This is a genomic window from Streptomyces sp. NPDC037013 (assembly GCF_055607265.1).
In genome coordinates this window covers 111199-168869 of the sequence record NZ_JBVJRV010000011.1, presented here as the reverse complement: position 1 = coordinate 168869, position 57671 = coordinate 111199, and the positions used below count along the sequence as shown (strand labels likewise).

Genomic DNA, 57671 nt, shown 5'->3' with positions numbered 1-57671 from the left:
GACAGGGATGTCGAGCTTCTTCCGGGCGGCCTCCCGGTTCTGCTCGGCGTCGGTGAGCATCGCCCGGTAGACGGCGAGCATGGCGCGGATGCCGCCGGGCATCGAGTAGCAGCGCGCGTACTCCTCGACGGCGTCGGGGGTGGCGGTGTCGGGGTGGCTGCGCTCGTTCTTGATCATGTAGGTGATCAGTTCACGTTCGTGCCCGGAGATCAGCATCTCGGGCACGTCGGGCTGGAAGTAGAAGCCCAGGTGCCACAGGTGCATGCCGGAGACGTTCTCGGGGGTGAGGGCGGTGTGGTCCTCGAAGCCGAAGCCGGGGAGGAGGGCTTCGGCGAATACGAGTGAGGTGACGTGGTCGCGGTGGCGGGCGGCGAGTTGGTAGCCGATCACCGCGCCCCAGTCCTCGCCGACCACGGCGTACGTCTCGTGTCCGAGGCGGGCCATCAGCTGGGCGATGTCGTCGCTCATCGTCGCGGAGTCGTACCCGTCGGCGGGTCGGGCCGAGTCGCCGAGACCGCGCAGGTCGGGCACGACGACGGTGTGGTGGGGCGCCAGCTTCGGGACCAGGTGGCGCCAGTGGTAGCCGGTCTTCGGCACGCCGTGCAGCAGCACGACCGCGGGGCCGGAACCGGCGGTCCTGTAGTGCAGGCTCGTTCCGTTGACGGTGGCACGGCCGGTGCGCAGAGGCGCTCCGTCATGGTCGTACATCATGGGACATCCACTTTCTTGAGCGTACGTTCCAGAATGAGGGCACAGGAACCGAACGTCCGACGGGGATCGCGAGGACCGTCAGTCGAGCGTGGTCAGCGCGACGTCGACGAGGGGTTCGAGGGCCCGTGCGTCCGGGGTGATCTTCGAGGAGACCAGCAGACCGTTGAGGAAGGTGACGAGGAAGGCGGCGACCGCGTGCGGGTCGTGCCGCTCCGCGATCTCGCCCCGCTCCCTCGCCGCCCGCACCACCTCGGCCAGCGCCTCCCGGCTCGCCTCCTGCATGTCGCGCACGGTGCGCCGGGTCGCTTCGTCCGGCGGCAGCCGCTCGCAGACGGCGTTGACGGCGAGGCAACCCCGGCCGCCGCCACCGACGGCGATGCGGATCCGCTCCGTCAGCAGCGTACGGATCGCCGCGCGGGCGTCCGCCTCCTCCTCCAGGTCGCGCAGGGCGGCTGCCGCGAGGGTGGTGCGGTAGTGCTCCAGCGCGGCCCGGTACAGGCCGTCCTTGCCGCCGAACGCGGCGTACAAGGATCCCTGCCCGATCCCCAGGTGCTGGGCCAGATCGCGCACCGAGGTCGCCTCGTAGCCACGCTCCCAGAACAGCTCCATGGCGCGGCTCACCGCCGCCTCGGTGTCGAACTCCCGGGTTCTTGCCATGACTTCACTCTAAGCTATCTGGATCGCTCGCTCAAGAATCACGAGCCCGATCAGCTCCTCAGTTGCTGTGGTTCACGCCACACCAATGGGCGGGAACTCAGGGGCTGTTCGCGGCGACTGCTGCCGAAGACCCGGGAAATGCCGCCGGGGTGGAGCAAGGGTTCAAGGGCTTAGGAGGACGCCGGTGGCGGCGGAGCAGAGTGAGATCCGAACCACGGCCGACGGCCGCCCAGCACGGGGCACCGAGGCCATGACCGCGCTGCTGACCTGCGCCATGGCGTTCTCGATGATGCAGTTGTTCCTGCTGGGCGCCCTCGGACCGCGGCTCGTGGACGACCTGGCCGTGTCGCCGACCGTGCTGGGCCTGACCACGACCGTCGGCTTCGGGGCCGCCGCCGCGCTCTCACCGATCGGCGGGCGGGTGGTGGACAGGTTCGGCCCCCGGCGCTGCCTGGTCGCGCTGCTGATGGTGTCGGCGGTGGCGCTCGCGCTGATCGGGTCGGCGCGCGGGGCCGGATTCCTGCTGGCGGCGGTGGCGCTCGGTGGGCTGCCGCAGGCACTGGCGAACCCCGCGACGAACAAGACGATCCTGGCGGCGGTCCCCGCAGAGCGCCGCGGCTCGGTGACCGGAATGAAACAGTCGGGCGTGCAGCTGGGCGCGTTCGCCGCCGGGTTGCCGCTGGCCGCGCTGGCCGGGATCGTCGGCTGGCGGGGCGCGGTCTGGGCAGCTGCGGGGACGGCCGTGGTGGCCGCGGTCTGGGCAGCGCGTACGCTGCCCGCCGATCCGCCGCCGAAGTACGCGCCCGCCTCATGGATCCCCCGAGGCACCATCGCCTGGCTGGCCGCCTTCTCGCTGCTGCTGGGCTGCGGCATCGCCTCCGTGAACACCTACCTCGCCCTGTACGGCGTGCGTCGGCTCGAACTCGGCCCGACGGCGGCCGCCGCTCTGGTGGCGGTGCTGGGTGTCGCGGGGATCGGCGGGCGGGTGGGGTGGTCGAAGGTCGCCGGCCGGCCGGGGCGTGCGCTGTGGCTGCCGGGTGGGCTGGCGGCCGGAGCGGTGGGGGCGGCGCTGCTGCTCGCGGCCTCGGTGTACGCACATCCGCTGGCGTGGGTCGCCACTGTCGCCGTGGGCATCTTCGCCGTCTCCGCGAACGCGGTCTCCATGGTGCTGGTGATGCAGCGGGCGGCGCCCGGCCAGGCAGGCCAGGACTCGGCCCTGGTGTCGGCCGGCTTCTTCGCCGGGTTCGCGATCGGTCCGCCACTGTTCGGTCTGCTGGCCGCTGCCGGGCGCTACGGGGCGGGATGGCTGCTGGTCGCGGGTGAGTTCATGGGCGCGGGCGTGGTGGCGCTGATCTGGGCGGTGCGGGAGCGGCGATCGGTCGTACGGCGATGAGTACGGCGCGTGCAGACAAGGGATCCCTGGAAACGACCGCTGCCGTCCCCGGCTGGGCCGGCCCTGCCCTGTACTCCGTCCTCGACCGGGTGGCCACCACCCGGACCCAAGTAGGCGACCGCTTCCCGCTCTTCGCGGACCCCGGTGACGGCCGGTGGACGACGACCGGGCGGGGCTCGTGGACGGGCGGCTTCTGGGCAGGACTGTTGTGGCTCCGCGCCCGGCAGACGGGGCAGGAGGCCGACCGAGAGGCCGCCATGCGGTTCACAGGCCGGCTCACTGACTGGGTGGACGCCGACACCGCCACGCGCGGACTGATCTTCTGGTACGGGACGGCGCTCGCCGACACGCCTGAGGCCGCCGCTCTGCGCGCGCGGGCGGCCCACGTCTGCCGGGAAGCGTACGACCCCGAACTCGGCCTGATCCCCTGGGGATCGGCGTTCGGCGGCCCCCGGCTCCTGGCACGCGTGGACGGCGTGCCCGGCATGGTCCCGCTGCTGGCCTCGGTGGACCCGCAGGCGGCAGCGTCACATCTGCGGGTCCACCTTGAACTCTGCTTGGGCAAGGCCCCCTTGTGCTGGTCCTCGCGGTACGAGCGGTCTGTCGGATGGGCTCCCTGCGACGATCCACCGCCCGGCTGGAGCCGGGGCCGGGCCTGGCTGCTGCTGGCTGTCGCCGACGCCGCGCACCGTCTCGACACCGACGACCGCGCGGAAGCCGTGAGCCGCCTGCTCCAGGAGCCGGCTGTGCCGCCGGCCGACGAGGCACACCCCGAAGGCCCTCCCGACACCTCCGCCGCCGCCATCACCGCGGTGGCCCTGCTCAAGCTCGGCCACCGCGAGCGGGCCGTGGCGCTGCTCGACGAACTGGTCAGCACCCATGTCACGGCGGACGGCCGTCTCGTGAACGGCTGCTACGACCTCGCCTCGGGGACGGCGACGCGACACGAGCTGGTCTGGGGCGACTTCTTCCTCGCGTACGCCCTCGCCGCACTCACCGGCCTCGTCGGCCCTCACGACGCCTAGTGTGATGCGCCAGTATTCCTGAGGGTTGGTTCTTCTCTGTTTCCCGGCGCGTCCCGCTGGGCGCGCAGGACCCGGCGTGCGACCGACGTGATGTGCAGCTCGTCCGGGCCGTCGAGGATCCGGGCCGCTCTGCCGGTGCGAAACAGTGCCGGCAGCGCGGTGTCCGGGCCGAGGCCCGCCGCGCCGTGTACCTGGATCGCCGCATCCGCCACCTGCTGCAAAGTACGCGCGGCGGCCACTTTGGCCAGACCGACCTCGACGTGGGCGTCGAGTCCCGCGTCCAGGCGGGCCACGGCTTCGTACACCAGCGGACGGGTCGTGCGCAGGGCGAGCAGCGATTCGAATACGTGGTTCTGGACGAGCTGGAGGTCGCCGAGCGGGCCTCGGGAGCGGGTACGGGTCACCGCGCGCTCTCGCAGCAGGTCGAAGGCCCGGCGTGCCTGCCCGAGCCAGCGCAGGCAGCGCAGGGTGCGGCCGAGTTGGAGCCGTTCGCCCGCAACGGCGAGAGCCTTGCCGCGCTCGCCGATGAGGTGGTCACCGTCGACCACGACCTCGTCCAGGGCAATCTCCCACTGCCCGCTCGCCCCGAACACCGGCAGCTCCCGGACCACTCGGAAGCCGGGTGAGCCGGTCGGCACCAGAAGCAGCGACAGCCCCTCCCGGTCCGTCGCTTCCCCGTCGGTGCGGGCGAGCACCGTCACCAAGTCGGCGTCCGCCGCGCCGCTGGTGAACCACTTCCGCCCGCTCACCCGCCAGGTGCCGTGCTCCCCCGGTACGGCGCGGGTGGCGGTGAGGAAGGGATCCGTGCCCGGTGTCTCCGGCTCGGTCATCGCGTAGCAGGCCCGTATCTCCCCGGCGACCATGCGCTCGGCGTACCGGTCGCGGACGCCGGGGCTGCCGTGGCGCCACAGCATCAGCGCGTCGAGCAGGGATGCCGAGCCGAGCACGGCCGGTCCGTGGTCGCTGGTTCCCTCGGCCTCGGCGACATGGGCGTACGAGCGCAACGGCAGCCCCTGGCCGCCGAGTTCGGCGGGTAGCGGGAGCGCCCACAGCCCCTCGGCTTTCGCCTCCTGTTGCAGTCCGCGCAGGAGGGTTGTGGCCTCCGGCCCGCCGGCGTCCAGCACCGGCTCGTGGGGCGTCACCCGGTCGCGCACGAATGCTGCGACGCGATCTCTCAATGCCGCTGTGTCCGGCGGACAGTGCGGCACGCCGGTGATGTCCTCCATGCGAATTTTCCTCACTTCTCTCAGAGGTCACGGGAACCCGGGCCGTCGACCGTCCGACTCCCTCTTCCGTGGAACTGGTCGGGGGCGATCGCCCCCGGGTTCCCGCGCGTCAGGAAAGGAGAGGCATGGCAACTCCAGCCACATCGGCAACCGCACGGACGGCCGGACCGCTCGACGGGCTCCGCTTCGAGGGTTCGGGTCCGCCGGGCGTGGCGGACCCTCTGGTCGCGGAGCATCTGAGGCTGCTCGGCGCCCGGCCTGACGGCAGTTCGGGAGGCCGGTTCACCGTCACCGGGCGAGACGTCGGCGAGGTCTCCGCTCGCACCGTTTGGGGTGAGACCGCGACCGACGAGGCCACCGTCCAGGCAGCGACCGGCATCATGGCGGTGCATGGCCGGCGCGACGGCGCCCCGCGTGGCCTCGCGGTCGACTACGCCGCCACCGTCACCGGCGTGCTCGCCGTGCAGGGGCTGCTGGCCGGGCTGCTGGCACGGGCCCGTGGCGGCGGGCGCGTCACGCAGGTCGAGGTGAGTGCCGAGCGGGCCGGTCTGCTCACGGTCTCCCAGTACCTGGCCGCCGCCGGGGCCGACGAGGACGAGGCCGCGGAACTCGCCCCGGGCGGCCCGCCGTTCACGTCCGCCGAGGGAACGGTCTTCGAGTTGGAGACGCTCGACCCGGGCGTGTGGGCGGCCTTCTGGCGAGCCCTGGACGCTCCCGAGGATGCGATACGGCGGGGGTGGCGGCCCTTCCAGTTCCGGTACGCCACCGCCTGCGCACCCTTTCCCCAAGTCCTGCATGCGACAGTGCGAGCGAGCGGTTGGGAGCGGATCCGGAAGGCCGCCGTCTCATCCGGCGCCGATGTGTGCCCGTTGAGGTCGCTGGCCGAGAGAGCGGCCGAGTACGACGGGGCCGCGCCCTGGGAGCTGACCCCGCACCACGCCACGTACCTCCCGCGCGGAATCCCCGATGGCGGGCCGCTCGCCGGGTTCACCGTCCTGGAGGCCGGTCGCCGTATACAGGCCCCGCTCGCCGCCCACATCCTCGGCCTGCTGGGGGCGGAGGTGATCCGGATCGAGCCGCCGGGCGGCGACCCGTTGCGCGGTATGCCGCCCGCCTGTTCGGGCATTTCGGCGCGGTGGCTCGCGCTGAACCGGGGCAAGAAGGCCGTCGAGGTGGACATCAAGTCCCCCTCCGACCAGAAGCGGTTGCGTGAGATGGCCGCCGACGCCGATGTGTTCCTCCACAACTGGGCGCCGGGCAAGGCCGCTCAACTCGGCCTCGACCACGCGGACCTGGCCAAGGCCAACCCCTCGCTCGTCTACGCCTACACCAGCGGCTGGGCCGACCGATTGCCGGGCGCCCCCATGGGGACCGACTTCATGGTCCAGGCCCGCACCGGAGTCGGTGAGGCGGTACGGCCCGCCGACGAGGTGCCGGCGCCGTCCCTGATGACGCTGCTCGACGTGCTCGGCGGGCTACTCGGTGCCGAGGCGGTCCTGGCAGGCCTGCTGCTGCGCGAACGCACCGGCTGCGGAGTGCGGGTGGACTCGTCGCTGCTCGGCGCCGCCGACGTACTGACCGCCCGCGCCCGGGGCCGGGCCGCCCAGGGACTCGACCCGCGCCAGCCGTCCGGTTTCCGCCGCCCGCTCCGCACCGCCGACGGCTGGATCGCCCTGCCCGACCACTCCGCGATCCCGGACGACGTGAGAGAGACGTCGACGGCTATGAGCGAAGTGTCGACGGTTCAGGCGCTGGCGCGGCTGCGCGACCGCGGTCTGGCCGCCGTCCCGGTCGTCACCGACCTCGCCGATCTTCTCTCCTCCGGCTCGATCAGCCGCGATGCCCACGGCGCCCCCGCCGTCCCGATCCCCTGGAGCTTCGTATGACCGTAGATCTGCACGACCTGCTGCCCGCCGAGCTGCGCCGCTCCTGGGCGGTCGACGGCACCTGCCCCGACCTCGATCTGTACAGCCTCTTCCGCGCCCGCCAGATCACCGATCTGCACCGCACGGCGGTCCTCGATGCCAAGGGAAAACTCTGTTACACCGCGCTCGACCGCAAGGTGCGATGTCTCGCCGCCGGGCTGTCCGGGCTCGGCATACGCGCCGGTGACGTGGTCGGCATACAACTGCCCAATGGGCGGAACGCGGTCATCGCCGATCTCGCGCTCGCCGCCTTGGGCGCCGTCGCGCTGCCCTTCCCGGTCGGCCGGGGCGGGCGGGAGGCGGTCTCGCTGCTGCGCAGAGCGGAGGCGGTCGCCGTCATCGCAGTCACCGAGCACCGCGGCAACCGGCACGCCGCCGACCTGCTCGCCCTGACCGGCGAATTGCCCGCACTGCGCACCGTGATCGCCGCCGGATCCGGCACGGCCCCGCACGACGCCGTCGCCTTCTCCACACTGCTGCGCACCGATCCGAAGTCTTTCACCGCGGCCCGCCCCGACCCCGACTCGGCCGCCCGGATCCTCGTCTCCTCCGGCTCCGAGGCCGAGCCGAAGATGGTGGCGTACTCCCACAACGCCCTGGCCGGCGGCCGCGGCAACTTCCTCGCCTCCCTCATCCCCGACGCACAGCCGCCACGCTGCCTCTTCCTCGTACCGCTGGCCTCCGCCTTCGGCAGCAACGGCACCGCCGTCACGCTTGCCCGGCACGGCGGCACCCTCGTCCTGCTGGACCACTTCACCCCGGAGGCCGCTCTGGACGCGCTCGCCACGCACGAGCCCACCCACGTCCTGGGCGTGCCCACCATGATCCGGATGATGCTGGACCGGATCGCGGACGGCCACCACCCGGCGTTCACGCCTCCGACGGCCGTCGTCGTCGGCGGCTCACCGCTCGACGAGGCCACTGCCGAGGAGGCCCGCCGGGTCTTCGGCTGCCCCGTCGTGAACCTCTACGGCTCGGCCGACGGCGTCAATTGCCACACCGGGCTGGGCGACGAACCCCTGAGCGGAGAAGGACCCGGCATTCTCGCCGGACACCCGGACCCACGTGTCGCCGACATACGCATCGCCGTCTCCGACGCCCCCGAGTTCCAGGAGGCGCCGAAGGGTTCCGTCGGCGAGATCGTCGCCCGCGGCCCCATGACCCCGATGTGCTACGTCGCCGCCCCTGACCTCGACGCCCGCTACCGAACCGCCGACGGCTGGGTGCGCACCGGCGACCTCGGACTCATCGAGGAGGACGGCACCCTGCGGATCGTCGGCCGCCTCAAGGACGTCGTCATCCGGGGCGGGGCCAACATCAGCCCGGCAGCGGTGGAGATCGAACTTGCCACGCACCCGCTCGTACGGGATGTGGTGTGCGTCGGGGTGCCGGATCCACTCATGGGCGAACGGCTCGCGGCCTGCCTCGTCCCTCGGGGCGACGCCCCCGCACTGGAAGACCTCTCCGCACACCTGGACGCGCGTGGCCTGGAGCGCCGCAAGCATCCCGAACGCCTGCTGATCGTCGATGAGTTGCCACTGACTCCGGCAGGCAAGCCGGACAGGGCTCTCCTGCGCGAGTGGTGCTCCGCACAGGCACCGGACTCCCTCGCCCAGGCCGTCTGATCCGGAGAGCCTTGAACGCAGCTCGAACAGTGCGCCGGTAGGGCCGACGACGCGGGGCCGAAGCCATCTCTTGTGGCTTCGGCCCCGCGTCGTGGGCTCGGGCTCTCGTCCCGCGCTCAGCGGGCAACGGTCTCGATGCTGGGAGTGATGTCCGCCGCTACGAGGCCATGGCCTTTTTGATCGTATCCGCCGCGTTCTTGTAGACCGCCATCAAGTCCAGGTCCTTGCCGGGGTAGTTGACTATCTCCACCTGCTCGGCCCCCGAGTCCGGCAGCACCTTGCCCGTCGTCATGTGCGCGTTGTCGAAGACGTACGCGGGCTTCTTCTTCGCCAGGTCGGACAGCTGTTTGGCGGACACGGCCTCAGGACCGTACGTACCCGCCACGTGCGCGCCTGCCAGCTTCGCCGACCAAGCGGAGAAGACCTGGGCGACTACGGTCGGGGCCTTGCCGTTCGGCCACGCCCCCTTCAACTCCTTCTGCAACGTGCCGTACTCGCTCTTGAAGGACGCGTCCCACTTCGCGGCGGCGTCCTCGGTGCCGAACAGCCTGCCCAGCCGCGCGACTTCGGCACGCGCCTTGCCGGCGTCGTTGTCGAGTTTCACCTCGACCAGCTTCGCGTCCGACCCGGCGGCTTCCTTGATCTTCTCCGCGTACGGCTCGAAGGGCGCGTAGAGCACGAAGTCGGCACCCGCGACAGCGGTGAGGTCGGACGGCTTGGGGTCATGGTCCGGGGCGTGCTGCGCGGACGACGGGACGATGACCTTCACGTCCTCGGCGCCGGCGGCCTTGGCGTATGCGCCCTCCCACGTGGTGGTGGCCACGACCACGGGGGCGTCGTCGTTCTTCTTCCCGCTCGTGCCCGTGTCCGCGCTGTCGGCCTTGTCGGAACCGCACGCGGTGGCGGTCAGGACGAGCGCCGCGCTCAGGCTCAGTGCGAGGGCGGAAGGGACACGGGCGATGCGGACGCGGTTGCGCGCCATGAGGTGATTCTCCGTTCGGGGATGAGATGGACCGCCAGGACGACGAGCCCGGCGGCCAGGACGAGCACGGGTCCGGGCGGCCAGTCGAGCTTCAGCGCGACGAGGAACCCGGCGAGGTTCACGACGACACCGATGCCCACCGCCCAGGCGGTGATGGATTTCAGGGACGTGCCGAGCCGCCGCGCGGCCAGCGCCGGCAGCAGGGTGAGCGCGTCGACGAGCAACGCGCCGGTCAGCTTGATGGCCCCGGCCACGGAGACCGCGACCAGGACGAGCAGCAGGAGGGTGAGCAGGTCGACGCGTACCCCGGAGGAGAGGGCGAGTTCCCGGTCGTAGAGCAGGAGGGCGAGGTCGCGGTGCCGCCACCAGAACAGGGCCGGCACGACGACGGCAACCACGCCCAGCAGCCACAGGTCGGCCGTGCCCACGGACAGGATCGACCCCCACAGCAGCGCGAAGGCACCCTGAGCGTTGACTCCGGAGACGGACAGGACCAGCAGCGCGGCGGCGATCGCCAGACTCATCAGCAGACCCATCGCGCCCGACAGCCCGCCCGGCGTACGGGCGAGGGGCGCAACCCCGGCCCCCGACAGCGAGCAGGCGACCAGCGCGCACAGCATGGGATCGAGCCCGGTCAACAGCCCCACTGCGATGCCCAGCAGCGCGACGTGCATCATCGCGAACCGGACCGGCATGATGTCCAGCCCCACGATGACGACGCCGATCACGGGCAGACCGATCGCGGCCAACAGCAAGGCGGCACCTGCCCGTTGGACGGGTATGAGCTGGAGGAGCGGTCCGATGTCGGCGGCGGCAAGACTGTTCACCGGGCCTCCCTCAGGCTGCCGGCGGCCATCTCCAGCACTCTGTCGCAGCGGTCGGCCAGGGCGCGGTCGTGCGTGACGACCACCACGGTCACCGGCAGCGACAGCAGGACGTCCGCGGCCTCCTCCTGCCCGGCGAAGTCAAGGGCGGCGGTGGGCTCGTCGGCCAGCAGCACCCCCGCCCCGGCGGCGACACAACCGACCGCTCGGGCCAGATACATGCGCTGCAACTGCCCTCCGGACAAGGTGTGCAGCGGCCGTCCGGTCAACGCTCCGACGCCCAGCTTCCCCGCGGCCTCCACGGCTTCGGCCCGTGCTCCGCCACTGGCCAGCAACTCGTGTGCCAGCAGCGGAAAACGGCCCACCGCGGGCTTCTGCGGAATCCAGGCACACGCCCGGCGCCGCCAAGCCCACTCGGCCGCCGACCCGGTGCCCCGCCCGCCGACCGTGATCTGCCCGTCGGCCTGGCGGTGCAGGCCCAGCACCGCTCGGATCAGCGTGGTCTTGCCCGACCCGTTCGTACCGGTCAGCGCGACCCGTTCGCCGGGCCCGATGTCGAGATTCACACCCTGTACGGCCTCGACGCGACCGTGCCGACAGGCGACTTCCCGCATCCGCACATCCAGACCGTCCATCCCACCTCCTGTATCGCTTCCCGAGAGGAGTCGGAGAGCGAGGGCGGTGAGTTCCCGACGCACCAGGTGAATTCACGAAGCCTTGCGGTATCGCTCCTCCACGCGTCGGCCCGCCGGGCACGAACTCGATGCGTTCTGCCGGGCTCGTTCCGACCGAGACCGGACCCCGTGACCGCAGGTCGGAGTTGAGTGCGGGCACCCTCACGCACCGAACCCGCCGGGGCGGACCACGACGGCCAGCACCTTGACCGGCCCGCTGCGCCGGAAGTGCAGCGTGAACGGCACGAAGTCGAACTCGCGCCACCCCGCCTTTGCCCGCAACGTCACGTCCAGACCGGACGGAGACATGGCAAGGCTGCCGCCGGCGGGGACCTCGGCAGAGTTCACCGTCTCCGCATACGCCGCCCTGTTGTCGGCCATGCGGTGCCGGCTGAGCGAGGTGGCGCCGTCCGCGCCGGACATCGTCACCTTCAGCAACCGGTCGTCGTCGCCTCCGGAGTTGGTGATCCGGAAGAAGGCGGCGGTTTCCTGGGTGTTCCCGTACGGCAGGAAGACGCGTGCGTCCGTGACAGCGATCCGCGCGGGAGTGCCGGCATTGCCGGAGGAGGTCCAGACGGTCAGGCCGCCGAGGGCCACTCCGCAGGCGGTGACGGGCGCGAGCGCGGTGAGCAGGGCGTCGGCGAGCCGACGGGGGGCCAGGCGCCAGGGGTGCACCATCATCGTCCGCCTCTGGTCGTCGTCATGGCAGGGTGGCCAGGCGGGGCCTGCCCGTGAACAGGCGCGGAGCTGGAGATCATTGTTCCCCCCTCGGGACAGGCGAGGGTCGCCGCTTCCGCACGGTGGAGGGCTGCCAGGCCCGCAGCCGCAGGCTGTTGCCCACCACCAGCAGCGAACTCATCGACATCGCGGCCGCGGCCACCATCGGGTTGAGCAGGCCCACCATGGCGAGCGGCACCGTCACCACGTTGTAGCCGAAGGCCCACACGAGGTTGACCCGGATCGTGCCCAGGGTGCGCCTGGCGAGCAGGACCGCGTCCCCGAGGGCCTCGATGTCGCCGCGCACGAGCGTCACGTCGGCGGCGCCGATGGCCGCGTCCGTGCCCGTACCCATGGCGATGCCCAGGTCGGCACCGGCCAACGCGGCGGCGTCGTTCACGCCGTCGCCGACGACAGCGACCCGGTAGCCCCGCTCCTCCCGCAGCTCGCGTACGAGTTCGGCCTTGCCTTCAGGCGTGCAGCGGGCGTGCACTTCGTCGATGCCGAGAGCAGCGGCGACGGCCCGGGCCGGCGCCTCCCCGTCTCCGGTGGCGAGTACAGGTCGTACGCCGAGACGCCGCAGCCGATGCACGGCTCGGTAGCTTCCCGGTCGTACGACGTCGCCGACCTCGATCAGCGCCTCGGCAACCCCGTCGACCTTCACCAGGACGGGCGTGTGTGCCGCGGTCTCCGCCGCCGACAGTGCTTGCGACAGTGCTGGGGGCAACTCCTCGTCCGGAGTGACGACTTCGACCAAGCGCCCCTCGACACGCCCTCGGACTCCGCGGCCCGCCTCGGCGCTGAAGTCGCTCAGTCCCGGCAACCGCCGCTCGGGCAGGGTCCGGCGGACGTACGAGATGATCGCCCGGCCCAGCGGATGCTCCGAGCCCTGCTCGACCGCCCCGGCCAGCCTGAGTGCCGCCTCCTTCCCCGGTCCGTCCGGCACCGTCGTGACCCGGGCAACGCTCATGTGCCCGGAGGTGAGGGTGCCGGTCTTGTCCAGCACCACGGCGTCGAGGTGCTGGAGCCCTTCCAGTGCCCGCGGCCCCTTGATCAGCACACCCAGCTGGGCACCCCGCCCGGTCGCCGCCATCAACGCGGTCGGCGTCGCCAACCCCAGCGCGCACGGGCAGGCCACGACCAGCACGGCGACGCACGCCGTGATGGCCGCCTGCGGATCGGCCCCGGCGCCGCGCCAGAATCCGAGCACTGTCACAGCCAGCGCAAGCACCACCGGGACGAAGACCCCGGCCACGGCGTCAGCCAGCCGCTGCGCCTTCGCCTTCCCGGCCTGCGCCTCGGTCACCAGCCGGGTGATCCGGGCGAGCTGCGTTTCCGCACCCACGGCCGTGGCCCGCACCAGCAGCAGTCCACCCGCGTTGACGGCCCCACCGATCACCGCGGAGCCCGGCTGGACCTCGACCGGCTCACTCTCCCCGGTGACCAGGGACAGGTCCACGGCGGAACCGCCCTCCACCACCTCCCCATCGGTGGCCACCCGCTCGCCGGGCCGCACGACGAAGACCTGCCCGACCCGCAACTCCTCCATGGCGACGCGCTGTTCGGCTCCGCCCTCGCGCACCGACACGTGTTTGGTGGCGAGTTGGGCCAAGGATCGCAGCGCGGCACCGGTCCCCTGTCGTGCCCGCGCCTCCAGGAACCGCCCGGCCAGCACGAACAGCGGGACACCCACGGCCGCTTCGAGATAGATGTGCGCGACGCTGTCCGAGGCGGAAGGCACCAGGCTGAACGGCATCCGCATCCCCGGAACGCCCGCGCCCCCGAGGAACAACGCGTACGCCGACCAGGAGAAGGACGCCGCCACACCCAGGGACACGAGGGTGTCCATGGTCGCCGTCGAGTGCCGCAGTCCCCGGGCGGCGCGCACGTGGAACGGCCACGCTCCCCATACGGCGACCGGCGCGGCGAGCACGAAACACAGCCACTGCCAGTTCCGGAACTGCCAGGCGGGCACCATCGACAGCACGAGCACAGGCACCGCCAGCAGCGCGGTGATCAGCAGCCGGTCCCGCTCCTGCCGGACCTCCCCCGTCTCCCCTTCCCCACGGTCGTCCTCGCGTTGCCGCTTCTTGGGAGGCTCGGGGAGCGCAGCCACGTAGCCGGCCTTCTCGACCGTCGCGACGAGGTCCTCGGGACGGATCTCCACCGGATGGCTCACCCGGGCCCGCCCGGTGGCCAGATTGACGGTCGCCGTGACCCCGTCGAGCTTGGCGAGCTTCTTCTCGACCCGTCGTACACAGGCCGCGCACGTCATCCCGCCGACGGTCAGGTCCGTGGTCACCAGAGCGAGCGCAGGTTCCGTGCCCATCAGCCGCCGCCCCCATGCATGCCGGGCATGTCGTGCCCGTCCTGCGTGTCTCCCGTGTCCGTGCCCCCACTGGTCCGCGTGGTGCCGTGCATGCCGGGCGCGACCGGTCCTGCGGCTGCACCGACGGCGTACGACGCCGCGAACATCAGCACCAGCAGCAGAAGGAAGCCGCACAGCGCGGGCGGCGGCACCAGCATCCGCGGCGCCGTCTCCCCGCCGGAGGAGGGGGTTTGTCGGGACTCGTCCATACCGGGTCTCGTCTCCAGTCGCCTCGTACGGCGTCGGTCGGATGTGGGTCGTGGCAGTTACAGGAGTCGGAGCCGGACACGAGCGTGTTCCCCTGCGGCTCTATGGCGTGCGTCACACCGGGCCGGCCCGACGCCTTCCGGCAATTTGGCTTCGCCCGGTCGGATTCGTCGGCGGCAAGCCGACCGGCGTACGGCTGGTCGGTTCGTCTGGGACTCCTTACGTCGCCTCGGGAGCGCACAGGAGCGAGAGAGGGGGCGTACGGGCGTACGTACGCGCCACTCGGCCCCGTCCCGTGCCAGCATGACCGTCCTAAGCAGCCGACCGTCCTGCTCAACCGCACCACGCCAGGCACACCGGAATCAGGGGTGGCGGGCGCGGAGTACCCCTCCGGGCCGCCCGGGCAGCCGCCCGGCCCGGGACCCGACCGTCCTCCTCACGACACCCAGCCGCACGGGTCCCCCACGACCGCCGGTCCACGACCACATCGGGACGGGGCGCGGGCAGCGGTGCGGCGCCCTCCGAACGAGATGGCGCAGCCTCGCGACCGCATCAGACGTGGAGTGAACTCGTGGCACTGATCGTGACATTCACCGGCAGGACACCTCTGGGCACGGCGGGCGGCGGCCTGCCGCACCAGATCTGGTCCTACTCCGTACAACCCGGCATTGCGTCCGACCTGCGCATCGGCCAGCGCATCGCCCTGGCGATCCCGGCGGACGCCGATGTGCGCGACCCCCGACTTTTCCCCGGCGTGGCCGCCCTGGAGGGCATGTTCGTCGAACCCGACGGCGGCCTGAGCCGCACCTATACGGGGCGGGTCATCACTTCACTGGGCACGCAGACCCTCGCCTTCGTCGCCCCGCCCGCCCAGCAGGAGCGCGAGCTGTTCCTGGTGACACGCTCCGGTTCCACCCCGTGGACGGTGACGCCCTTCGCCAAGGCGCCGGGCGACGACGTGGGGAACACCCAGGTGCTTCCCGCCCCCGCCCCGACCCCCAGGGCCCCCAACGGCCGCCCGGTCACCGAATTCGCCGGGACCCTGCCTTACGCCAGCGAACTCTTCGGCGTCTACCAGCCGCTGCCCGGATGGCTCGGGTACTCCAACAGCAGTCGTCTGGCCGAGGTGGGCGGCGGCGAGCGCCCCGCGCGTGAGCTGTTCAGCGGCGAGGCAGCACGTGACCTCGACATCCCTGGTCTCGGTCCCCTTCTCTGGACGCCAGACGATGCCGGGGGCTCCGCACTCGCGCTGCCGCAGCCGCCCACCGAGGGCATCCTCAGTCCGGTGGGCCTGGTGGACCTCTTCCGTGAGTACTTCTTCGAGTTCGACACGTTCCTGGGCGCCCCCGTCGGCCACCTCTGGCTCAGCCCCGGCGGCACCGTGGAAGTGGTGGAGACCTCCACCCGCCGCACCCTCGTCGAGCGCAGCGCAGAGCAGTCCGAGGAGAGCGTCGTACGCACGGAGGAGTCCCTGACCGACCAGACCGACGTCGCCGACGCGGTCAAGGAGGACAACGCCAGCGAGACCTCCCTCGGCGTCACCGCCAACGCGGGCGCGAGCTATGTCGGCATCGCGCACGCCGACGTCAGCACCAGCTACAGCACCAAGAACACCACCAACAGGTCCTCGGAGGTGACGCACAAGCACAGCAGGACCCAGAGCTCCAAGGTCAGCAGCGAGATCCACCGAAACTTCAAGACCACCTTCAAGACGGTGACGGAGACCACCGACACCTCCAGCCGCCGCTACGTCGTCCAGAACACCACCGACCGGCTCGTCAACTACGAGCTGCGCCGCAAGATGCGCAAGGTCGGCGTCCAGCTCCAGCACATCGGCACCCAGATGAGCTGGCAGGTCTTCGTCGGCGACCCGGGGCGCGGCCTGGGCCTCGGAGAACTGCTGCACGTGGTCGAGGCACCCGACCTGACCTCGCTGAAGAAGCCGGTGCCGCCGGACCCGCTGGGCCTCACCCAGACCGGCTACACCGACATCTTCCCCGCCCAGCAGCACCCCACGAGTGAGAACGCGCCCCATCTGGCCGAGGACTGGACCCCTCAGCAGGGGTTCGACCGGCTCTGGCACGGCCACTCAGACGAGTACCTGATCGCGCACTTCGACTTCACCCCGGTCTCTCCCGGCCCCGGGTACAAGCTCAGCGCCAAGGTCGAGAAGCCGATCCGGCTGAAGGAGGCGAAGGCGGGCAATGGCAGCGGCACCAAGTTCCTCGCCGACTACGAGATCATCGACCGCGACTCGGGGCAATTCCGCGTCAACTGCAAGCTCGTCAACTTCGCCACCAGCAACTACGTCAGCCTCAGCTTCATCATCTTCTGGGACCCGCCGGACGTGAACCCCGCGCAGGCGGCCTACGAACGCGATCTGGCCGAGTACCGCAAAGAAGTGGCCAAGCTCCAGCGTGCCGCGTACGCCCGCGCCGTACGGGAACGGGTGGAGCTGGTCAGCAAGGTGCACAGGCGCCCGCCGGAGGAACTGCGGAAGGAAGAGCGCCAGTCGGTCTTCGCCAACCTGATCACCCAGCTCGACCTCTTCCACGGACGCCGCCCCCATCTCGGCTCCGAGCTGATCCGGCAGATGTTCGACGTCGACCGCATGCTCTACTTCGTCGCCCCGGACTTCTGGCGGCCCGGCGCCGCGTCCGCCGCAGGCGAGCACTCCCAGGGCCGGGTCCCCGTGCCGACGCACAACTGGGACCTCACCGAGGGCGATCCGCTCGCCGGCGCGACCGTGCCCAGCCACTACGCGCACACCAGCGCCAACAACCCGCCGGAGGCCGCACACCCGGTCAACCTGGGCAAGCCCGAATGGCGCATCAACTACCCGCTCACCGAGAACGCGCAGGCCGCGCCGATGGGAAGCTCCCTGGGCTGGCTGATCCAGGCCGACGGCGACGAACGCCGCAACGAATTCCTCAACTCCGCGTGGGTCACCGCCGTCCTCCCCATCCGGGCGGGGCACGAGGTCGAGGCCCTCGGCTGGCTGATGGGCGCACACGTCGAGGGCGAGGCCGCACTCGCCAAGCCCTACCCCTGGCAGACGGGCGACCCGGACACCTACCGGGACAAGACCATCGGCCAGGTCCTGGAGCTACGCGCCAAGGAACTTCAAGAGAAGAACACAGACATCGCCAACACGCTGCGGGCGGAGAAGGTCTTCGAGACCGGCTTCGACCCGCTCGACGGCGGCTTCCGGCCCGCAGAGCCGTACAAGGTCTTCGACCAATGGGTGGAGGTGCTGCCGACCGACCAGGTGGTCGCGGTCGAGGTCCAGTACGACCCCAAGACCGGGCAGCAGCGGTGAGGCTGCGCATCTCCTGGGCCGACCGGCCGCACTTCCTGCTCCAGGGGGCGGTGGCGGAGATCCACCTGGACCCGCCCTTCCCCGACTGGTGGCAGAGGGGCACCGGCCGGGCCGTGGCACCGCTCTCCCAGGATGCCACGGGCGTGGTCTTCGACGTCCCCGCCAAGACGCCGATGCGACTCGACGTGCGGGTCACCCCCTCGGCCGCAGGCCGCACCGGTCCCGTCGGCCTGGAAGTCGTCCAGTTGCTCCGGCTCACCGAGCAAGGCGTGCCCCTGTACGACGGGCACGCCATCAACCGCACGGTCGTGGCGATGCGCAAGACCCACCCCGGCGATGACGTCGTACCGGGGCAGAAGCCCGTCGTGCTCCCGGATGGCGGCCCCGCGCAGGTCTTCACCGGGCCCCACCCGCTCCTCACCACGGGCCCCCGCGCCGCCTCACTGCGCGTCGCCGCCGACTTCCTCGACATCACCGGCCTGTGGTGGGAACTGCACCACAAACCGACGCTCCGCAGGGAAGTGCCGGGCTCCCCTGCCTCCTACCGCCGGTGGCACTTCAACTCCTGGTACCTCGATCCGGACTGCGCCGGGCAGCCCACCCGGCTGCGCGTGCTGGCCAGCACCTGGGGCGTGCCATTGGTCTGGTTCGCGGCCCTGCCGCCCACCGCGATGGGCCCGCTCCCCGCGCAGACCCGGGTCGGCGGCGCGGTCTTCTATCGCCCCGTCATCAGCGCCTACCCCTACCCGTCGGACCGCGAGAAGGGTCTGACCTCCCCCGTGCACAGCCTGCTGGGCATGGAACAGCTCGCCCGGTATCTGCTCCAGGGGCGCAACCGCTCCCAGGCCCGGCGCATCGGCTTTTACTCCCCGTACGACATCCTGCTCCTGGATCACTTCCGCAGGTCCGAGGAGGCGGAGGAAGAGGTCGGACCGCAGACCTGGCCGAGCAAGCACATCGTGAACCTGCCCGTCGCCCTGGAGCACCAGTTGGCCCGTTCCGCCGCCCGCCTGAAGGAAGCGGACAACCCCGAGCAGCGGGTACTGCTGATGCCCTGGCCCGCCGCGCCCGGCGTCGACGGCGCCTACAACCACACGATGCGCGCGGGACTGGCCCCGCACATCGCCCAGGCAGTGGCGCTGCTCTGGTCGACCGGGGCACTCGGCGGCCGGGGCCAACCGTTGTCCGTTCGCGGTCTCACTCCCATCGCGTTCCACGGCGGCTCCTCCGCGCCATTGCGGCTGGACCCGCTGCTGTGGATCGCGGGCTACAGCCGTGGCGGGGACGCCGTCACCAGGACCGTGGAGAACAACGGCGAGAGCCTCGCCCGCGTGATCTCGGTCGACGACGGCCGGATCGACCGCCACCGCGACGGCTTGCTCCGGGCCGCCGCCTCGGCGGCCCGCGCGGGGCGGCGCCTGCGGGTGTTCGTGGTGAAGTCCCCGCACACCGGACCTGTCCCCCGCTCCCTGCTCGACGCGATGACCCGCGCGAAGGCCGACGTCACACTGCTGCCGGGCGGCGACTACACCGCCTTCTGGGCACGGTTCCCCAAGGGGTCGGCCTGGCAGCGCTACTTGTTCGCCGACTGGGACAAACACCCGGATGACGTGGCCAAGGACCTGGCCGCGGAGACCCGCGCCGCCGCGCGGGACAAGGAGTACGAGAACCAGTACGACGCCATGCGGCACATGCTGGCCGTCGTCGGCGGCCAAATCTTCGACACGGAGCCCCAACACCCGTCCAGCCGCGGCTTCCTGGAGGAGTGCTTCGGCCCCTGACTGGGCGTTGCGCCGCTGGTACATGAGCCGGCCGACGCTCCGCTCGATCGTCCAGCGTCTCGGAATGACCGTGAACTCACGTACGCCCGGCGACAGGACGCTGATGCGTTGGCGGGCGAGGCGGAGGGGGCCCGTATGGGGCCCAACCACCGTCCGACCGCATTGGTAGGAGTGTGTCTGTTCTCAGGTGCGTCGGCGGCTGTTGCGAGAGGCCTCTTGCAGGACCTTCCGGTAGAAGGTCACGTAGCTCTCCTCGGTGTGCGTGGCCCACTTCTTGGCCAGCGGATGGCGCTCCGAGAGCCGGTTGATCGGGACGACCATCGCGGCGTGGTGCTCGACGTGGAAGTTGTTGCCGTTGGTGAACCACTGGCTGAACCGGCTGCCGCTGATGGTCCGAGTGTTGCGCAGCACATCGGTGCTGTCGTTGTCGCACAGCACGTGCTCCGGCAGTTCGAGCAGGAAGTGCATCGGAATCGACAGCAGGAGCGGTACGACCCACAGCACCAGGACGGCGTAACCGTGGCCCGTGGCCGTCAGCCCCACGGCGGCCAGGACGAAGACCGCGAACAGGCGGTACTCGGCGATCACCTGGCGCTTGGCTCGCTCGGCGATCTGGCCCATGGTGTACACCCAGCTGCCGCGGCAGCTCTTGACGACGTCCACGCCGACCTGCCCCAGCCGTGCGGGGCTGAAGGTGCCCCGGAGCAGGACGCCCCAGGTCAGCGGAGCGCGGGAGTCGAAACCGAAGAACTCGGAGTCGTCCGGAGTACCGAGGTACTTGTGATGCTGGAGGTGCTGGACCCGGTAGTGGCTGTACGCGGACAGCAGCGGCAGTCCGAGCAAGAAGCCGACCGGACGGTGCGTGGCGCTGCGGCGGAACGCGGAATGATGCAGGCACTGATGCTGGAGTTCCACCATGTGCGTGTAGATGGCGGCGAGCAGGAACTCGCCGAAGAGCACCGCCCCCCATCCGCCGTTCAGGGCGAGGAACCCGCCCAGGGCGCAGCTGAGGAGTGCCACGGCGATCTTCAGGAGAAAGACCCGCTCGTCCCGGGATGAGACTCGTGCTCGGGCGAACAGCGCGTCGGCTGCGTCTCTATCAGTGTTCATGATCTCTCTCGTGGGCGGATCCGAACCGACTACTGCCAGGCCACCGTGGTCGTGCCGGCATCCGTGCGGTACACCTCGCGGCCCAGCACGGAGTTGATGATCTGAGCACTGCGCCAGGCGCCGAGGCTGAGCACGGTGTCGTTGAGACCGTGGCTGTACTCTCCGAAGCTCTGGACGTAGATGCGCAGGCCGTCCGGCCCCGTCCAGTCCAGCGAGTAGTCGGGGCTGATCCGGAACCGTCCGTCCTCGACGGGCAGTTGGTCCTGAAGCGGCTTGAGGTACTCCGGGATGCCGGCGCGATAGCCCGTGCAGAAGATCACCAGGTCTGCAGGGACTTGTTCGACCGCGTCGTGGTTGAGGTCGTTCAGCGCGACCGTGTACTGCTCGCCGTCCTGCTCCAGGCCGACGGCCCGCCGATGCGTGAGCAGCCGGTGGCGCAGGCCGGATTCGAGGACGTAGTCGAGGTGGTAGAGCCGCTGGTAAATAGAGGCCACCAATTGGTCGGTGATCCCGTCACCGCCGGACTCGCGCTGCTCCCTGACGATCTCCGCACGGCGTGCGGCGGGCAGAGCAGTGAAGTAGTCGACGTAGCTGACCGAGAACCACTCGTTGTTGAACGGCGAGTCGTCCAGCGGCTGGAAGCCTGCCCTGCTGGACGTCCACGTCAGCGAGGCGGGCAGGTTGTGCTCGTCGGCGAGCATGTGGTTCACGATCTCGGCGCCGCTCTGTCCGGCGCCGACGACCACGACCCGCCGGTCCCGCCACTCGGGGCGGGCAGCGGCCATGTTGCTGCTGTGCAGGACGCGGCTGCCCTCGAAGGGCTTCGCGAAGTCGGGCATCCGGGGTTCGGACCCCGAGCCGAGGACGAGTGTCTTCGAGGTGCGGGATTCGCCGCCGCCGGTGGTGACCTGGAAGCCGTCGTCGGTGATGGACACGGACTCCACGCGCTTGTCCCAGCGGATGGAGGGGAGTTGCGCCGCCGCCCACTGGTAGTACTGCTCGAACTCCCGGCGGGAACAGCTGAGTCCGTTGGCCTCCAGGAACCGGAACGCTCTTCCTTCCTGCACGATGAAGTTGAGGAAGGAGAACCGGCTGGTGGGGTCCACGAGCGTCACGAGATCGCGGAAGTAGGTCACCGTGAGCTGGGAGTCGGGCAGCATCAGCCCCGGGTGCCAGCGGAACTCCGGTCCGGCTTCCAGGAATTCGGCGCGGACCTCGGTGAGCGGGGCGGAGAGCGCCGCCAGGCTCAGGTTCGCCGGTCCCACACCTATGCCGATCAGATCAAGGTCAGGCATTCCATATCTTTCGTTCAGAGAGCGAAGTTCTGCCGTTGGGTGCTACGGCGCCGGTCCGGCCGTGGGGAATGACCGCGGGGCGCCGCTACCGCCAGTACTCGTTCTGGATGCAGGCGATCCGGTGCGTGAGGGAGTCGTCGTCAGGGGCTTTGATCACGTAGGAGTCGAGGAAGTCGGTGGAGTGGCGGACCCCGCCCCGGCCGTTGCCAGCGCTGTTGTGCTGGATGTGCTCGACGACGCCGAGCTCGTTCATCCGCGCGGTGTCGATGCCGCGCGCTTCGCCGCCGCCGGGGTAGTACGCGATGAAGCCGCACGTCCCCTGCGCGTTCTCGGAGCCGGTGCCGAGCGGGACGTCGAGCCCCGCGTCGATACGGATCTGGGCCTCGACGATGTTGAAGCCGTACTGCCACTGGAGGACGGGCGGGATGATGCCGCCCGGCGGGCGCCCGGCAACCTCGCAGAAGACGAGTTCGTCGCCCGGGGTGTGGAACACCTCCAGGTGCGTGGTGCCGTCCTGGAGTCCCAGCGCGGTGAGCACCCGGGCGTTGAGTTCGGTGATCCGCCGCACCAGCTCGCCCTCGCGCACCAGGACGGTGCCGAAGATCCCGCCGGGTGAGTAACTCGCCGGGTCGGCCAGGTATTTGCCCACGCTGCTGAACCTGATCCGCCCGTCCCGCACCACGGAGTCGCAGTGGTAGATCTGGCCGGTGACGAACTCCTCGATCTCGTAGCGCGAGCCCGACAGGTCCAGGCCCGCGGTGATGTCGCGTGCCTCTTGGAGCGACTCGACGATGTAGAGGTCCTTGGCCGCCAGTCCCCAGCGGTTCTTGATGACCTTGCGTCCGGTGCTCCAGTCCACCTTGGTGAGGTCGTCCGGGAAGTCGAGCGCGGCGAAGGCGGGAACCTGCGCGGCGCCGGCGGCACGCACGGCCTCCTTCATCCGCACCTTGTCCCGGAAGCGCAGCGCCGTGTCGTGGTCCAGGCCGGCCAGCCCGAACTTCGAGCGCATCTCGGCGGCCAGGAGCACCGCGCGTTCGTGTACGGCGATGACCCGGCTGATGGGCTGGGTGCGCAGCGTCCACTCACAGACCGCCCGCCACCGGTCCTCTTCCTCGGCGTCGCACACCGCCACATGGTCGAGGGGGTGGTCGGCCAGTCCGCTGACGCCGCCGTGGTACTGGTTGCGGGTCACCATGTGGATGTCGATCTCGGAGGTCGGCAGGATGTAGTCGCCGCCCCGGTTGAAGTGCGAGTAGGGGTGGTTGTTGATGAAAAGGGCGGTCGGCTTCGTCGGCGCAGTCGTCATCGTGCGTCCCCCTCCACGGATTCCCGGCGGTCGTCGCAGTCGGCCTCTCGCAGCCCCAGGGGCCGGCCGAGAGCCCAGCGCGTCAGGTCCAGGCCGGTCAGCCGCCGGAGCAGCGCTGCCTCTTCGTCGTCGCCGGGGAGGTGCTCGGCGGCGGTGACGCGGACCTCGCCGTCGTTCGCCCACAGGCGGATGCGGGCCGGTCCGTTCTCCAGCCCGGTACTGCCGAGGAAACGGTTCAGCGCGGTTTGTGCGGCGCCGTACTCCTGCGGGGAAAGGCACTGCTTCGGTACGACGTCCTCGGGCCGCCCCGGCGTCGACCGGCTGTCGATCACCGCCGGCCAGCGGTGGGTGCCGTCACAGGTGAAGGTGTACGCGGTGAGCTCCCTGCCGCCGCTGCCCGCCTCGGTCACCCCGGCGGCCATGCGCTTGAGCACCTCGACCGGCGTGCCGGGCGTGCCGAGCAGCGCGTTCGCGACGGCAGCAGGCATGAGGCCCCGCGCGCTCAGGGAGACCACCGCGGCGGGGGCCAGCGGCCGCAGCACCGCCTCGACGAAGCCGGCGAAGCCCTCGCCCGTCTCCCCGTCGCCGAACGTCTCGGCGAAGTCCACCGTGTAGTACCCCGAGTAGTCGTCCACGAGGTCCTGCACCGGCGCGCCGGGGGACTGCACGAAGACGGTGTGACAGTCGAGGGAGTGCGCGATCCTCGCCGTGCGCACGCTCGCGTCGATGACGACCAGACGCCGGTCGGCGAGCTGTGCCCTCGTGTCGGCTCCTATCACTGCAATCCTCCGTTGTCGTATGGCGATGCCGCGGCGAGGCCCGAGAGCTCGTCCCTTATCGACGCCGCCTCCCACTCCTCCCGGCTGCGGACATACCGGGGGAGCTCGGCGACGATGGACGTGGTCGACGTCCGCGCGCCCGCGAGCCGCCACTTCACGGACCCGGAGACGGGCGCCACGGCCTGGGTGATGAAGGCCTGGCAGGCGACGCGGAGTTCGCCGAACCACCGTCCCTCCAACACCTCGCGGACCCAGAGCTGCTCCATGTGAAGCTTCTCCCGCAGGAGTTCGGCGTCGAGCGCCGCCGTCTCCAGGTGGCGGCGCGAGGCCAGCATCAGCCAGGCCGCCGGCATCTCGCGCACTTCGAGGACCTTGACCCCGCCAGGCAGATGCTCCAGACCGGTGTGCCGCCCCAGTCCGTGGGCGCCCACCTGCATGTTCAGCCGCTCGATGAGCGTGGCGAGCGGCAGCTCGCGTCCGTCCAGGGCGACGGGCACCCCGGCTCGGAAGGTCACCTCCACCTCCTCGGACGGGCTGGTCTCCCGCTCGGCGCTCCAGCGGAAGCAGGACTCCGGGACGGCGTGGTCCTCGGGGTCGTCGAGGGCCCCGGACTCGAACTCCCGACACCACAGGTTGGAGTCGCCGCTGGCCGAGCGCTCGGCCATCTCGTCCAGGCCGATGGCCCGCAACTCCTTGATCTTCCGCTCGCGGTCCACCGGTTCGAGGTCGTAGGGGCTGCCGAAGTGCCCCTCGAACCCCAGCTGCTCCAACGCCCCGTTCAGCCTGCGCAGGGTGTTCTGGGAGCGGTTGGCGGTGTGCAGGATGACCTCGGCGCCCAGCTCCTGGGCCAGCTCCGTCGCCGTGCGGGCGATCAGCGGCCGGCTCAGCGAGGAGCTGACGGGGTGCGTGTCCAGGTACACCGCGTGGGCGGTGATCGCCGGCCGGACGAATTCATCGGCGAAGGCCGTGAGCCGGTCGAGGGCATGGAGCCGCACCCCCATGGCGTTCGCGATCCGCCGGAGATGGGGAAGGCTTTCGTCACCTCCCACCCCCACGCTCAGGGCGTGCACCTCGGTGGCCCCTGCCTGCACCAGACGGTGCAGGAGGTAGGAGCTGTCCAGACCTCCGCTGAACAGCGTCACCACGGGACGCCGCAGGTCGACATCGCCATGGATGATGTCGCGGAAGGAACGGATCCTCCTCCGGCTTGTCTTCACACCATACGTCCTTATCGTTCAGCCGGTTCCGGCAGTGAGGGTGGTCGCGGCCAGTGGCGCCGCGGCGTCGGCGTTCAGGAAGAGACGGCGGCGGCGTCGGCCGTGCAGTCCTTGAGGAAAGAGAGCTTCGAATAGAAGTTCCGCTCGGCGGCGATGCCGTCCTTGGCCAGAAAGGCCTCCACCAGGCCGGTCAGACGCCCCAGTTCATCGTCGATGGAGGAGGAGTCCATTCCCTCGTGCCGCCGGGTTTCGAGATACTCCATCTCGACCTGCCGGAGCTTGCGTCCGCCGGGTCCGTCCACGGTGGTCTCGTCCGACTCGATACCGAAGCAGTGCCCGGTGGCCAGTGACTGCACATTCACGTCGAACCGGGTGCGGCGGAAGCTCGGCAGACGCCGGAACGCCAGGTGGGGGAACTCCCGGGACAGATACTCGTCGAAGTTCTGGTCCGGCACTTCCACACCCTTGCGGAATATCTCCGTCCGACGCAGGGCGTCTGCGGGAAACGTCTTCATTTTGAGCTGGTACCGGCCGTCCGGATTCTCCTGGAAGGCGTAGTGCCCGGCTTCCTCGGCCGGGGCGACGACTTCGTAGTTGTGCTGGACGAAGTGCCACCGGGTGAGTTCGTATCCGGGGTCGGTGATGAAACCGGGAAATTCGCCGTTCTCGACGGACGTCCAGATGTCCTTGGAGAGGGACCAGATGGACGCGTCGTCCAGGAGTGTCACTTTCTGTTCGATCTCGACGCCCTTCTCGTAGGGAAGGTAGGCGTTGTTCTCGATGCGAAGGTAGTCCTGGAGTGCCGTGCGATGGCGCAGGGCCTCGGCGATGATTTCGGGAAGTCCGGCATCGGCGGCATGGTGGAATCGGGCCGCCCGGACGAACAATGTCCCCATCGTGCGAACACGGGCGCACATCAGCACTTCCGTGAAAGGCCGGTCCGCGACCGTATGGGTGCGGAGCAGCATCAGCGGTGCGAGCGCTGCGTGGAGGGAACGGGCTGAGCTGAGGGCGCGGCTCAGGTAAGCGGTGAACTCCTCGGGGAATCGGGTGCACGCCCAGGTGGTGAGGGGTTCGGCCGGCTGGGGAAGCGGCCGGGCTGCTCCCGCTTCGTCGATCAGGGAGATCGCCTGTGACGTGGTGTCTTCCTGGCGCAGCAGTTCCATGGCGCGGGTGCCGATGCCCGCCGCCGGGGCCAGTTCGGCCACGACGACCGGCGTGCCTTCCGTCCGTGCGACGGAGTACTGGTGGGCAATGTCCGCAAGGACGAGACGCCTGGTGACGCCGGTGCCGGGCCCCGCAGTGCTTTCGGTCGACTGCACTGTCAAAGCAACTCCTCGAATCGAGATACTCGGGGCGACAGACGAGTCTTCGGCAAATCCCTTGAGGCGGCAGGGGAAAGAGCGGAGCGGAAGGGCCGAATTCTCGATGGGACTGACGCGCCTGACCGGAATCCGCCTGGCCCGGGTCGCTGCCCGCAGGATTACCGGAATCAGGAATTCCGGAAACGGATGAGCGGGTTTGCCAGGCGGGATGACTCAACCCTCAGGGGCCGAGAAGATCACAACGAGGAGGCACACTAGGCCGGTTTGCGGACGAGAGTCAACGACAATTTCCGAAGCCGCATCGGCGGCTTCCGTGCGATCCGGCCCTTAGCCGAGTGATTCACTTGAAAAGTATCAAAACGGTCACACAATGTCGCCGCCGCTCACCTAAAAAATTCCCCCTTGACGCTTACTGTTCATTCAGCGAGGCTTGCAGCGATCTTGCCCGGCCCAGTTCGTCAACAGTGGAGGATTCTCGTGGGTGACACAACGCAGCGCCTTGTGCTGCTTGTGCTGGATGGGTTCGGGTGGGCCCCTGAGGGCAGACACAATCCACTGACGGAAGCCCACATTCCATTTCTCGATGGACTGGCCGAAAAGTGTCCCCCGACACTGCTGGAGGCGTCAGGTTCGGTGGTCGGACTTCCCGCTGGACAGGTCGGAAACTCCGAAGTCGGACATCTGACCATCGGGGCGGGGCGCACCATCAAGCAGGCGGTGGTGAAAATCGGCCAGGCCGTCGCCGAAAACGGCCTCCGGGGCAGCGCCGAACTGGCCGAAGTCTTCGCCCGGTCACGGGCCGCCGACACCCCGGTGCACGTCGTGGGCATCGCCTCCCACGGCGGCGCCCACGGCCACATCGACCACATCGCCGCCGTGCTCGACCTGGCTGCGCACTACGGCTGGTCGGAGCGGACCTATGTGCACGCGATCAGCGACGGCCGCGACGTGCCGGCCCGCAGCGCCCTGGACGACCTCACGCAACTGGAGGAGAAGGGCGCCCGGATCGCCACCGTAGTCGGACGCAAGCTGGCCATGGACCGCTCCGGCCGCATGGAGCGCACCGCCACCGTCATGGCCGCGCTGACCGGGCAGGACGGGTCGGCCGCGACCGCGACCCACTGGCGTGACGCGGTCGCCGAGCAGTACGGCGCCGGCCTCAAAGACGAGGATCTGCAACCGATCGTGACCGAGGCCCCCCGCGTCGCGGCCGAGGACGAGATCATCCTGACAAACTTCCGCCCCGACGGCCTGCGCCAGCTAGCCACACTGCTCGCCAAGAGCGGCCGCCCGCTGACCACGATGACCCGGTACAGCGACGACATCCCCGCCTCCGTGGTCTTCGACCAGGACCGGGTGGAGGGCACCCTGGCTCAGGCGGTCGCCGAGGCCGGCCTCGCCCAGGTGCACATCGCCGAACGGGAGAAGTACGGCCACGTCACCTACCTCCTCAACGGCTATACCCAGCAACTCCAGCCGGGGGAACGGCACATCCTCGTAGACAGCAGGACGGACGTGCCGAGCTTCGCCCAGGCCCCCGAGATGTCCGCCCGGGAGATCACCGCCGAGCTGGTGCGCGAACTCGCCTCTGGCGAGGTCCAGTTCCTGGTCGCCAACCTGGCCAACGTCGACACCGTCGGGCACACCGGTGACTACGACGCGGTCCGCCAGGCCGCCGAAGTGGTCGACAGCTGCCTTGCGGAGATCGCCCGGGCCGCCGAGGACCATGGCGCCTTCCTGGTGATCACCGCCGATCACGGCAACGGCGAGAGCATGCGCGAGGCCGACGGCACCACGCCCAGCACCCGGCACACTGCCAACCCGGTGCCTCTGTGGGTGCTCGGACCGAACCGCACGTTGGCGCCGACCGGGGACCTGCGCGACATCGCGCCCACCTGCCTCCACCTCCTGGGCATCCGCCCCCCCGCGGCCATGTCCGGACAAGTTCTGTAAAGGACCCCAGATGACCAGGCGTCACGCCTTCGACCCGGTGCGGTTCGAACTCCCTTCGCACCTGGCGAAAGGAGCCACCCGCGAAGCCCTGCGCGCCGAACTCCTGCCCCACGCGCAGCGCTGCCTGGACGGCAGCCCCGGCTGTTTCGTCGTTACCGGGCTGAACCACCTCGACGAGGAGGAGTACCGCCAGTTCGCCCTCACCGCCTCCGCGGCACTGGGCGACCTGGTCCCCCAGGACAGCAAGGGCACGCTCCTGCGCGAGGTCCGCTACCGCGGCGTGGAGCTGGGCGAGGGTGCCACCGGCCGCTACTCCGACTCCCGCACCGGCGGCAGCCTGCACACCGACTCCCCGCACCGGCCGACCGCGGTGCCCGATTACTTCGCCCTGGCCTGCGTGCACCAGGCCGCCGTGGGCGGCGACCTGGTCCTGGTGCGGCTGTCCGACATCCTGGACCGGCTCAGCGACCGGCCGGACGTGATCGAGACGTTGCGCCGGCCCGTGCACTTCGACACCCGGGACGACACCCCGGGAGCCCCCCGCACGGTGCTGCGCCCCGTCCTGGAACGACGCGCGGGCCGGGACTACGTGCACTACCTGCGGGACTACATCGAGATCGGCCACCGCCGACCGGACATCCCGCCACTGACGGACGATCAGATCCGCGCGTTCGGAGCGCTCGACGCCCTGCTCGACGACCCCGAACTGCGGTCCCAGGACCGGCTCGAGGAAGGCGAGATGATCTTCATCGACAACCGGTGGACCCTGCACGGCCGGGTGGAGTTCCGTGACAGCGAGCACGGCCACCAGCGCCTGATGCTGCGCACCTGGATCGCCGCCGCCACCTCCTGAGCCCACCCCGCGTCGCCGCACAGCTCCACCCGCGACACCCTCCCGGTCCCGTGGCATGCCCCTGCGTGCCGCCGGCCCTTCCCCTGCCGTCGGGGAACCGCCCTGCGGTCCTGTCTCCGACGCCATTCAAAGGAGCAGCAAGCTTGACCTCTCATCGGTCCTTCCGCGAACTCATGGCTCAAGGCGAACTGGTGCGGGTCGCAGGCGCACACGACGCCCTGGGTGCCACCCTGGCCCAGCAGGCCGGCTTCCAGGCGGTGTGGGCGTCCAGCTTCGAGGTCTCGGCCTCGCGGTGCCTGCCCGACGCCAGCATCCTGACCATGACCGAGTACCTCGCCGCCGCCGCGAACATGCAGAAGGCGATCGACATCCCCGTCGTCGCGGACGTGGACACCGGCTACGGCAACAACCTGAACGTCGCGCACATGGTCCACGAGTACGAGGCGGCCGGCATCACCGCCGTCTGCATCGAGGACAAGCTCTTCCCCAAGGTGAACAGCTTCGCCGCCACCTCCCACGACCTCCTCCCGCTGCCCGACTTCACCGCCAAGCTGCGCACGGCCAAGTCGGCCCAGCAGGGCGAGGACTTCTACGTGATCGCCCGCACCGAGTCCCTGATCAACGGCCTCGGCGTCGATGAAGCCCTCGAACGCTGCGCCGCCTACGCCGACGCCGGTGCCGATGCCGTACTCATCCACTCCAAGAAGAAGGACGAACGCGAGGTCGTCGAGTTCCTCGACGGATGGGACGGACGACGGCCCGTGGTGATCGTGCCGACCACCTACCCGCAGTGGTCCGCGGCGGAGGCGACCAAGCACGGGGTCTCCGTGGTCATCTACGCCAACCAGGGGCTGCGCGCCACGGTCCAGGCGCTGCGCGACACGTTCCGCACCATCTATGACGACGGCACCTCGCTCGGCGTCGAGTCCGGCATCGCGCCGGTCTCGGACGTATTCGCCCTCCAGCGTCTGGACGATTGGCTGGCCCTCGAAGCGTGATATCCAACGACGAATTCTGCACAGCCCTCACCGAACGCGGTTTCGACTTCGTCGCCGGCGTCCCGTGCTCCTACTTCAGCGGGCCGATCGCCCGGCTTACCCGCGAGGGCGTCTACCTCCCGGCCGCGAACGAGGGAGCCGCGCTGGCCGCGGCGGCGGGCGCCGCAGTCGCCGGACACCGAGCGGCGGTCATCGCCCAGAACTCGGGCCTCGGCAACCTCATCAACCCGCTGACCTCCCTGACCCGGACGTACGACATCCCCGTCCTGGTCTTCATGAGCTTGCGCGGCTGGCCCGACCCTGCCCAGGACGAGCCCCAGCACGCAGTGATGGGCACCTCCACGCACCGGATCCTCGACGCGGTGGGCGTGCCCCACATCACCGTCCCCGCGACCGCCGACGCCGCCGAATTCCGGGCCGTCCTCGACCGCGCGGAGGAGGAACTGGCCGCGCGCCGGACCGTGTTCGTGCTCACCCAGAAGGGGGCCGTCGAGAAGTACACGGCGCCCGCCGCCGCCGAAGCCCCGGCCGACCGGCCCAGCCGTATCGACGTACTGCGCGCCATCGAGCACCTCCTGGACGGCACCGCGGTCGTGTCGACGACCGGCTACACCTCCCGCGAACTGTTTGGGGTCACCGGCTCGAAGAACCACTTCTACATGCAGGGCTCGATGGGGCACGCCACCGCGTTCGGCCTCGGCGCCGCCCTGCGCACCCCCGGCCGCGCCGTCGTCGTCCTGGACGGCGACGGCGCGGCCATCATGCACCTGGGCACGGTCTCCTCCGTGGGCGCCGCGGCACCGCACAACCTCGTCCACGTCATCTTCGACAACGGCACCTACGAATCCACCGGCGGGCAGGCGACCACCTCCCCGTCCACGGACTTCGCCGGCGTCGCCGAAGCCGCCGGCTACGCCTCGGCCCGCGTCTGCGACACCGTCGAGGACATCACCTCGGCCCTGGCCACGGCACTGCGGGGGGACGGCCCGCACCTCGTCGTCGCCAAGGTGGCCGGCAGCGGCACCGCGGCCTTCTCCCGGGCCACCGCCGCCATGACCACGACCGACATACGCGAGGGCTTCGCGGCACAGCTCCGCAACGAAGGGACATCCCGTGCCGGATGACCTCTCCACCCTGGGCGGCACACCCAAGGTGCTGTTCGGAGCGGGCGCGGCCGACCGCCTCGACGCTCTGGTCGCCGACCACGAGCCGCATCGCGTCCTGGTGGTAGCCACCGAACGCGGCTTGGAGCGGGCCGGGTTCGGGCACTGGCGGACGAGCCCCGTCCACCGCGTGTTCTCCGCGTTCCGGCCCAACCCCGATCTCCAGGACGTACTGGTCGGCTGCGCCCTGCGGGACAGCTGGCAGCCGGACCTCGTCGTCGGCCTCGGCGGCGGCAGCTCCATGGACGTGGCCAAGATGGTGCGCGCCCTGCCGGCCGACGGTGCCGCCGCCCGCGCCTGCCTGGGCGCGGGCCCGGCACACCTGGCCGCCGGGCCCGGGACATTGATCCTGGTCCCCACCACCAGCGGCACGGGCAGCGAGGTCACGCAGTTCGCCACGGTCTTCGACGGGGAACGCAAGTACTCCTTCGACCATCCCCTGGCCGCCGCCACCTGCTCCGTCGTCGATCCGTCACTGACCGCGACCTGCCCGCCCGAGGTCACGACGAGCTGCGCGATGGACGCCCTGTGCCACGCGGTCGAATCGCTGTGGGCGCGCCGCTCCGACGACGGCTCGCGCGCCCTCGCTCTCCGCGCGCTGCAGGGCCTGACCGGACCCCTGGCCGAGGGCCTGAAGGACACCTCGCTGCCCGTCCGGGAACAGCTGGCCCGCTCGGCGGTGGAGGCGGGATGGGCCATCAACGTCACCCGCACCACTGCCGCGCACGCCTTCGCCTACCGGCTGACCAGCCACCACGGCGTCCCGCACGGGGTGGCCTGCATGGTCAACCTGCAATGGCTGTACGCCTACAACACCCAGCACGTCGACACCCACTGCGACGACGACAGGGGCGCCGCCCACGTCCGGTCCCAGCTGAACACCGTGGCGGCCGCCTGGGGCCTGGAGCCCGGCCAGGTACCCGGACACCTGGCCCGCCTGCTGTCCGACCTGGGCTGGTCACCACGCCTGTCCGACTACGGACTGACCGAGCGCGAGCTGCCGACCTATGTTGCCGCGGGCCTCGGCTCCACGGCACGGGCCGCCAACAACCCCGTACGACTGGATGAATCGCTGGTGCTGATGGCGCTGCGCGCCATCCACTGACGTGGAAGGAAGAGGGCATGAGACGGGCCGCTCCCTATGGGGCATGGACGTCCCCCATCTCCGCGGCGGACGTCGCCGCCACGGACAGTCACGCCAACTGGCCCGGGTTCGTCGGTGACGAGATCTGGTGGTCCGAGCGCCTGCCCCACGAGGGCGGCCGGACGACGCTGGTGCGTGCGGTCGAGGGCGGCGGCGCGCGCAGCGTGCTCCCGCCGCCCTGGAACGTGCGCAGCAGAGTCATGGAGTACGGGGGCCGCGCCTGGGCGGGGGTGATGACCGGACGCGGTCCGCTGATCGTGTTCGTCCACGCCCAGGACCAGCGCATGTACGGCTTCGAGCCCGACGTCCCCGGCGCCCTGCCCCGGCCGCTCACGCCCGCCGCCCCCGACGGACCCGCGCTGAGCTGGGCCGACCCCGTCCTGCGCACCGACGCCGCGGGAACGCCGAACGAGGTGTGGTGCGTACGGGAGAGCACCACCTCGGGTGACGCCCCCCAACGCGACCTGGTGGCCGTCCCGTTGGACGGCCGGGCCGCCGACGACCTCGCCGCCGTACGCCCCTTGGCCTCCGGCCACGACTTCGTGACCGGACCGCGCATCTCGCCGGACGGCCGGCACGTCGCGTGGATCGGCTGGGACCACCCCGCCATGCCCTGGGACGAGAGCCGGGCCTGCGTCGCACGGATCCACGAGGACGGCACCCTGTCCGCCGCCCGCACCGTGGTCGGCGGGTCCGAGGAGTCCGTGGCACAGGTCGAGTGGACCGACGACGGCAGCCTGTACGTCATCACCGACCGCTCGGGCTGGTGGAACGTCCATCGGGCCGACCCTGCAGGAACCGCCTCGGACACCGTCAACGTCTGCCCGCGCGAGGAGGAGTTCGCCGGTGCCCTGGGTAAGCTCGGGCTCACCTGGTGCGCTCCGCTGCCCGGCGGTCGCCTGGCGGTCATCCACGGCACACACTCCACCCGCCTGTCGGTCCTCGACCCGGCCACCGGTGAACTGACCGCGCTGCCCGGCCCGTTCACCGAGTGGAAGCCCCTCCTGGCGAGCCGCGGCGACCAGTTGGTCGCCGTAGGGGCCAGCACGGACCGCGACTTCACCGCCGTACTCGTCGACACGTCCGACGGCACCTGGACCGCCCTGTCCGAACCGCGGGCCACCGCCCGCCCCGACCTGCTGCCCCGCCCCGAGGGCAGAACGTTCACGGGCCCGGACGGCCGCCAGGTGCACGCCGTAGTCTTCCCGCCGCACCACCCGGACTTCACCGGGCTCCCCGACGAGCGGCCCCCGTACGTGGTGTTCGCGCACAGCGGCCCCACCGGCCGCTTCCCCATGGCCTACGACTTGCAGATCGCCTATCTCACCAGCCGGGGCATCGGCGTCGTCGGCGTCAACTACGGTGGCTCGACCGGATATGGCCGCGCCTACCGCGACCGGCTGCGGCACGCCTGGGGCGTCGCCGATGTCGCGGACTGCGCCCTCGTGGCCGAGGCCCTGGCCGCGGAGGGCAGCGCCGACCCCCGGCGGCTGGCGATCCGCGGGGCGAGCGCAGGCGGCTGGACGGCGGCCGTGTCGGTCACCACCCTGGACACCTACTGCTGTGCGGCCCTGCACTACCCCGTTCTGGACCCCGTCACCTGGCGCAACGCCCAGAACGGCGGGTTCGAGGCCCACTACCTGGACACGCTCATCGGCCCGTGGCCGCAGGCCGAGAGGGAGTACGTGACCCGCTCGCCCGCCCACGCGGCAGCCCGCGTCGCCGTGCCCTTCCTCCTGCTCCAGGGCAGCGCCGACCCGATCTGCCCGCCCGCCCAGGCGGAGATCTTTCTGGCCGGTGTGCGTCCCGAGGCGGCCCCGTACCGGCACCGTGTGTTCGACGGCGAACGGCACGGCTTCAAGCGCGCCGCCACCATCGTGGAGTGCGTCGAGGCCGAACTGGCGCTGTTCCGCAGCGCCTTCGGCGTGCCGGAGGACGCCATGCCATCCGGACCGACAGAGCTCGTCGACGCTTTGGTCGACGCCCAGGCGCGGTGCGCGCCCGACCACATCGCCGTCCGGGACGCGACCGGCAGCTGGACCTATGCCGAGCTGCTGGCACGCGCCGACCGCCTGGCCGACGCCCTGCGCACGGCCGGGGCGCGCCCGGGCGACCGGGTCGGTATCCACCTGGACCGCTCCCGCGACCTGGTGGCCGGGCTCCTGGCCGTGCTGCGCGCCGGGTGCTGCTACCTGCCGCTGGACCCGCAGTACCCGCCGGACCGCCTGCAGTTCATGATCGATGACGCCCGTCCCGCCGCGACCCTGACCAGTCGCACCCTGCCCGCCCTCCCGCACGGCGGCGGGAGGCGGCTCGTGCACGTCGAGGAGGTCGGCGACGCCGTCACTGCACCGGACGAGCGGGCACCGGCGACCCGCGGCCCGGACGACCCCGCCATCGTCATCTACACATCCGGTTCCACCGGCACGCCCAAGGGAGTGGTGCTCCCGCACCGGGGCATCGCCGCCATTCTGCGCCACAGCCGGGACGCGTTCAGCTTCACCGAGGACGACTCGGTGCTGGCGCTGGCCGCGTTCTCGTTCGACTTCGCCCAGCTGGAGATCCTGCTGCCGCTGATCAGCGGCGGCACCGTGCACCTGATGGACCGGGCCGTGGCCCGCGACCCGGAGCTGCTCGAAGCGGCCATCCAGGAGTACGGCGCCACCTTCGTGATGGGCACGCCGTCCATGTTCAGCGCGCTCACCGCCTTCGGCTGGCGGCCGCCGGGCGGACTGCGCATCGTCTCGGGCGGGGAGAGTCTGACCCCCGCCCTCACCGCGGCCCTCAGCTCCGCGGGCGCACTGTGGAACATCTACGGCCCCACCGAGACGTCGATCTACTCGCTGTACGAACGGGTGGTGACGGGCGCCGCGCCGGTGGACGTGGGTGTGACCATCGGCCGGCCCGTACCCGGCACGACCGTCGAGCTCCTGCGGGACGGTCAGCGGTGCCCGGACGGCGACATCGGCGAAATACACATCGGCGGCCCCGGGGTGGCCACCGGCTACCTCGACCGTCCCGAACTGACCGCGGAACGCTTCATCGGGGATCCCTTCCGGCCCGGCGAGCGCCTCTACCGCACCGGCGACCTCGCCCGCCGCCTGCCCGACGGACGCTACGCCTACGAAGGCCGCGCCGACGACCAGGTGAAGATCCGCGGACACCGGGTGGAACTGGGCGAGGTCGAAGCCCGGCTCGCCCGGCATGACGACGTCCGTGCGGCGGCCGTGGTCGCGGAACAGGGTCATCACTCCCTGCGGCTGGCCGCCTATGTGGTGATGGCGGACGGCGTGCGCGCCGACACCAGCGGCCTGCGCCCCTACCTGGCCCGGTATCTGCCCGAGTACGCGCTGCCGCACCGCATCGTAGCGATCCCCGAGATCCCGCTCAGCCCCAACGGCAAGACGGACCGCCGGGCACTGCGCGCGGCGGCGCACGCCCGGCCCGCTCCGGCGGAGGGGCTGGCCGGGGTGTGGCGTGACGTGCTCGGCGTCGCGGACGTCGCCCCCACGGACAGCTTCTTCGCCCTCGGCGGCGACAGCCTCAGCGCGATGGAGGTGACCATCCGTGCCCGCGACCTCGGCATTCCCCTGCGCCCCGCCGACCTGTACCGGGGCGGCACCCTGGGCGAGGTGAGCGAGCTCGTGGCGGACCGCCACGGTGCCGCACCGGGCGCCGATCTGCCCACCGCGCTCTCCCCGGCACAACATCGCTTCCTCGACTGGGGCTACCGGGAGGCCGACCACTACAACACCTCGCTGCTCCTGGACGTGGCCGACACCGTCGACCGTACGGCTCTCGAAGAGGCCCTGACCCGGCTCGCCGAGCGGCACCCGGCACTGCGGCTCCGGCTGCACGGCACCACACCCGTGACCGACCGGGCGGTGCGAGCCCCGCTGTCATGGCACGAACTGCCCACAACGCACAGCGAGGAGGAGACGGAACGCGCCTTCCTCAAGGAGGCCGAGCGCGTCCAGCAATCCTTGAGCCTGCGCGACGGCCCGGTATGGCGGGCTGCCTTCTTCGCCGGGCAGGACGGACACCGACTCCTGCTGGTCTTCCACCACTTCATCGCCGACGGCATGTCCCTGAAGATCATCGCCCGTGATCTCAGCGCCTTGTACGAGCCCGTCGCCACCCCGGGCGCCATGACCGGACCGCCGCGCGCCGCGGTGTCCTGGTCCGTGCACGCCGGAACCCTGCACCGGTTCGTCAACGGGCCGCTCGGCGAGCACTTTCTGCGCCGCTGGGAGGCCCTGCCATGGCCGTCCTTCAGCACTCTTCCTGCCGATCGCCCGGACGGCAGCATGCATCTGAGCCACATCAGATCCTTCTGGACCGACCTGCCGCTGCCCGAGGGCAACGCCCTCCGCCAGGAGGAACTGCTCATCGCCGCACTGGCCGCCGCGGTGGCCGGAGCGACGGGCAGCGGCACCGGCGCCGTCGAGGTGTGCCGCCACGGCCGCACCGACCCGACCGGCGGACCCGGCTACGCCGACACCGTGGGCTGGCTCAACAGCATCGCGCCTTACCTGCTGCGCCTGCCGGAAGCCGCCGGGGACGACCGGATCGCGGCGGCGCTCGCCCACCAGATCGCGGAGATCCGCGACATGGAGCAGACCTGGGGCGCCCTGCTTCATTTGCACGACGACGCGACCGTGCGCGACCGGATCGCCGCACTGCCCGCACCAGACGTCTACCTGAACTTCCTCGGCGCCCGCATGCACGACGTCGAGCTGTCCGGACCGTTCCGGCCGCGCGGCGGGGAGGTCGGCACGGAGATGACGCCCGACCGCACCCAGCCGTACCGCATCAAGATCTACGCGGAGACAACCCCCGACGCCCTCCGGCTGCAGTGGCAATACAGCTCCGACGTCGACAACGAGGACAGGATCCGGCACATCGCGCAGGACTGCACCCGCTGGCTGGACCGCCTGTCCCGCCGCCCCTGACCGCCCTTCCGCCGCCCGCACTGGAGAAACACACCGCATGCAGCACGTACTCATCGCCAACCGCGCGGCGATCGCCGCGCGCGCCGCGCGCACCTGCCGCGGCATGAACCTGGAATCGACCGCGCTGTCGGCCCACACCGACACCCAGAGCACGCATGTCTCCTGGGCGGACCACGAGATCACGGTGGCCGGCCACGGTCTGCCCGACACCTACGACTCGGCCGAGAAGGTCCTGGACGCCGTGGACCGCAGCGGCGTCGACTGCGTGTACCCGGGATACGGATCGCTGGCCGAGAACGCCGAGTTCGTCGCGGGTCTGGAGGAGCGGGGAGTCACCTTCGTGGGGCCGTCGGCGCAGGCCCTGCGCCTTGCGGGCAGCAAGGCCGAGGCAGCCGAGGCCGCCCAGCGGGTCGGTGTTCCCGTGCTCCCGCACGCGTCCGGCCGGGGCCGCGACGAAGTTCTCGTCCAGGTCCGCGAGATCGGTCTGCCCGCCGTCCTCAAACCGGAGTTCGGCTACGGCGGCCAGGGAGTGCGCATCGCCCACACCCTCGCTGACGTCGAACAGGCCCTGGCGGCGAGCCCGGTCGGCACGTCCTGGTACGTGGAGAAGTACCTGCCCGTCAACCAAGTGGTCGGCATCTCCCTGGCCATCGACCGGGACGGCACCGTGCTGCCGCTGGGCGAACGCGAGAGCCTGCTCGTCGCCGACGGCCTCAAACTCCTGGAAGCGTCACCCGTCGCCGACGTGGACGCCCCGACGCTGGCCGCGATGCGCGCGGACGCGGCGAGCATCGCAAGGGAGTTCGGCCTGTGCAACGTCATGACGGTGGAGTTCATAGTCGGCCCGGACCGCTACTACTTCCTGGAGGTCAACGGCCGACTCCCGCTCGCCTACCAGATGTCTGAGAGCCAGATGGACATCGACCTCGTCGAGCTTCAGCTGCGGATCGCCCGCGGCGAGCCCGTCCCGGCCGACGCGCACCCCGTCGACCGCGCCCGGCACTGCCTGGAGGCACGGCTTTTCGTCCACCCGTCGGAACTGGGCTCGTTCCCCGACGTGGGCGCGCTCTCCCGGTTCGAGATGGCCGAGGAGGCGGGAGTGTCATTCACCTGGACGGTCGATCCCGCGCGTCCGGTCACCTACGAACTCATCCTTGCCCAGGCGCTCGCCGCGGGTTCCTCGCGCGCCGCGGCCGCCCGCCTGCTGCGCAAGGGCCTGGAGGTGTCCCACGTGGAGGGGCTGCGCTGCTATCGGCAGGAGATCCTGCACCGCCTGAACGACGAGTGCTGAGACGCCCACGCGCACGCACAACACGGCCGACCCACCGGAGGAAATACATGAGTCAAGGACTGACGGTCGCCTTTCTCGGCATCGACGGCATCGGCAAGAGCACGCTGTGCCGTGCCTTCGAGGAGCACGTCCGCGGCCGCGGACACGAGGTGGTGACCGTCACCTGGCGCTCCGCCCTGGAGGAGACCGGCGAGCCGTGGCCCGCCGTCCCGCTCCAGCAGTTGTGGCTCGAATCGTTCCGCACCCTCTACGGGGCGGGCGTGCGCGAAGGCCGGCCGCTGGACATACCGCGCGGATACGACGAGTGGCGGGACAACGACTGGGAGCGCCGCCTGGCGGCGGAACCCGTGATGGAGAACCGGGCGTCGGGGGCTCTGGCGGCCGCTTTCGTGGAGATCGCCGGCAACGTACTGCTGGCCGCTGAGGTGACCCGCCGAGCCCTGGCCCGGGGCGCGATCGTCGTCCAGGAGTCGTATCCCATCAAGCACGTCCTGAAGGAGCTCGCGGTGGCCGAGCGGCTCGCCGCCGAGGGCGGGGACGACGACCCGGCCGCCGGCGCCGTCGGTGAGCTCGTCGGCGTCGTACGGGGCCTGCTGGACACGGTCTTCGGCTCGTCGCTGCTCCGTCCCGACATCGGCATCCTCGTCGACGGCCCGTCCTCGTACGCCTACCGCTGGCGCACCGCGCAGAACGGCGCGGTCGGTGCGCTGGAGGACTACGGGGTGGCCGGAGAACGCAGCGAGGAGTCGTTCAGCCGCTTGCAGGACGAGACGGCCAAGCTCTTCCGTGAATACGCCGACTCCTGGGGCTGGATCGTCCACGAGGTCGACGACAGCGGCGTGGCTGCCAACACGGCCCGTGGCCTGGACGCCCTGTGTGCACACCCCGAGCTGGTACGGCGTCTGGCCACCCCATCGCGCCCCGGCGACGTGATCACATGACGGCTTCCGTCACGACGCCGGTGGACACGCGTGTGCTGCGGGTCCTGGTCACGTCGTCGATGCTCTCGAAGGTCGCGGACTGGCAGCTCGGCATCGTCATTCCGCTGGCCGTGCTGGCGGAGTCGGACTCCGTGGCCTTGTCCCTCGTCTCTTTCGCGCTGCGCGGCGTCACCTATGTGGGCTCCCCGTTCCTCGGCGCTCTCATCGACCGCTTCGACAAACGCACGATCTTCGTGCTCGCCCAAGTGCAACAGGCCATGTGCCTGGTGCTGCTGGCGGCGACGCTGGCCCACCCGCTGACCGTCGCCGCGCTGGTGCTGCTTTCCGGCCTCGGCGGTGTCGCGAGCACCATAACCGGACAGTTCGTCCTCATCCCGAAGCTGATCACGGCGCCCGCGCGCCCGACGGCCGTGGCTAAACTCAACGCCGCCGTCGAGCTGTCGAAGGTCATCGGACTCGTCTTGGGCGGAGCCGCCTTCAGCCTGCTCGGTGCCGCCCCAGCCGCCCTGAGCATCGCCCTGCTGTACCTGGCGGCGGGCTGCGTCGCACTCCTGCTGCCGAAGGTGGCGGCGAGTCACGGCCGGATGGACATCCGGCGCGACCTCGCGATCGGATTCCGCTGGGTCGGGAAGCGCGGGATCCTGTGGCTCGTGGTGACCATGTCGATGACGAACCTCGCCATCGGCCAGCTGGAGCCAGCACTCATCACCGAGTTCGGGCACGACGGGATGAACACCACCCTCATCTCCGTGGCCATGGCGGTCGGCCTGCTCACAGGTGCTGTGGCCAGCCGCCTCGCACCGCACATCTTTCCGTCCCTCAGCCCCGAACAACGCATCCTGGCCGCACAGGTGATGGGCCTGGCAGGTCTGGCCCTGGTCGCCACATCGGCGCTGCCCGTCCGGCTCGTCGGCTTCATGGTGGAGTGCTTCGCGGTGGCGGTCAGCAACGTGGCCTCGATCACCTACCGGCACGAGACGATCCCCGCCGACATCGCGGGCCGGGCCAACGCCACGATCCGCATGTTCATCACGGGAGCCACACCGCTGTCCGGATTTCTTTACGCCTGGTCGAGCCGATTCAGCGGCTATCGCTCCTGGCTGCCGGCCCTTGCCCTGTGGACCGTCGCGATCGCCATCTGGGCCGTGTACACGTACCGCGCCGAACACGCCTCGGCTGCACCGCCCTTGGAAAGAGAAGCCCATGGAGATCACTGAACAGGACCACGTCATCATCGCCCAGGTCAACCGGGAGGAGGCGGAGTACCAGACCTGGAAGAAGGTGGACACGCCCATCGACATCGTCAGGCTCACCGACTCCGAGATCCTCGACGAGGCCACGATCTCCGACCTGGGCTTTATGGCCCGCCCGAAGTGGCTGAACTGGTGTGCCCCCACGCGGACTTCCCAGCAGGACTTCGAGGCCGCTCTCTCTGGCACCGAGCGCAGGAACATCCGCTTGGGCCGCAGAGCCGTGCAGGACCAGGGTATGCGCATCCAGATACAGAAGGGCCTCACCGAGGAGTACATGGACGAGTTCCTCATCGTCTACGACCGCCAGATCGCAGGAATGCAGCGCGGCAAGAACTTCGCACGCCGATGGCGAGACCGTCTGCTCGCGGCAGCTGGGGAACATGTCAGCGTCAGCGTGTACCAGGGCACCACGATGATCGTCGGTTCGCTCTGGTGGGCCCGGCACGAGCCGTCAGTGCTACAGATGCGGTTCTCCGCGGCGGCGCCCGACGCCCGATCAGGCCGCGTGATGCGGGTCGCCTACACGGAAGCGTTCCAGTACGCCCGCGAACAAGGGCTGGCCCATGTCTCCCTGGGCAACGACCCCTCCCTTTTCGGGCACGTCGTCCAGCCGGGCCTGTTCAACTTCAAGAGCCGCTTCGGCTTCGCCCCCGTACCCTCCCAGGTCCTCGACCCTTCCCTTGCAGGCGAGTTCGCTGACCTGATCCTCAGACTCGACGCCCTATCGGATCCCGCACTCGTCGTCACCTGGGGCAGCCACCGAGGGACACCGCCGTCCTGGCCCGACGCTGCGCAGAGGCCCGGACACGACTTGGTCGTCCTGTCCCACGCCCCCGACACCGCACCGGCCGACTGCTTCCGCACGGAAGGATTCCGAGAGGTCCGCTCGGTTTCCGTCGCCACAGGAGGAAGTGCCTGATCCTCGGCGGATCTGATCACCAAGCAGACGTCTGAGACGGGACTCGTCCCGAGCGTCGATGGAGCAGCCCACGACGGCTGGCCCGAGAAAGCATCCTCGACGGCGCACAGGTACGGTTGCCCCCGCCGGTCGTGTGCTCGGTGATGTCCGTGAGCCGCAGCCGGTTCGGCCCTTCGGCGGTGAAGTTCCACCGCACCAGTTCCGCTGCCCGCGGAAACCCAGCAGCCCAGTCGCCATGCCACCGCTGGATGGCCAACCGGTTCGCCGGGACGGCGCGGCCTGGTCTGGCCCGTCAGTACTCCGGACGGCGGCCGGCCCCGCAACTCGGGTGCCGTGCTGTCGGCGTCCGCTTCGTCCGGGTAGCGCTGCCCACCCCGACCCGTCCACGCTCCACAGGCCGGCTCACCCGGCACGTGAAGCGTCACAGACGAAGACACATAGGCCGACGGTCACGGTCCCTCGCCCGTGCTCATCCTGTGACGTCCACGGGCTGCGCCACCGGCACGGCTTCGGTCCTGGGCCAGGCTGTTCCGGACGCCGCCGGCAACACGGCGGGGCCGGTCAGCAGGAGAGCCGGGCTCGCTTTGTCCCAGCCCACGTCGCCGGTGCCCGTGCCGGCCAGCACGGCCTCGGAGTCACCGCCACGGCCGTCCAGCCAGACAGCCACCGCCGCGCCCTGTAGTACGCCGAGCACGCCCGAGACGGGTCCGTACAGGGGGGGACGGGTCGTGGACGGCGCTGCCCGCCCCGGTGCCCAGCCGCGCCGCTGGAGCTAGGCGGATCAGGCGGTCACCGCCGTCCACCCGGCGCAGGTGAGCTGTCCGAACGCAGCAGCGACTTCAACCGCGTACGGCATCGAACTCCATCGGCATGGAGGAGACCATCGGCGCGCCGACCGTGGGCAGGACTTCCCCCCCGGTGACAGCTGGTTCCCGCCGTCCTGGCTCATGCGCAGGCCGTGAGGTGTACCGGCGGTGCCGGTGGTGCGGCTCGCGCGCCCTGGTTTCAGCGGCGGGCCGGGCGGGCGCAGCGTACGTTCCCGGAGCTGATGGCGTTCCGGGGTAGGGCTAGGCCGAAGGCGCGTTCCAGGCCCTCGAAGAACAGCGCGATGTCGTCCGTCCAGTTGCCGGCCTTCTCCGCGATGCGCAGGTGCAGGTTGAGGAAGGACAGTGGCGCTTCCGGAGCGAACGGCGCCTCTCCCGGTGTGTACCAGATGAGTTCGTACATATCTTGCCGGTCTTCGGCGCCGATCTCGAGGGGGAAGGGGTTCTGGTACAGCCCGTCCTTGAAGTAGCTGAAGGTGTATATGCCCTTGGCCGCGGTCGCGCCGAGCGTGATCTGTTGCTCGGGGGGCGGGTCGAGGGAGCGCGTGAAGGCGTGGTCGAAGTCGTGGTAGCCCAGCCACGTCCAGCCGTTCTCTTCCCCGAAGGCCAGCACGCGGGGGAGGTCGTCGGTACCCTCCCGTGCGTCTTGCTCCTCGACCTGGCGGAGCAGCAGTCCGTCGGCGATGTCCTGCGCGTCGGCCCCGTAGGCGAGGGCGACCTCCTCGGCGGTCGCTCCCCTGATGAACACGAGTTCCGTGAAGGGCTGTTGCCACCGCCAGCTGTCGGCGATCCACGCCACGCCATCGCCCGCCGAGCCCTGACGGGCGAGGAACTCCTCGAAAGCGGCCGTCTGTTTCGGGGACATGTAGCCCTGGCGGGCCGAGGCTGCCCTGGTCTCGAGCCAGTCGAGCTCCGCCACGGACCGCAGCTCGGCCACTACCATCCGGTCCCGCACGAAGGTCATCCGCTCCCCGTCAGCGTGCACGTATCGGATATACGGGCCCTGCGGGTCCGGGCCGAACGGGTGCCCCTGCACTGATTGGGATCTGGGCCGGGGGCGCACTCCGCTGTGGGCCCGTTGGGCAAAGTGTTCCAGCTCGGCGAGTTCCGCTGCCGGGAGGAGCACACTCGTCGGCTCGCCGGCGTCGACGACACATACCCTCTCGCCGGTTTCCTCGACGCGACCGACGAGACCCGCGAAGTCCGCTATGGCGTCGCTCAGTTCAACGTTGTCCATACCAGAGGACACTAGTGGCCGCCATACACCAGCCCACCCGGGGACGGGTTTTGCACCGTCTCTGCACCACAGAGCGCCACCGCCTCGAGGCCAGACCAGACCACCGACCATCGAGGTACTGGTACTGGGGCACGCCGTCGGTGGGCAGGACTGTCCGCTCCGAAAGTGGTGAGGCCCGAGATTGTCCTCGCCCTCAGTCGCGGAGGTAAGACCAGTGACCGCCAGGAGCAGCAAGCCGAGAGGTCGATGCTCTTCAAGTGCAGGCGGATACGATGACTGTGGTGGTGAGGGAACTGCAGGGCGCGACCGCCGCCAACCGTCCGCTGTTGGAGGGACCGGGCCGGGCGCTCCCGCTGACGCGGCTCCTGCTCGCTTTCACGGGTGGCACCACCCGAGCCCGCATCGCCGGCAGCACGGATGTGCAGAGCGGGCCGGTGGGCATTGGGCAGGCGGCTGAGCCGTTGAGCTGGGAACGGGTGGCCAACGAGGAGACCATGGCCGCCGTGCGGGAGCCGCTCGCGCGGGGCGCCACCGCAGCCGCACCACTCCTGCGCTGCCACGATCCGGCCATCATCGTTGCCGACGAGCGGCCGCTGAGCGCGCTGAGCTTGTGCTTTAACCTCTCGCTGACGAGGTGGACGAGGCCAAGGTTTCGACCGGTTCCTCTTCGGCGGCAGCCCGGCCGAGGTTCCGGAGCGGTACCGGCGGGCCAGCCCGCTCACCTATGCACACCGCGTACGGTGCCCGGTACTGATCATTTCGGGGCTGCGCGACACCAGCGTGAAGGAACTCTTCCGGCTGCGGGACGCGCGGTTCCTGATCCTGGCGAACTGTCTCACCGTCTTCGGCGACACGTCGCTGCTCCTGGTCCTCGCGATCTGGGCCAAGGAGCTGACCGGCTCCACGGGTGCGGCCGGCGGCATCTACATCGCGGTCGTTGTGCCGTCCGCCTTGGCGCCGCTCGCGGGCCCGTTCATCGACCGGCTGCCCCGCCGCCTCGTGATGGGGGTGGTGAACATGGCGGCCGGTGGCTGCGTCCTGGGGCTGCTGCTCGTCGATTCCGCGGGGCGGGTGTGGGTCCTGTTCTGCGTCGCGGCCCTGTTCGGCCTCGCCCTCGTGGTGTTCCAAGGCGCTCGCACCGGCCTCGTCGTCAGTGTCGTGCCGCCCCACCTCCTCGCCCAGGGCAACGCCGTGTTGCGCACCAGCAGGCAGATGCTCAGCCTGGCCTCGCCGCTCATCGGGGCGGGTCTGTACGCAGCGGTCGGCGGCCGGGTCGTCGCGGTGATCGTCTCTGTGTCGCTGGTACTGTCGGCGCTGTGTCTGCTGCCGCTCGCACACGTCGAGGAAGTGCTGTACCAGGGAAGTGAGCCGATCCGGCGGCAACTGGGCGCCGGGGCCCGGCATCTGCTCGGCCATGAGGTGCTACGCCGACTCCTCGGAGTCCTGTGTGTGTCCCTGCTGGTGACCGGCTTCTACGAGATCGCCCTTTTCGACCTCGTCGACACGCTGGGCCGCTCCCCCGCGTTCGTGGGAGCGCTCGTCTCGGTCCAGGGGGCCGGAGCCGTGGTCGGAGGGGTGACGGCGCCAGTGCGACGTTGCGCCGGTTCGGCGACGTCACGCTCGTCGCGACGGCGACGCCTCCTGTACCCGAGCCCACACATGCCGGACTCAGCGACGCCAAGTCGCCGCAGTACGTGTGAGTTTGGCGGTGCCCAGGATCTGGCTTGATCTTGTCTCGGCGCCGGTGAAAGAGTGTCCCCGTACCTTGCAACGCGCATGTATTCGCAGACAGGAACGTTTGTCATGAGCACTCTCGGGTTTGCAGGAAAGTCATCCGTCGCCGTCGCACTGGCCTGCGCAGCCACGCTGTTGATGCCTGCCTCTCCGGCCGCCGCCTCGGACTGGGACCGGAACTGCTACAGCATCTCGGCCCCGTACAAGGGCATCAGCGAGATCATCGGCAAGGCCGGCAAGACCCGCAGCGGCTGCACGGATGCCACCATCTCCCTGCAGCGCCACCGCTGGTACGGCTGGGAGGAAGTGGACTGGACCCCGCTGGAGAGCGGCACCAAGATGGCGTGGTGGACCTGCACGGGTTCCGGCACCTACACCTACAAGACCGTCGTGGGCGTCGACTCCAACCTCGCCACCTACGAAAGCGCCGAACGTCGGCTGACCTGCTGAGGCGCCAGTAGCTGAGCTTCGAGGCGGGGCGGCGGGCACGCGACGGTGGCCGCGGCACCCGGCACACGCCGGGCACGGAGCTTCCGGCACCGGGTGATCGCGGGCGCAGTGCTCGCGCCCCCCTCCGCTCACCGCAGGTCAGATCGGTGAACAGTCAGGCTTGTCGGTCCACCCCGCTTCGCACTCGTAGAGGGTGAAGCGGGTGTTGTAGCCGCGGGCCGCGCCGAGCTTGTTGTATTCGTCCACGGTGATCCGCTGCGCCACGTAGTGGTCGGTCGCCGTGCCTTCGGCGGTGTCGGAGTAAGGCGGCTGGGTGCTGGTCGGCGTCGGGGTCGGGGTGCCCGGGTCGCTCGGGGCCGGTGTGGGCGAGCCGGCGTCGTCGATGCCCCAGAAGCGGACGAGGTGGTACGCGGAGCAGATGTTCACGTCCAGGATGTAGGCGCCGGCGGTGCCGCACCGAGCCGTCCCCGTTCCCGGGTCGACGGGCTGCCCGTGTGCCATGCCGGTGAGGTCGTAGGTCTCCACCGTGCCGCCGTAGACCCGGTGGGGGTAGCCGCCGACCGTGTCGGTGGTGTCCGGTGTCTGATCGGTGCCGTTCGCGTCGGTGAACTGCTCCATGATTTCGGTGGCGTTCATCGGCTTCACGGTCGTGTCTGCGGTGCCCTGCCAGATCGAGACCTTCGGGCGCGGTCCGGAGTACGACGGGAAGGCCGCCCTGACCTTGTCCCCCCACTCCTTGGGTGACTTGTTGACGCCGGGGCTCATGCAACTGTAGGCCGAGACAACGGAGTTGGCGCACCCGTAGGGCAGCCCGGCGATCACGCCCCCGCCGGAGAAGACGTCGGGGTAGGCCGCCAGCATGACGGAGGCCATCGCCCCGCCCCCCGAGAGGCCGCTGACATAGGCGCTCGTCGAGCTGTTGTCCTGCTTCGCGCGGTCGACCATCTGTTTGATCGACAGTGCTTCTCCGGAGCCGCGCCGGATGTCACCGGGTTCGAACCAGTTGAAGCAGGAGTTCGCGTTGTTCGACGACTGCTGCTGTGGCAGGACCACAGAGAACTTGTACGTGTCGGCCAGTTGCAGCCAGCCGGTGTTGGTCCCGTAGGTCGAGGCGTCCTGGGTGCAGCCGTGCAGGGCGACCACGACGGGACGCCCTTCGGGCAGCCCCGGCGGCACGTAACGGAACATGCGCAGGTTGCCCGGATTGGATCCGAAGCCCGTCACTTCTTGCGGGGTGGCCGCTGCGCGGGCCGGGCCCGAGAGCGACACGACGGACAGCACGGCGAGCAGCAGGACGGCCAGCGCCGCGGCGAACACCTCGGCTGGTGGACGGCCTGCCGCGGGCAGGAGACGGGGACGTTGTGGCATGGGGGGAGACCTCTCCACGTTCGGCTCTGTGATGACGGCCCTCACGGGTTGTGTGGAGGTTAGGGGCGTGCCCGCCGTCCGCGCCTTGGTTGGGGCCACCACAATGTCGATCACGCCAGTGGTGCCGGGCCCCATGGGTGAACGTCGTCGCCGCCGGGCCCACCGCTCACAGTTCTCTCCTTGCGGCGCCGGCGCGCTCAGGGCGCGGTGTCGGTGGGGGGTGCCGGGCTTGCGGGGCGGGCCTCGTGGCTGCCCAAGCGGTGCAGTCTCAGGGCCAGTTGGAGTTCGAGGGCCCTGGTGGGGGTGTTCCAGTCGGGGCCGAGGAGTTGGGCGACCCGGTCCAGTCGCTGCACGACGGTGTTCACGTGCACGTGCAGGGCGTCCTTGGCCTTGGACAGGCTCGCGCCCTGCGTGTAGTAGGCGTCGAGCGTCTGGACCAGTTCGGTGCCGCGCTGCTGGTCGTACGCGAGTACGGGGCCGAGGTAGCGCCGGACGAAGCCGTCGATATCGGAGCGGTCGCCGAGCAGGACGCCCAGGAAACCGAGTCCGGCGATGTCGCTGCCGTCGCCGGTGCGGCCCAGGGCGTGCAGGGCGTGCAGGCAACGGCGTGCTTCCGTGTACGTGCCCGGCAGCTGTTCGGGGCCGGTGGCGGGCCCAGCGGAGCCCACGGTGACGGGGACGCCGACGGCCTTCCCGAGGTCCCCGGCGAGTTCGGCGGCGAGTGCCCCGGGGTTGGACGACGGTACGAGCAGGACGATGTGGCCGTCGTGGATTCCCGCGAGCCCGCCCAGCGAGCGGGCACTGCGCACGGCTTCCGCGAACAGGTGCGAGCGCGGTTCGTCGTCCGTGTCCAGGGTGAGGAGGGCGTGGGGCCGGGAGAGGTTGATGCCGAGTCTGCGGGCACGCAGGGTCAGGCTGCCGCTGTCATGGCGGTCACCCGGGCGGTGGCGCGTGAGCAGGTCGTCAAGGAGTTCTCCGCGGACGCGGTCCTCGGCCTCGGCCATGGTGCGGCGCAGGAGCAGGAGGAGGGCGGCGACCAGGGCGGCGCGTTCGAACAGGCGTCGGTCGGCGTCGGTCAGGTCCGCGCGTCCGGTGAGGACGATGCTGCCGAGGAGTTCGGAGCCGGCCAGTACGGCGCACACCCACGTGCCGTCCACCGGGACGGCACGGCCGCCGGTGCGGGAGGCGGTGATGCCCTGCGGCGAGGGGGTGAGGGGGTCGGTGCCGGCTCGGGCCATTTCGGTGCCGTCGGGGTCATGAAGGGCGAGGCCGCCGCCGAGCAGCGCGGCGATCTCGCGGACCAGGTCGTCGACGGTCGCGCCGCGCAGAACCAGGTCGGTGAGCCGGTCGTGGGCGTCGGCGGCACGGCGCAGTGCGGTGCTGTGGGCCCGCGCCGTTTCGTTCGCCGTGTTCAGGTCGACCAGGGCGGAGCGGGTTTCCTCCAGCATGCGTGCGCTGTCGATGGCGACGGCGGCGTGGTCGGCGAGCGAGGTGAGCAGGGCGATGGCTTCCGGCGGGAAGTCACGTGGCGTGCGGTCGGCGGCGAAAAGCACACCGATGACGCGCTTTCCGACGCGCAACGGCACGCCGAGGATGCCGCCGAGCCCTTCTTCGAGTACCGCTTCGTCGATGGGGCGGGTGTGCTTGAAACGGCCGTCGGTCTGGTAGTCCGCGCTGGTGTAGGGGCGGGCGGTCTGGGCGACCAGTCCACCGAGCCCCTCGCCCATGCCCAGGCGCAGTTGCTGGAAGCGGGCCGATACCGAGCCGTCGGTGACCCGCATGTAGGTGTCTTTGGCGACGGGGTCGTTGAGCGTGAGGTAGGCGGCGTCGGTGCCGAGCAGCGTTCTGGCCCGGTGGACGATCGCGCGCAGGACCGCGTCCAGGTCGCGCAGGGCCGCGAGGTCGCTGGCGGTGTCGAAGAGTGCGGCCAGCTCGGCCTCGCGTCTGCGGTGCTGGTCGAGGGTACGGCGGATCTCCAGCGCGATCTTGGTGGCGTCGTCGAGGAGTGCCCGCTCCTCGAGCGGGAGCTGCGGGGTGGCGGCGTCGCCCGAGGGACGAGTGAACTGGTCGGCGGGTGCTCCGGAGGCCAGCAGGATGAGCAGTTGTCTGAGAGCCGCCATCGCGCTCTGTGCCGCTGCGCGGTACGTGCGGTCGCTCATGCCGGTCATGATGGCACTCCTTCTCTCCGGGCGGGCTCCGGTCGCGGGCGGGACGGGGCCGGCGAGGCGGGAGAGGGCGCCTGTCCCGCTTGCCCGTTCGGTGGGTGTCCGGTCGGGTGGGCGGGCTCGTCGGATCAGACCCTGTCGGCGCCGACGGGCGGGTGCGCCTCACGGTAGGACCGGTCCGTGCCGTCGGCGGTGGTGGCGACCGTGAGGTCCCGGCCGCGGGTTTCCCTGGCGAGGGCGACGGTGATGGTGGTGACGACCGCGGCCAGGCAGAGGTACAGGGCGACGGGCGTGGCGGAGTCGTACTCCTTGAGGAGTTCGACCGCGATGATCGGTGCCAGGGCGCCGGCCACGATGGAGGCGAGCTGGGAGCCCATGGAGGCCCCGGAGTAGCGGACCTTGGTGTCGAACATCTCGGAGATGAAGGCGGCCTGGGGGCCGTACATGGCGCCGTGCAGCAGGAGGCCGACGGTCACCGCGAGAGTGATCACGGTGAACGATTTGGAGTCGAGCAGGGCGAAGAAGGCGAAGGCCCACAAGGCCATGCCCGCCGACCCGATGAGGGTGACCGGCCTGCGGCCGATCCGGTCGGAGAGCGCGCCCCACAGGGGGATGGTGACGAAGTGGACGGCCGAGGCGATCAGGACGGCGTTGAGCGCGGTGCCCTTGGGCAGGTCCAGGTGGTTGGTGACGTAGACGAGGAGGAAGGCGGTGAGGACGTAGTACGAGATGTTCTCGCCGAACCGGGTCCCGATCGCGGTCAGGACCTCGCGCCAGCTGCGGCGGAACACCTCGACCACCGGGGGCTTCTCCTTGATGCCGCGGGCGGCGTCGGCCTGGGCCTTCGCCTGGGCGGCGAGGAAGACGGGGGACTCCGAGACGGATATGCGGATCCACAGGCCGATCAGGACCAGGACTCCGGAGAGCAGGAAGGGAATGCGCCAGCCCCACGCGTTGAAGGCTTCTTCCGACTGGACGGCGGCGAGCAGGGCGAGGACGCCTGTTGCCAGGAGGTTGCCGCCCGGGGCCCCGGCCTGCGGCCAAGAGGCCCAGAAACCGCGGCTCTTGTCGCCGCCGTGCTCGGAGACGAGAAGGACCGCGCCGCCCCACTCGCCGCCCAGGGCGAAGCCCTGGACCAGGCGCAGCACGGTGAGCAGGATCGGGGCGCCGACTCCGATGGTGTCGTACGTGGGCAGCAGGCCCATGGCGAAGGTGGCTCCGCCCATCATGAGCAGGCTGATCACGAGCAGCTTCTTGCGTCCGATCTTGTCGCCGAAGTGACCGAAGACCACGCCGCCGAGCGGCCTGGCGGCGAACCCGATCGCGTACGTGATGAAGGCGATCATGGTGCCGACGAGCGGGTCGGCGGTGGGGAAGAAGAGGGTGTTGAACACCAGCGCGGCGGCGGAGCCGTAGAGGAAGAAGTCGTACCACTCGATGGTGGTGCCGATCAGGCTCGCGCTGACGATCCGGGCGATGCCGGGGGAACGACCTGGCGGGGTGGGGCCGGTGGCCGGGGCGTCGGACATGTGTCACCTCGTGTACGGAAAGGGGCGGGGCGGGGCGGGAGGAGGGGCGAGGACGGGGATCGGGGCGAGCGAGCGGAATCAGCTCGCTCCCCAGCCGCCGTCGAGGGGCAGCGAGGCTCCGGTGATGTAGCTGGTGTGCGGCCCGCACAGCCACAGGGCCGCAGCGGCCACCTCTTCGGCCTCCAGAAGCCGCTTCATCGGGGCGCGGGAGAGCAGGACATCGGAGAGGACGTCGCCGGCGCTGATGCCGTGGGCCGCGGCCTGGTCCTGGATCTGGCCCTCGACCAGGGGGGTGCGGACATAGCCGGGGTTCACGCAGTTGCTGGTCACACCGTGTGGGGCGCCCTCGACGGCGGTGACCTTGCTCAGGCCCTCCAGGGCGTGCTTGGCCGTGACGTAGGCGCTCTTGAAGGCGCTGGCGCGCAGTCCGTGGACACTGGAGATGTTGATCACGCGGCCCCATCCGGCGGCGTACATGTGCGGCAGTACGCGGCGGATCAGCAGGAACGGGGCGGTGACCATCACCTGCTGGATGAGCGCGAAGCGCTCCGGCGGAAACTCGTGGAGCGGGGCGACGTGCTGCAGCCCGGCATTGTTGACGAGGACGTCGATGTGCGCGGGGAGCGTGTCGATCACGTCCGGGTCGGCCAGATCGGCGGTGTGGGCCACTCCCCCGATGGCCTCGGCGACCGTCTTGGCCTTCTCGGCGTCGACATCGACCACGTGGACCTCCGCGCCGGCGACGGCGAGGGCGGCGGCACAGGCCATGCCGATACCGCTGCCGCCGCCGGTCACGAGCGCGGCCCGACCGGACAGGTCCACGCCGCCCGCGGCCGACAGGGTCGAGGCGGTCGGCCCCGACGGATGAGAGGTTGCAAATTCCCTGGTCATGGCCGGAAACAGTAGAGACACCTGGTCGGCTCGCCTATGGCGACGAACCCCACAATGGCCCGCCCGGGGGTGGCGGATGCTTCCATGTCCGCGCATGACGTGAGGGGGTTGTCCCTGGCGGTCGGTGCGGCCGAGGGGGCAGGTGGTCAACAGCGCGGCCGCGCGTCGGCCCCGGGCAGGCGGGGTAACGTGCGTCCGGCCGGGCCGACGGCAGGTGGGAGTGGTTCAGCTACCCCTCCAGGGCGATGAATGCCGAGCGGCGGCGGGACGAGCGGCCGCAGCCGGTCGGGGAAGGTGCCCACCACGGAGTCGGTGTGGGTGCCGCCCTCGACGCGGTAGGAGCGGTGCAGCCCGCCGGCCTGCGGATCTACCGCGAAGAGATCCGCAGCGCCCCCGTACCGGCGTGCCCCATGCCACGCCGTCCGTGAATCTCTTGGTCAGGTGCTCTCGTAGGCCCCGCTACCGCGGGTCCGGGTCCGGGTCAACGGTCGAGGGTCGCCTCCGCCCGTTTCAGCGCTTCGCTCTGGTAACCCGCCAGCTCGGCCAAGGTTGCCTGGTCCTTCCTCGGGAGAGTGGCGATGAGTGCGTGTCGCACCCGTACAGCTGCTCCGGGGAGATCGGCCTCGATGGCGCATTCTCCGTCGGCCACGGCGACTTCCTTCTCGCGCTTCCGGAATTCTTCCTTCGACGCCCGCTTGTTGTGCTTGTTCTTCAGGAAGCGCCGAGTGAGGGAGTCTTGTGCCTCCTCCGGAGTTCGGTACGCGTACCCGCGTTTCGCCATGCACGAATGCCAGGCGGACATCGCGGCTGTGTACTCCCGGGCTCTGGGCACCTTGGCGTCGAGGCGGCCGTTGAGGGCTTCCGGCGTGTAGTACATGCGGGCCCACACCGTGACGTCACCGGTCAGCTCGCGGCGGGCCTCGGCGTCGCAGCCCTGCCGACGTACGCGTACGGTCCCGGTGCCCGTCGAGACGTCGACGTCGCCGGAATCCGCGGGGCCGGAGAAGGCCAGGTCGAAGGAGCGCTTCCGGGCCGGTGACAGGTCGGTGTAATACGGGGCCGGTGGCGGCCCCGACTGCCGGGGGGTGGTGGCGATGGCGTAGCCGTGCCTCCTACGACCCGGGAGGTCAACGACCGCGGTGGTGTCATCGAGCGACGTGGGGAGCGGGGCCCGTTTTGCCGGGTAGGCGAAGCCCTTGTCCTTCATGCACCGGTGGACGAGCTTGTTGACCGCTGTGTCCAGGGTCTGCTGGGCTCGCGGCCACGTCCCCGACCGGGTCACCATGTCGAGTGCCTCGGGACTCAACCGCCCGCTGAACGCGGGCGGCTTCGGCAGCGGCGTCGCCGCGGTGTCCGGCTGCGCCGAGGCGCAGCCGGACACCGCGGCAAGGGCCGCCATGGTGAGCCACAGCACCCTTGGGGGACGCCTCATCACTTCGGCGTGCACCAGTGGTTGGAGCTGATCTGGTCGTTGAACGCCGGGTCGTTGTATCCCACCGGCGGCGCCGCCCCGAAGTCGGGAACCTGGTCGTTCCTGCCCAGGCTGTGATAGCGGCCCTGGTAGTCGGCGTCCGTCCAGTAGTAGACCGTGCACTCCCTTCCACGGTTGGCGATGGAACTGATGCAGTCGTTCCAGGTGCCGCTCCTGCACTGACTCTGCGCGAAACGCGTGAAGTTGCGGTTGTCGCCCGCGACGTGGCCCCGGGCCCCGCCGTAGTTGCTGTTCACCCAGAAGCACGTGTCTCCGGCCGCACAGGTGATGAGCGGCTGCGCGTTTTCGTCCGAGTTCGCTGTGGCGGGCGCTGCGGTGAGACCACCGAGCACCAATAGCGTGGATCCTGCGGCTGCGGCAAGTGTCTTTCGCATGGCTGTCCTCTCTTTTCTGTGGAGGTGTGGAGGCGTGGAGGCTTGGCGTTGTGGAGGCGTGGAATTGTGCTGCACGCTTTGCTGCTCGGTGTTGTCGAGGGCAGGGTCGTGTTGGCGCGTGGTGCCTGCGTGGTGCGTGGTGCGTGCGGAGGCCTGAGCGACGAGCCCAGGGCCTGGATCCGGTATCACGGCGGCTCTTTCGTGCCCACAAACTGGCTGGGCAGCCCCTTTTGACATGGCGGGGCCACCGAGAACATCGGTCGTGTTCGTGCGCTCCATGCTCGCCACTGCCTATCGGAGGCTGCGATGGTTTCGGTTGTGGCCGAACTGTCCCTGGGGGAAAGGCAGTTGAAAGCGGCGCTACCCGTTTGACCAATGGGGGGAGGACGTTTGCTGCGGCTGCACTTCACTGCCGAAGATCTGCTACGAGTGACATTCGCGGCCGATCCCGCGCCGCTGATGGAACTGGGCTTCGCCGTGGCGTTGCTCCAGCGAGGGGCGGTTGCACAGTTCGCGCGCTGGCAACGGAAGACGCGGGAGGTCTTTCCCCAGGAGGCGGCCGCCCTGTTCGGTCTGGTGCCTCCCACGGCGCGAGGCCCGATGTTCCTCGACCCACTCAGCAAAGGGCTCGAGGAGGGGCTCCACCGGATCCGGGCGACGCCCCCCGCCCGCGTGCGGGCCGAACTCGACCGGGTGTGCCCCACGCACCGGCCGGTCACCCCATGGATCAAGGATCTCGCCGCTCAGGAGCGGGAGGCCTGGCAGACCCTCGAACAGTCCCTGCGTACGGCCCACTCAGCGCTGATCAACGAGTCCTGGAGCCGTATCGAGGCCGGCTTTCAGGCTGAACGCGCCTGGCGTACCCGGCTTCTGGCCAGAGATGGCATCCGTACGACACTGGCCGGACTCGTGGGTGGCGGCAGATGGGAAGGAACGACGCTCGTCTTCCCCCGGCCCGATGACGCCGAGGTCGCCCTGGCGGGTCACGGAGTGGTGCTCCTGCCGTCCGTCCTGTGGTCCAGGCCGATGGTGGCTCTGTACGACGACGCGCCCAGCATCCTGATCTACCCGGGCGTCACCGCGCTCCCGTTGCTGGAAGAGGCCCCCGCCGATCCCCTGGGCGTCCTGCTGGGCCGGACGCGGGCAGCGATCCTGGACCTTCTCCCGCGTGCACACAGTACGTCGGACATCGCCAAGGAGCTGGGCATCAGCAAGTCCTCAGCCTCTGAGCACACCAAGACCCTTCGGGACGCACGCCTCATCGTCACCCAGCGCGACGGCAAGGCCGTCTGGCACTCCTGCACACCGCTCGGCCTGGAACTGCTGCGGGGAGCAGGCACCGCCGGGTAGGCATGGGCGCTGATGACATTCATACGACCCGCATATGTGCCCCAGCCCCAGGCAGCACCGGCGGACGGGTGTTTTGCGGAATCTAGCGATCTCCTGCGTGGCTGCGTGTGACCGCCATACGTGGGGCTCTCGGTGTGTGAGCAAGAGCCATGGTGAAAGGCGGTCCGGGATTTCTAGGCTCAGCGCCGACTCGGTCGAGCGGCAGCACTGCCGAAGGCATCACTGACGAAGAGAGGTCGCATGGGTCTGGACAAGACGGTCGCGGACGTCGCCCAAGCGGTGATAGGCATCCCCGACGGGGCGTCACTCGCCGTCGGCGGATTCGGTCTGTGCGGCATACCGAGCGCATTGATCGACGCGCTGCTGAACGAGGGCGCCTCCGGACTGCGGATCGTCTCCAACAACTGCGGCGTGGACGACTGGGGACTCGGCCTGCTCCTGCGGGCGGGCCGGATCGCCCGGATGACCAGCTCGTACGTGGGAGAGAACAAGGAATTCGCCCGGCAGTACCTCAGCGGGGAGCTGGAGGTGGAGCTGGTGCCCCAGGGGACCCTCGCCGAGCGGCTGCGGGCCGGCGGCGCGGGCATCCCCGCCTTCTACACCCCGGCCGGCGCCGGCACCCAGATCGCCCAGGGCGGCCTGCCCTGGCGCCACGGGCCGGACGGCGCCGTCACCGTGGCGTCCCCGCCCAAGGAGAGCCGTGTCTTCGCCGGCGTTGAGTACCTGTTGGAAGAGAGCATCACCACCGACTACGCGCTGGTGCACGCCACCCTCGGTGACCGCCACGGCAACCTGGTCTTCCGCTCCTCCGCCCGTAACTTCAACCCGCTGGTGGCGATGGCCGGCAAGGTCACGATCGCCGAGGTCGAGCATCTGGTCGAGCCCGGCGAACTGGACCCGGACGAGGTGCAGTTGCCCGGCGTGTTCGTCCAGAGCGTGGTGCGCGTCGACCCCGCCGACCCCACCGCCGAGCGGCGGATCGAACGCCGTACCGTCCGTACCGCCCGTACCCAGCAGGAAGCCGGTGCCTGACATGGCCCTCACCCGTGAGCAGATGGCCGCCCGGGCCGCCCGCGAACTGACCGACGGTTCGTACGTCAATCTCGGCATCGGCCTGCCCACCCTCATCCCCAACCACCTGCCGCCCGGGGTGGAAGTGGTCCTCCAGTCGGAGAACGGCATCCTCGGCGTCGGGCCGTACCCGACCGAGGACGAGATCGACGGCGACCTGATCAACGCGGGCAAGGAAACGGTGACCACGCTGCCGGGTGCCTCGTTCTTCGACTCCGCGCTCTCCTTCGGCATGATCCGCGGTGGTCACATCGACGCCGCCGTCCTCGGCGCCATGCAGGTCTCCGCCACCGGCGACCTCGCCAACTGGATGATCCCGGGCAAGATGGTCAAGGGCATGGGCGGCGCGATGGACCTGGTGCACGGAGCCCGGCGGGTCATCGTCCTCATGGAGCACACGGCCAAGGACGGCAGCCCCAAGCTGGTCGAGGAGTGCACCCTGCCGCTCACCGGCCGCGGTGTGGTCCAGCGCGTCATCACCGACATCGCCGTCCTCGACGTCACACCCGAGGGATTCCGGCTGGCGGAGCTCGCCCCCGGTGTGACGGTCCAGTCCGTAGAGGCGGCGACGGCCGCCAAGCTGATCGTGCCCGCTCGGCTCATGGCATCGACTGCCGCCTGAGCACTGATCGTGTCGGCAGGATCCTTCATTCTCCTGGCGCGACTGCGGACTCGTGGCAACTCCAAAGCGTTGGTTGATCTTCGTGACGACACTCCCCCGGCTCCTGGGAACGGTCAACGCTCAACTGGCCAGCAACATCCACCCCAGTGATCTGCGGAATGCGCCTTAGGCACGCCGGGGGCGAGGAAGCCCCAAATCGATCTCGGCAGGGTAGATGGCTGATGGTGGGCTCGGGTTCTGGAACTCTCCGAATGCCCTGCCGTGGACATGATCGACAGCGGTGTTCGACGCTGGCAGGCTGGCCTGATGCGGATACCCAGAGGAGCAGCCAGAGTCGCAGTCCTGGACCCGGCGGGGTCGGTCTTCATGTTCCGGTATGACAACGAGGAAGTCGGCGTCCACTGGGCGATGCCCGGCGGCGGACTGGACCCGGGTGAATCGCCGCTTCAGGCCGCTGAGCGCGAGCTGCGCGAGGAGACGGGATGGACCGACATCGAGATCGACGGCACCCTGCTGTGTCTGTGGGAACACGACTTCACCAGGGCAGGGGTGCCGGTTCGCCAGCACGAGCACATCTTCCTCGCGCATGGTCCTCGCCGTGATCCAGTCGGCGACCTTGCTGCTTCGCATG

Annotated in this window: 45 protein-coding genes (2 of these 45 only partly in view); 22 read left to right on the top strand and 23 right to left on the bottom strand. The window is 70.3% G+C overall.

Annotation, left to right across the window (positions count from 1 at the left end; translation table 11 throughout):
* Positions 1-711: the 5' portion of an alpha/beta fold hydrolase gene (locus ACZ7DY_RS35020; protein ID WP_471142886.1), read on the bottom strand. 168 nt of this gene lie to the left of the window's left edge; the window shows 711 of its 879 coding nt (coding positions 1-711); its start codon is at positions 709-711; its stop codon lies beyond the left edge, outside the window.
* A 78-nt stretch (positions 712-789) separates the two neighbouring features.
* The gene (locus ACZ7DY_RS35015) at positions 790-1368 is read right to left on the bottom strand and encodes a TetR/AcrR family transcriptional regulator (protein WP_471142884.1); all 579 of its coding nucleotides are present in this window, start codon (positions 1366-1368) and stop codon (positions 790-792) included.
* 250 nt (positions 1369-1618) lie between these two features.
* On the opposite strand from ACZ7DY_RS35015, the gene ACZ7DY_RS35010 reads away from it, so the two are divergent.
* Both ACZ7DY_RS35010 and ACZ7DY_RS35005 read left to right on the top strand, forming a co-directional pair.
* The gene (locus ACZ7DY_RS35010) at positions 1619-2761 is read left to right on the top strand and encodes an MFS transporter (protein WP_471143002.1); all 1143 of its coding nucleotides are present in this window, start codon (positions 1619-1621) and stop codon (positions 2759-2761) included.
* A complete protein-coding gene (locus ACZ7DY_RS35005; RefSeq protein WP_471142882.1) occupies positions 2758-3786 on the top strand; it encodes a sugar ABC transporter permease in 1029 nt (342 codons plus the stop codon). The genes ACZ7DY_RS35010 and ACZ7DY_RS35005 overlap by 4 nt, the downstream gene beginning before the upstream one ends.
* Here the strand turns inward: ACZ7DY_RS35005 and ACZ7DY_RS35000 are convergent.
* The gene (locus ACZ7DY_RS35000) at positions 3783-5012 is read right to left on the bottom strand and encodes an acyl-CoA dehydrogenase family protein (RefSeq protein WP_471142881.1); all 1230 of its coding nucleotides are present in this window, start codon (positions 5010-5012) and stop codon (positions 3783-3785) included. The two genes, ACZ7DY_RS35005 and ACZ7DY_RS35000, sit on opposite strands and share 4 nt — an antisense overlap.
* 125 nt (positions 5013-5137) lie before the next feature.
* Here ACZ7DY_RS35000 and ACZ7DY_RS34995 point away from each other — a divergent pair, with 125 nt between their 5' ends.
* Both ACZ7DY_RS34995 and ACZ7DY_RS34990 read left to right on the top strand, forming a co-directional pair.
* Positions 5138-6898: a CoA transferase gene (locus ACZ7DY_RS34995; RefSeq protein WP_471142879.1), complete on the top strand. Its 1761-nt coding sequence runs from the start codon at positions 5138-5140 to the stop codon at positions 6896-6898.
* Positions 6895-8562, top strand: coding sequence for a class I adenylate-forming enzyme family protein (locus tag ACZ7DY_RS34990; protein ID WP_471142877.1), 1668 nt, complete (start codon positions 6895-6897; stop codon positions 8560-8562). The genes ACZ7DY_RS34995 and ACZ7DY_RS34990 overlap by 4 nt, the downstream gene beginning before the upstream one ends.
* A 157-nt stretch (positions 8563-8719) precedes the next feature.
* Here ACZ7DY_RS34990 and ACZ7DY_RS34985 read toward each other — a convergent pair whose 3' ends face one another.
* The 6 genes from ACZ7DY_RS34985 to ACZ7DY_RS34960 form a co-directional block, all read right to left on the bottom strand.
* Positions 8720-9544: an ABC transporter substrate-binding protein gene (locus ACZ7DY_RS34985; protein ID WP_471142874.1), complete on the bottom strand. Its 825-nt coding sequence runs from the start codon at positions 9542-9544 to the stop codon at positions 8720-8722.
* A complete protein-coding gene (locus ACZ7DY_RS34980; protein ID WP_471142872.1) occupies positions 9493-10371 on the bottom strand; it encodes a metal ABC transporter permease in 879 nt (292 codons plus the stop codon). Before ACZ7DY_RS34980 ends, ACZ7DY_RS34985 begins: the two co-directional genes overlap by 52 nt.
* Positions 10368-11003, bottom strand: a complete 636-nt coding sequence (locus tag ACZ7DY_RS34975) for a metal ABC transporter ATP-binding protein (protein WP_471142870.1) — start codon at positions 11001-11003, stop codon at positions 10368-10370. Before ACZ7DY_RS34975 ends, ACZ7DY_RS34980 begins: the two co-directional genes overlap by 4 nt.
* A gap of 201 nt (positions 11004-11204) precedes the next feature.
* A complete protein-coding gene (locus ACZ7DY_RS34970; protein WP_471142867.1) occupies positions 11205-11723 on the bottom strand; it encodes a copper chaperone PCu(A)C in 519 nt (172 codons plus the stop codon).
* 73 nt (positions 11724-11796) lie between these two features.
* The gene (locus ACZ7DY_RS34965; protein WP_471142864.1) at positions 11797-14088 is read right to left on the bottom strand and encodes a heavy metal translocating P-type ATPase; all 2292 of its coding nucleotides are present in this window, start codon (positions 14086-14088) and stop codon (positions 11797-11799) included.
* The gene (locus tag ACZ7DY_RS34960) at positions 14088-14336 is read right to left on the bottom strand and encodes a hypothetical protein (RefSeq protein ID WP_471142861.1); all 249 of its coding nucleotides are present in this window, start codon (positions 14334-14336) and stop codon (positions 14088-14090) included. Before ACZ7DY_RS34960 ends, ACZ7DY_RS34965 begins: the two co-directional genes overlap by 1 nt.
* Positions 14337-14905: 569 nt before the next feature.
* On the opposite strand from ACZ7DY_RS34960, the gene ACZ7DY_RS34955 reads away from it, so the two are divergent.
* Together ACZ7DY_RS34955 and ACZ7DY_RS34950 are read left to right on the top strand one after the other, a co-directional pair.
* Entirely contained in the window at positions 14906-17653 is a 2748-nt protein-coding gene (locus ACZ7DY_RS34955) for a hypothetical protein (RefSeq protein ID WP_471142860.1), read from the top strand.
* Positions 17650-19434: a hypothetical protein gene (locus ACZ7DY_RS34950; protein WP_471142858.1), complete on the top strand. Its 1785-nt coding sequence runs from the start codon at positions 17650-17652 to the stop codon at positions 19432-19434. The genes ACZ7DY_RS34955 and ACZ7DY_RS34950 overlap by 4 nt, the downstream gene beginning before the upstream one ends.
* A 183-nt stretch (positions 19435-19617) precedes the next feature.
* Here the strand turns inward: ACZ7DY_RS34950 and ACZ7DY_RS34945 are convergent, their stop codons facing one another.
* The 6 genes from ACZ7DY_RS34945 to ACZ7DY_RS34920 all read right to left on the bottom strand — a co-directional run bounded on the left by ACZ7DY_RS34945 (position 19618) and on the right by ACZ7DY_RS34920 (position 26349).
* Positions 19618-20544, bottom strand: coding sequence for a fatty acid desaturase family protein (locus ACZ7DY_RS34945; protein ID WP_471142856.1), 927 nt, complete (start codon positions 20542-20544; stop codon positions 19618-19620).
* 29 nt (positions 20545-20573) lie between these two features.
* Positions 20574-21839 carry a lysine N(6)-hydroxylase/L-ornithine N(5)-oxygenase family protein gene (locus ACZ7DY_RS34940; RefSeq protein ID WP_471142854.1) on the bottom strand — a complete coding sequence of 422 codons (1266 nt, stop codon included), beginning with the start codon at positions 21837-21839 and terminating at the stop codon, positions 20574-20576.
* An 85-nt stretch (positions 21840-21924) separates the two neighbouring features.
* Positions 21925-23145 carry an ATP-grasp domain-containing protein gene (locus ACZ7DY_RS34935; RefSeq protein WP_471142851.1) on the bottom strand — a complete coding sequence of 407 codons (1221 nt, stop codon included), beginning with the start codon at positions 23143-23145 and terminating at the stop codon, positions 21925-21927.
* The gene (locus ACZ7DY_RS34930; RefSeq protein ID WP_471142848.1) at positions 23142-23924 is read right to left on the bottom strand and encodes a hypothetical protein; all 783 of its coding nucleotides are present in this window, start codon (positions 23922-23924) and stop codon (positions 23142-23144) included. The genes ACZ7DY_RS34935 and ACZ7DY_RS34930 overlap by 4 nt, the downstream gene beginning before the upstream one ends.
* Positions 23921-25141, bottom strand: a complete 1221-nt coding sequence (locus ACZ7DY_RS34925) for an argininosuccinate synthase-related protein (protein ID WP_471142846.1) — start codon at positions 25139-25141, stop codon at positions 23921-23923. The genes ACZ7DY_RS34930 and ACZ7DY_RS34925 overlap by 4 nt, the downstream gene beginning before the upstream one ends.
* Before the next feature lie 74 nt (positions 25142-25215).
* Positions 25216-26349, bottom strand: a complete 1134-nt coding sequence (locus ACZ7DY_RS34920; RefSeq protein ID WP_471142843.1) for a hypothetical protein — start codon at positions 26347-26349, stop codon at positions 25216-25218.
* Positions 26350-26943: 594 nt separating this feature from the next.
* Here ACZ7DY_RS34920 and gpmI point away from each other — a divergent pair.
* The 10 genes from gpmI (at position 26944) to ACZ7DY_RS34870 (ending at position 41933) form a co-directional block, all read left to right on the top strand.
* On the top strand, positions 26944-28419 hold the full coding sequence (gene gpmI / locus ACZ7DY_RS34915) for a 2,3-bisphosphoglycerate-independent phosphoglycerate mutase (RefSeq protein ID WP_471142840.1): 1476 nt from the start codon (positions 26944-26946) through the stop codon (positions 28417-28419).
* A gap of 10 nt (positions 28420-28429) precedes the next feature.
* Positions 28430-29272, top strand: a complete 843-nt coding sequence (locus tag ACZ7DY_RS34910) for a TauD/TfdA family dioxygenase (RefSeq protein WP_471142837.1) — start codon at positions 28430-28432, stop codon at positions 29270-29272.
* Positions 29273-29415: 143 nt separating this feature from the next.
* A complete protein-coding gene (locus ACZ7DY_RS34905) occupies positions 29416-30270 on the top strand; it encodes an isocitrate lyase/phosphoenolpyruvate mutase family protein (protein ID WP_471142835.1) in 855 nt (284 codons plus the stop codon).
* Positions 30267-31394 carry a phosphonopyruvate decarboxylase gene (gene aepY, locus ACZ7DY_RS34900; protein WP_471142834.1) on the top strand — a complete coding sequence of 376 codons (1128 nt, stop codon included), beginning with the start codon at positions 30267-30269 and terminating at the stop codon, positions 31392-31394. Before ACZ7DY_RS34905 ends, aepY begins: the two co-directional genes overlap by 4 nt.
* Positions 31384-32538, top strand: coding sequence for a phosphonoacetaldehyde reductase (locus ACZ7DY_RS34895; protein WP_471142831.1), 1155 nt, complete (start codon positions 31384-31386; stop codon positions 32536-32538). The genes aepY and ACZ7DY_RS34895 overlap by 11 nt, the downstream gene beginning before the upstream one ends.
* Positions 32539-32555: 17 nt before the next feature.
* Positions 32556-37529, top strand: a complete 4974-nt coding sequence (locus ACZ7DY_RS34890; RefSeq protein WP_471142828.1) for an amino acid adenylation domain-containing protein — start codon at positions 32556-32558, stop codon at positions 37527-37529.
* A gap of 37 nt (positions 37530-37566) precedes the next feature.
* Positions 37567-38820: a biotin carboxylase N-terminal domain-containing protein gene (locus ACZ7DY_RS34885; RefSeq protein ID WP_471142825.1), complete on the top strand. Its 1254-nt coding sequence runs from the start codon at positions 37567-37569 to the stop codon at positions 38818-38820.
* 47 nt (positions 38821-38867) lie between these two features.
* Positions 38868-39761, top strand: a complete 894-nt coding sequence (locus tag ACZ7DY_RS34880) for a hypothetical protein (RefSeq protein WP_471142823.1) — start codon at positions 38868-38870, stop codon at positions 39759-39761.
* Positions 39758-40978, top strand: coding sequence for an MFS transporter (locus ACZ7DY_RS34875; protein ID WP_471142821.1), 1221 nt, complete (start codon positions 39758-39760; stop codon positions 40976-40978). The genes ACZ7DY_RS34880 and ACZ7DY_RS34875 overlap by 4 nt, the downstream gene beginning before the upstream one ends.
* Positions 40965-41933, top strand: coding sequence for a GNAT family N-acetyltransferase (locus tag ACZ7DY_RS34870; RefSeq protein WP_471142820.1), 969 nt, complete (start codon positions 40965-40967; stop codon positions 41931-41933). The genes ACZ7DY_RS34875 and ACZ7DY_RS34870 overlap by 14 nt, the downstream gene beginning before the upstream one ends.
* Positions 41934-42402: 469 nt before the next feature.
* Here the strand turns inward: ACZ7DY_RS34870 and ACZ7DY_RS34865 are convergent, their stop codons facing one another.
* A complete protein-coding gene (locus ACZ7DY_RS34865; RefSeq protein ID WP_471142817.1) occupies positions 42403-42600 on the bottom strand; it encodes a hypothetical protein in 198 nt (65 codons plus the stop codon).
* Between the two features lie 338 nt (positions 42601-42938).
* The gene (locus ACZ7DY_RS34860) at positions 42939-43994 is read right to left on the bottom strand and encodes a type II toxin-antitoxin system prevent-host-death family antitoxin (protein ID WP_471142815.1); all 1056 of its coding nucleotides are present in this window, start codon (positions 43992-43994) and stop codon (positions 42939-42941) included.
* Between the two features lie 780 nt (positions 43995-44774).
* Between ACZ7DY_RS34860 and ACZ7DY_RS34855 the strand changes: the two genes are divergently transcribed.
* Positions 44775-45722 carry an MFS transporter gene (locus tag ACZ7DY_RS34855; RefSeq protein ID WP_471142812.1) on the top strand — a complete coding sequence of 316 codons (948 nt, stop codon included), beginning with the start codon at positions 44775-44777 and terminating at the stop codon, positions 45720-45722.
* 75 nt (positions 45723-45797) lie between these two features.
* A complete protein-coding gene (locus ACZ7DY_RS34850; protein ID WP_471142811.1) occupies positions 45798-46178 on the top strand; it encodes a hypothetical protein in 381 nt (126 codons plus the stop codon).
* A 138-nt stretch (positions 46179-46316) separates the two neighbouring features.
* On the opposite strand, the gene ACZ7DY_RS34845 is transcribed toward ACZ7DY_RS34850, so the two are convergent.
* The 6 genes from ACZ7DY_RS34845 to ACZ7DY_RS34820 form a co-directional block, all read right to left on the bottom strand.
* The gene (locus tag ACZ7DY_RS34845; protein ID WP_471142809.1) at positions 46317-47546 is read right to left on the bottom strand and encodes an extracellular catalytic domain type 1 short-chain-length polyhydroxyalkanoate depolymerase; all 1230 of its coding nucleotides are present in this window, start codon (positions 47544-47546) and stop codon (positions 46317-46319) included.
* Between the two features lie 197 nt (positions 47547-47743).
* Complete coding sequence (locus ACZ7DY_RS34840; RefSeq protein WP_471142806.1) at positions 47744-49714, bottom strand: helix-turn-helix domain-containing protein; 1971 nt, start codon at positions 49712-49714, stop codon at positions 47744-47746.
* Between the two features lie 125 nt (positions 49715-49839).
* Entirely contained in the window at positions 49840-51240 is a 1401-nt protein-coding gene (locus tag ACZ7DY_RS34835; protein ID WP_471142804.1) for an MFS transporter, read from the bottom strand.
* 78 nt (positions 51241-51318) lie between these two features.
* Positions 51319-52062, bottom strand: coding sequence for a 3-hydroxybutyrate dehydrogenase (locus ACZ7DY_RS34830; protein ID WP_471143000.1), 744 nt, complete (start codon positions 52060-52062; stop codon positions 51319-51321).
* 550 nt (positions 52063-52612) lie between these two features.
* Positions 52613-53563, bottom strand: coding sequence for a hypothetical protein (locus ACZ7DY_RS34825; protein ID WP_471142803.1), 951 nt, complete (start codon positions 53561-53563; stop codon positions 52613-52615).
* The gene (locus ACZ7DY_RS34820) at positions 53563-53997 is read right to left on the bottom strand and encodes a peptidase inhibitor family I36 protein (protein ID WP_471142801.1); all 435 of its coding nucleotides are present in this window, start codon (positions 53995-53997) and stop codon (positions 53563-53565) included. Before ACZ7DY_RS34820 ends, ACZ7DY_RS34825 begins: the two co-directional genes overlap by 1 nt.
* A gap of 429 nt (positions 53998-54426) precedes the next feature.
* Between ACZ7DY_RS34820 and ACZ7DY_RS34815 the strand changes: the two genes are divergently transcribed.
* The 4 genes from ACZ7DY_RS34815 to ACZ7DY_RS34800 all read left to right on the top strand — a co-directional run.
* On the top strand, positions 54427-55347 hold the full coding sequence (locus tag ACZ7DY_RS34815; protein WP_471142798.1) for an ArsR/SmtB family transcription factor: 921 nt from the start codon (positions 54427-54429) through the stop codon (positions 55345-55347).
* A gap of 240 nt (positions 55348-55587) precedes the next feature.
* Positions 55588-56379, top strand: coding sequence for a CoA transferase subunit A (locus ACZ7DY_RS34810; protein WP_471142795.1), 792 nt, complete (start codon positions 55588-55590; stop codon positions 56377-56379).
* Between the two features lies 1 nt (position 56380).
* Positions 56381-57040: a CoA transferase subunit B gene (locus ACZ7DY_RS34805; protein WP_471142794.1), complete on the top strand. Its 660-nt coding sequence runs from the start codon at positions 56381-56383 to the stop codon at positions 57038-57040.
* Positions 57041-57307: 267 nt separating this feature from the next.
* A protein-coding gene (locus tag ACZ7DY_RS34800) for an NUDIX hydrolase (protein ID WP_471142998.1) crosses the window boundary here: on the top strand, positions 57308-57671 show its 5' portion. Its footprint extends 176 nt past the window's final position; only the first 364 of its 540 coding nucleotides appear in the window; its start codon is at positions 57308-57310; its stop codon lies off the right edge, out of view.

What these genes read in the sequence shown, in the direction of transcription:
- ACZ7DY_RS34820 (WP_471142801.1), bottom strand. Translation starts at nt 53,997, where the DNA reads ATGCGAAAGACACTTGCCGCAGCCGCAGGATCCACGCTATTGGTGCTC.
- ACZ7DY_RS34845 (WP_471142809.1), bottom strand. Translation starts at nt 47,546, where the DNA reads ATGCCACAACGTCCCCGTCTCCTGCCCGCGGCAGGCCGTCCACCAGCC.
- ACZ7DY_RS34840 (WP_471142806.1), bottom strand. Translation starts at nt 49,714, where the DNA reads ATGACCGGCATGAGCGACCGCACGTACCGCGCAGCGGCACAGAGCGCG.
- ACZ7DY_RS35010 (WP_471143002.1), top strand. Translation starts at nt 1,619, where the DNA reads ATGACCGCGCTGCTGACCTGCGCCATGGCGTTCTCGATGATGCAGTTG.
- ACZ7DY_RS34875 (WP_471142821.1), top strand. Translation starts at nt 39,758, where the DNA reads ATGACGGCTTCCGTCACGACGCCGGTGGACACGCGTGTGCTGCGGGTC.
- ACZ7DY_RS34885 (WP_471142825.1), top strand. Translation starts at nt 37,567, where the DNA reads ATGCAGCACGTACTCATCGCCAACCGCGCGGCGATCGCCGCGCGCGCC.
- ACZ7DY_RS34990 (WP_471142877.1), top strand. Translation starts at nt 6,895, where the DNA reads ATGACCGTAGATCTGCACGACCTGCTGCCCGCCGAGCTGCGCCGCTCC.
- ACZ7DY_RS34860 (WP_471142815.1), bottom strand. Translation starts at nt 43,994, where the DNA reads ATGGACAACGTTGAACTGAGCGACGCCATAGCGGACTTCGCGGGTCTC.
- ACZ7DY_RS34850 (WP_471142811.1), top strand. Translation starts at nt 45,798, where the DNA reads ATGAGCACTCTCGGGTTTGCAGGAAAGTCATCCGTCGCCGTCGCACTG.
- ACZ7DY_RS34805 (WP_471142794.1), top strand. Translation starts at nt 56,381, where the DNA reads ATGGCCCTCACCCGTGAGCAGATGGCCGCCCGGGCCGCCCGCGAACTG.
- ACZ7DY_RS34825 (WP_471142803.1), bottom strand. Translation starts at nt 53,563, where the DNA reads ATGAGGCGTCCCCCAAGGGTGCTGTGGCTCACCATGGCGGCCCTTGCC.
- ACZ7DY_RS34880 (WP_471142823.1), top strand. Translation starts at nt 38,868, where the DNA reads ATGAGTCAAGGACTGACGGTCGCCTTTCTCGGCATCGACGGCATCGGC.
- ACZ7DY_RS34835 (WP_471142804.1), bottom strand. Translation starts at nt 51,240, where the DNA reads ATGTCCGACGCCCCGGCCACCGGCCCCACCCCGCCAGGTCGTTCCCCC.
- ACZ7DY_RS34890 (WP_471142828.1), top strand. Translation starts at nt 32,556, where the DNA reads ATGAGACGGGCCGCTCCCTATGGGGCATGGACGTCCCCCATCTCCGCG.
- ACZ7DY_RS34945 (WP_471142856.1), bottom strand. Translation starts at nt 20,544, where the DNA reads ATGAACACTGATAGAGACGCAGCCGACGCGCTGTTCGCCCGAGCACGA.
- ACZ7DY_RS34970 (WP_471142867.1), bottom strand. Translation starts at nt 11,723, where the DNA reads ATGATGGTGCACCCCTGGCGCCTGGCCCCCCGTCGGCTCGCCGACGCC.
- ACZ7DY_RS34910 (WP_471142837.1), top strand. Translation starts at nt 28,430, where the DNA reads ATGACCAGGCGTCACGCCTTCGACCCGGTGCGGTTCGAACTCCCTTCG.
- ACZ7DY_RS35005 (WP_471142882.1), top strand. Translation starts at nt 2,758, where the DNA reads ATGAGTACGGCGCGTGCAGACAAGGGATCCCTGGAAACGACCGCTGCC.
- ACZ7DY_RS34995 (WP_471142879.1), top strand. Translation starts at nt 5,138, where the DNA reads ATGGCAACTCCAGCCACATCGGCAACCGCACGGACGGCCGGACCGCTC.
- ACZ7DY_RS34975 (WP_471142870.1), bottom strand. Translation starts at nt 11,003, where the DNA reads ATGGACGGTCTGGATGTGCGGATGCGGGAAGTCGCCTGTCGGCACGGT.
- ACZ7DY_RS34985 (WP_471142874.1), bottom strand. Translation starts at nt 9,544, where the DNA reads ATGGCGCGCAACCGCGTCCGCATCGCCCGTGTCCCTTCCGCCCTCGCA.
- ACZ7DY_RS34965 (WP_471142864.1), bottom strand. Translation starts at nt 14,088, where the DNA reads ATGGGCACGGAACCTGCGCTCGCTCTGGTGACCACGGACCTGACCGTC.
- ACZ7DY_RS35000 (WP_471142881.1), bottom strand. Translation starts at nt 5,012, where the DNA reads ATGGAGGACATCACCGGCGTGCCGCACTGTCCGCCGGACACAGCGGCA.
- ACZ7DY_RS34870 (WP_471142820.1), top strand. Translation starts at nt 40,965, where the DNA reads ATGGAGATCACTGAACAGGACCACGTCATCATCGCCCAGGTCAACCGG.
- ACZ7DY_RS34935 (WP_471142851.1), bottom strand. Translation starts at nt 23,145, where the DNA reads ATGACGACTGCGCCGACGAAGCCGACCGCCCTTTTCATCAACAACCAC.
- ACZ7DY_RS34960 (WP_471142861.1), bottom strand. Translation starts at nt 14,336, where the DNA reads ATGGACGAGTCCCGACAAACCCCCTCCTCCGGCGGGGAGACGGCGCCG.
- ACZ7DY_RS35015 (WP_471142884.1), bottom strand. Translation starts at nt 1,368, where the DNA reads ATGGCAAGAACCCGGGAGTTCGACACCGAGGCGGCGGTGAGCCGCGCC.
- ACZ7DY_RS34940 (WP_471142854.1), bottom strand. Translation starts at nt 21,839, where the DNA reads ATGCCTGACCTTGATCTGATCGGCATAGGTGTGGGACCGGCGAACCTG.
- ACZ7DY_RS34810 (WP_471142795.1), top strand. Translation starts at nt 55,588, where the DNA reads ATGGGTCTGGACAAGACGGTCGCGGACGTCGCCCAAGCGGTGATAGGC.